Origin of the sequence: Aestuariirhabdus litorea (genome assembly GCF_003864255.1) — a bacterium.
Lineage (GTDB): Bacteria > Pseudomonadota > Gammaproteobacteria > Pseudomonadales > Aestuariirhabdaceae > Aestuariirhabdus > Aestuariirhabdus litorea.
Window position 1 is genome coordinate 961,522 of record NZ_QWEZ01000002.1, and the last position, 56,579, is coordinate 1,018,100.

56 protein-coding genes are annotated in these 56,579 nt (G+C 60.9%); 41 read left to right on the forward strand and 15 right to left on the reverse strand.

All coding sequences use genetic code 11. The annotated features are described in order from the left end of the window. Positions 1-68: 68 nt before the first annotated feature. The 5 genes from frdA to D0544_RS14635 are packed head-to-tail and all read left to right on the forward strand — an operon-like array spanning position 69 to position 4,210. Positions 69-1,862: a fumarate reductase (quinol) flavoprotein subunit gene (gene frdA, locus D0544_RS14615; RefSeq protein ID WP_125017411.1), complete on the forward strand. Its 1,794-nt coding sequence runs from the start codon at positions 69-71 to the stop codon at positions 1,860-1,862. Beyond that, a complete protein-coding gene (locus tag D0544_RS14620; protein ID WP_125017413.1) occupies positions 1,852-2,610 on the forward strand; it encodes a succinate dehydrogenase/fumarate reductase iron-sulfur subunit in 759 nt (252 codons plus the stop codon). Before frdA ends, D0544_RS14620 begins: the two co-directional genes overlap by 11 nt. After that, positions 2,607-3,026 (forward strand): fumarate reductase subunit C, encoded by a 420-nt coding sequence (locus tag D0544_RS14625; protein WP_125017415.1) that lies wholly within the window; start codon positions 2,607-2,609, stop codon positions 3,024-3,026. The genes D0544_RS14620 and D0544_RS14625 overlap by 4 nt, the downstream gene beginning before the upstream one ends. Beyond that, on the forward strand, positions 3,023-3,385 hold the full coding sequence (frdD, locus tag D0544_RS14630; protein ID WP_125017417.1) for a fumarate reductase subunit FrdD: 363 nt from the start codon (positions 3,023-3,025) through the stop codon (positions 3,383-3,385). The genes D0544_RS14625 and frdD overlap by 4 nt, the downstream gene beginning before the upstream one ends. A 42-nt stretch (positions 3,386-3,427) precedes the next feature. Further along, complete coding sequence (locus D0544_RS14635; protein WP_125017419.1) at positions 3,428-4,210, forward strand: methyltransferase domain-containing protein; 783 nt, start codon at positions 3,428-3,430, stop codon at positions 4,208-4,210. Positions 4,211-4,227: 17 nt separating this feature from the next. On the opposite strand, the gene D0544_RS14640 is transcribed toward D0544_RS14635, so the two are convergent. Further along, positions 4,228-4,872 (reverse strand): hypothetical protein, encoded by a 645-nt coding sequence (locus tag D0544_RS14640; RefSeq protein ID WP_125017422.1) that lies wholly within the window; start codon positions 4,870-4,872, stop codon positions 4,228-4,230. A gap of 229 nt (positions 4,873-5,101) precedes the next feature. Further along, entirely contained in the window at positions 5,102-5,620 is a 519-nt protein-coding gene (locus D0544_RS14645) for a glycine cleavage system transcriptional repressor (RefSeq protein WP_207905895.1), read from the reverse strand. Positions 5,621-5,782: 162 nt separating this feature from the next. Here D0544_RS14645 and D0544_RS14650 point away from each other — a divergent pair, with 162 nt between their 5' ends. The 5 genes from D0544_RS14650 to D0544_RS14670 all read left to right on the forward strand — a co-directional run bounded on the left by D0544_RS14650 (position 5,783) and on the right by D0544_RS14670 (position 11,668). Beyond that, positions 5,783-6,976, forward strand: a complete 1,194-nt coding sequence (locus D0544_RS14650; protein ID WP_125017424.1) for a class I SAM-dependent rRNA methyltransferase — start codon at positions 5,783-5,785, stop codon at positions 6,974-6,976. A 274-nt stretch (positions 6,977-7,250) separates the two neighbouring features. After that, entirely contained in the window at positions 7,251-8,345 is a 1,095-nt protein-coding gene (locus D0544_RS14655) for an ABC transporter ATP-binding protein (RefSeq protein ID WP_125017426.1), read from the forward strand. 84 nt (positions 8,346-8,429) lie between these two features. Then, complete coding sequence (locus D0544_RS14660; RefSeq protein ID WP_243647349.1) at positions 8,430-9,500, forward strand: ABC transporter substrate-binding protein; 1,071 nt, start codon at positions 8,430-8,432, stop codon at positions 9,498-9,500. 61 nt (positions 9,501-9,561) lie between these two features. Continuing rightward, positions 9,562-10,815 carry an ABC transporter permease gene (locus D0544_RS14665; RefSeq protein ID WP_125017428.1) on the forward strand — a complete coding sequence of 418 codons (1,254 nt, stop codon included), beginning with the start codon at positions 9,562-9,564 and terminating at the stop codon, positions 10,813-10,815. 4 nt (positions 10,816-10,819) lie between these two features. Continuing rightward, positions 10,820-11,668 (forward strand): ABC transporter permease, encoded by an 849-nt coding sequence (locus D0544_RS14670; RefSeq protein ID WP_125017430.1) that lies wholly within the window; start codon positions 10,820-10,822, stop codon positions 11,666-11,668. On the opposite strand, the gene D0544_RS14675 is transcribed toward D0544_RS14670, so the two are convergent. Together D0544_RS14675 and D0544_RS14680 are read right to left on the reverse strand one after the other, a co-directional pair. Continuing rightward, entirely contained in the window at positions 11,624-12,712 is a 1,089-nt protein-coding gene (locus D0544_RS14675) for an imelysin family protein (protein WP_164880943.1), read from the reverse strand. The genes D0544_RS14670 and D0544_RS14675 overlap by 45 nt on opposite strands. Beyond that, positions 12,709-13,371, reverse strand: coding sequence for a histidinol-phosphatase (locus tag D0544_RS14680; protein ID WP_125017434.1), 663 nt, complete (start codon positions 13,369-13,371; stop codon positions 12,709-12,711). Before D0544_RS14680 ends, D0544_RS14675 begins: the two co-directional genes overlap by 4 nt. A 163-nt stretch (positions 13,372-13,534) precedes the next feature. Here D0544_RS14680 and rppH point away from each other — a divergent pair, with 163 nt between their 5' ends. Then, positions 13,535-14,026: an RNA pyrophosphohydrolase gene (gene rppH, locus D0544_RS14685; protein ID WP_125017436.1), complete on the forward strand. Its 492-nt coding sequence runs from the start codon at positions 13,535-13,537 to the stop codon at positions 14,024-14,026. Between the two features lie 33 nt (positions 14,027-14,059). Continuing rightward, positions 14,060-16,336, forward strand: coding sequence for a phosphoenolpyruvate--protein phosphotransferase (gene ptsP, locus D0544_RS14690; RefSeq protein WP_125017438.1), 2,277 nt, complete (start codon positions 14,060-14,062; stop codon positions 16,334-16,336). A 31-nt stretch (positions 16,337-16,367) separates the two neighbouring features. On the opposite strand, the gene D0544_RS14695 is transcribed toward ptsP, so the two are convergent. Beyond that, on the reverse strand, positions 16,368-16,961 hold the full coding sequence (locus D0544_RS14695; RefSeq protein ID WP_125017440.1) for a YcbK family protein: 594 nt from the start codon (positions 16,959-16,961) through the stop codon (positions 16,368-16,370). 31 nt (positions 16,962-16,992) lie between these two features. Beyond that, on the reverse strand, positions 16,993-17,760 hold the full coding sequence (locus tag D0544_RS14700) for an NRDE family protein (protein ID WP_125017442.1): 768 nt from the start codon (positions 17,758-17,760) through the stop codon (positions 16,993-16,995). A 144-nt stretch (positions 17,761-17,904) separates the two neighbouring features. Here D0544_RS14700 and lgt point away from each other — a divergent pair, with 144 nt between their 5' ends. The 11 genes from lgt to D0544_RS17440 all read left to right on the forward strand — a co-directional run bounded on the left by lgt (position 17,905) and on the right by D0544_RS17440 (position 28,152). Further along, positions 17,905-18,795, forward strand: coding sequence for a prolipoprotein diacylglyceryl transferase (lgt, locus tag D0544_RS14705; RefSeq protein WP_125017444.1), 891 nt, complete (start codon positions 17,905-17,907; stop codon positions 18,793-18,795). Continuing rightward, entirely contained in the window at positions 18,792-19,625 is an 834-nt protein-coding gene (locus tag D0544_RS14710) for a thymidylate synthase (RefSeq protein ID WP_125017446.1), read from the forward strand. The genes lgt and D0544_RS14710 overlap by 4 nt, the downstream gene beginning before the upstream one ends. A 100-nt stretch (positions 19,626-19,725) precedes the next feature. After that, entirely contained in the window at positions 19,726-21,285 is a 1,560-nt protein-coding gene (locus D0544_RS14715) for an ABC transporter ATP-binding protein (protein ID WP_125017448.1), read from the forward strand. Beyond that, positions 21,275-22,363 (forward strand): ABC transporter permease, encoded by a 1,089-nt coding sequence (locus D0544_RS14720; RefSeq protein WP_125017450.1) that lies wholly within the window; start codon positions 21,275-21,277, stop codon positions 22,361-22,363. The genes D0544_RS14715 and D0544_RS14720 overlap by 11 nt, the downstream gene beginning before the upstream one ends. A gap of 3 nt (positions 22,364-22,366) precedes the next feature. After that, positions 22,367-23,293 carry an ABC transporter permease gene (locus tag D0544_RS14725; protein WP_125017452.1) on the forward strand — a complete coding sequence of 309 codons (927 nt, stop codon included), beginning with the start codon at positions 22,367-22,369 and terminating at the stop codon, positions 23,291-23,293. A gap of 66 nt (positions 23,294-23,359) precedes the next feature. After that, positions 23,360-24,448: a BMP family ABC transporter substrate-binding protein gene (locus D0544_RS14730; protein WP_125017454.1), complete on the forward strand. Its 1,089-nt coding sequence runs from the start codon at positions 23,360-23,362 to the stop codon at positions 24,446-24,448. A gap of 143 nt (positions 24,449-24,591) precedes the next feature. Continuing rightward, on the forward strand, positions 24,592-24,945 hold the full coding sequence (locus D0544_RS14735; protein ID WP_125017456.1) for a group I truncated hemoglobin: 354 nt from the start codon (positions 24,592-24,594) through the stop codon (positions 24,943-24,945). Positions 24,946-24,978: 33 nt separating this feature from the next. Further along, a complete protein-coding gene (locus D0544_RS14740) occupies positions 24,979-25,539 on the forward strand; it encodes an LOG family protein (protein ID WP_125017458.1) in 561 nt (186 codons plus the stop codon). Positions 25,540-25,667: 128 nt separating this feature from the next. Next, positions 25,668-26,657, forward strand: a complete 990-nt coding sequence (locus tag D0544_RS14745) for a zinc-dependent alcohol dehydrogenase family protein (protein WP_125017460.1) — start codon at positions 25,668-25,670, stop codon at positions 26,655-26,657. Positions 26,658-26,774: 117 nt separating this feature from the next. Further along, the gene (locus tag D0544_RS14750) at positions 26,775-27,686 is read left to right on the forward strand and encodes a diguanylate cyclase (RefSeq protein WP_164880944.1); all 912 of its coding nucleotides are present in this window, start codon (positions 26,775-26,777) and stop codon (positions 27,684-27,686) included. Next, the gene (locus D0544_RS17440) at positions 27,679-28,152 is read left to right on the forward strand and encodes a methyltransferase family protein (RefSeq protein ID WP_207905897.1); all 474 of its coding nucleotides are present in this window, start codon (positions 27,679-27,681) and stop codon (positions 28,150-28,152) included. Before D0544_RS14750 ends, D0544_RS17440 begins: the two co-directional genes overlap by 8 nt. Positions 28,153-28,156: 4 nt before the next feature. Here D0544_RS17440 and D0544_RS14760 read toward each other — a convergent pair whose 3' ends face one another. From D0544_RS14760 to gpmI, 4 genes are read right to left on the reverse strand one after another with little or no spacing between them, the layout of a single operon-like run. Next, positions 28,157-29,080 carry a divergent polysaccharide deacetylase family protein gene (locus D0544_RS14760; RefSeq protein WP_125017464.1) on the reverse strand — a complete coding sequence of 308 codons (924 nt, stop codon included), beginning with the start codon at positions 29,078-29,080 and terminating at the stop codon, positions 28,157-28,159. After that, positions 29,077-30,414 (reverse strand): S41 family peptidase, encoded by a 1,338-nt coding sequence (locus D0544_RS14765; protein WP_125017466.1) that lies wholly within the window; start codon positions 30,412-30,414, stop codon positions 29,077-29,079. Before D0544_RS14765 ends, D0544_RS14760 begins: the two co-directional genes overlap by 4 nt. 44 nt (positions 30,415-30,458) lie before the next feature. After that, on the reverse strand, positions 30,459-31,592 hold the full coding sequence (locus D0544_RS14770) for a murein hydrolase activator EnvC family protein (RefSeq protein ID WP_125017468.1): 1,134 nt from the start codon (positions 31,590-31,592) through the stop codon (positions 30,459-30,461). 19 nt (positions 31,593-31,611) lie between these two features. Next, positions 31,612-33,168, reverse strand: a complete 1,557-nt coding sequence (gene gpmI / locus D0544_RS14775) for a 2,3-bisphosphoglycerate-independent phosphoglycerate mutase (RefSeq protein ID WP_125017470.1) — start codon at positions 33,166-33,168, stop codon at positions 31,612-31,614. Between the two features lie 177 nt (positions 33,169-33,345). On the opposite strand from gpmI, the gene D0544_RS14780 reads away from it, so the two are divergent. The 3 genes from D0544_RS14780 to secB all read left to right on the forward strand — a co-directional run bounded on the left by D0544_RS14780 (position 33,346) and on the right by secB (position 34,609). Then, on the forward strand, positions 33,346-33,765 hold the full coding sequence (locus D0544_RS14780) for a rhodanese-like domain-containing protein (protein WP_125017472.1): 420 nt from the start codon (positions 33,346-33,348) through the stop codon (positions 33,763-33,765). A gap of 7 nt (positions 33,766-33,772) precedes the next feature. After that, complete coding sequence (gene grxC / locus D0544_RS14785; RefSeq protein ID WP_125017473.1) at positions 33,773-34,039, forward strand: glutaredoxin 3; 267 nt, start codon at positions 33,773-33,775, stop codon at positions 34,037-34,039. Between the two features lie 84 nt (positions 34,040-34,123). Continuing rightward, on the forward strand, positions 34,124-34,609 hold the full coding sequence (secB, locus tag D0544_RS14790; RefSeq protein WP_125017475.1) for a protein-export chaperone SecB: 486 nt from the start codon (positions 34,124-34,126) through the stop codon (positions 34,607-34,609). A gap of 419 nt (positions 34,610-35,028) precedes the next feature. Here secB and trmL read toward each other — a convergent pair whose 3' ends face one another. Continuing rightward, a complete protein-coding gene (gene trmL / locus D0544_RS14795) occupies positions 35,029-35,505 on the reverse strand; it encodes a tRNA (uridine(34)/cytosine(34)/5-carboxymethylaminomethyluridine(34)-2'-O)-methyltransferase TrmL (RefSeq protein ID WP_125017477.1) in 477 nt (158 codons plus the stop codon). A gap of 192 nt (positions 35,506-35,697) precedes the next feature. On the opposite strand from trmL, the gene pilM reads away from it, so the two are divergent. The 15 genes from pilM to D0544_RS14870 all read left to right on the forward strand — a co-directional run bounded on the left by pilM (position 35,698) and on the right by D0544_RS14870 (position 51,561). Then, positions 35,698-36,621 (forward strand): type IV pilus biogenesis protein PilM, encoded by a 924-nt coding sequence (pilM, locus tag D0544_RS14800; RefSeq protein WP_125017479.1) that lies wholly within the window; start codon positions 35,698-35,700, stop codon positions 36,619-36,621. After that, entirely contained in the window at positions 36,602-37,210 is a 609-nt protein-coding gene (locus D0544_RS14805) for a PilN domain-containing protein (protein ID WP_125017481.1), read from the forward strand. Before pilM ends, D0544_RS14805 begins: the two co-directional genes overlap by 20 nt. Then, a complete protein-coding gene (gspM, locus tag D0544_RS14810; RefSeq protein WP_125017483.1) occupies positions 37,207-37,908 on the forward strand; it encodes a type II secretion system protein GspM in 702 nt (233 codons plus the stop codon). The genes D0544_RS14805 and gspM overlap by 4 nt, the downstream gene beginning before the upstream one ends. A 307-nt stretch (positions 37,909-38,215) precedes the next feature. Continuing rightward, on the forward strand, positions 38,216-39,862 hold the full coding sequence (gene mshL / locus D0544_RS14815) for a pilus (MSHA type) biogenesis protein MshL (protein ID WP_125017485.1): 1,647 nt from the start codon (positions 38,216-38,218) through the stop codon (positions 39,860-39,862). 2 nt (positions 39,863-39,864) lie between these two features. Beyond that, the gene (locus D0544_RS14820) at positions 39,865-40,767 is read left to right on the forward strand and encodes an ExeA family protein (protein WP_125017487.1); all 903 of its coding nucleotides are present in this window, start codon (positions 39,865-39,867) and stop codon (positions 40,765-40,767) included. Beyond that, on the forward strand, positions 40,764-41,978 hold the full coding sequence (locus tag D0544_RS14825) for a tetratricopeptide repeat protein (protein ID WP_125017489.1): 1,215 nt from the start codon (positions 40,764-40,766) through the stop codon (positions 41,976-41,978). The genes D0544_RS14820 and D0544_RS14825 overlap by 4 nt, the downstream gene beginning before the upstream one ends. Beyond that, the gene (locus tag D0544_RS14830) at positions 41,972-43,732 is read left to right on the forward strand and encodes a GspE/PulE family protein (RefSeq protein ID WP_125017491.1); all 1,761 of its coding nucleotides are present in this window, start codon (positions 41,972-41,974) and stop codon (positions 43,730-43,732) included. The genes D0544_RS14825 and D0544_RS14830 overlap by 7 nt, the downstream gene beginning before the upstream one ends. Before the next feature lie 3 nt (positions 43,733-43,735). Beyond that, positions 43,736-44,959: a type II secretion system F family protein gene (locus tag D0544_RS14835; RefSeq protein ID WP_125017493.1), complete on the forward strand. Its 1,224-nt coding sequence runs from the start codon at positions 43,736-43,738 to the stop codon at positions 44,957-44,959. Between the two features lie 132 nt (positions 44,960-45,091). Then, on the forward strand, positions 45,092-45,610 hold the full coding sequence (locus tag D0544_RS17465; RefSeq protein ID WP_125017495.1) for a prepilin-type N-terminal cleavage/methylation domain-containing protein: 519 nt from the start codon (positions 45,092-45,094) through the stop codon (positions 45,608-45,610). A 40-nt stretch (positions 45,611-45,650) separates the two neighbouring features. Further along, positions 45,651-46,109 (forward strand): prepilin-type N-terminal cleavage/methylation domain-containing protein, encoded by a 459-nt coding sequence (locus D0544_RS17445; RefSeq protein WP_125017497.1) that lies wholly within the window; start codon positions 45,651-45,653, stop codon positions 46,107-46,109. A gap of 26 nt (positions 46,110-46,135) precedes the next feature. Next, positions 46,136-46,639, forward strand: coding sequence for a prepilin-type N-terminal cleavage/methylation domain-containing protein (locus tag D0544_RS14850; protein WP_125017499.1), 504 nt, complete (start codon positions 46,136-46,138; stop codon positions 46,637-46,639). Next, positions 46,636-47,115, forward strand: a complete 480-nt coding sequence (locus D0544_RS14855) for a type IV pilus modification PilV family protein (RefSeq protein ID WP_207905898.1) — start codon at positions 46,636-46,638, stop codon at positions 47,113-47,115. The genes D0544_RS14850 and D0544_RS14855 overlap by 4 nt, the downstream gene beginning before the upstream one ends. Next, positions 47,115-47,984 carry a type II secretion system protein gene (locus tag D0544_RS14860; RefSeq protein ID WP_207905899.1) on the forward strand — a complete coding sequence of 290 codons (870 nt, stop codon included), beginning with the start codon at positions 47,115-47,117 and terminating at the stop codon, positions 47,982-47,984. The genes D0544_RS14855 and D0544_RS14860 overlap by 1 nt, the downstream gene beginning before the upstream one ends. After that, positions 47,981-48,391, forward strand: coding sequence for a pilus assembly protein MshP (locus tag D0544_RS14865; RefSeq protein ID WP_125017501.1), 411 nt, complete (start codon positions 47,981-47,983; stop codon positions 48,389-48,391). The genes D0544_RS14860 and D0544_RS14865 overlap by 4 nt, the downstream gene beginning before the upstream one ends. A 122-nt stretch (positions 48,392-48,513) precedes the next feature. Then, positions 48,514-51,561, forward strand: coding sequence for a DUF6701 domain-containing protein (locus tag D0544_RS14870; RefSeq protein WP_125017503.1), 3,048 nt, complete (start codon positions 48,514-48,516; stop codon positions 51,559-51,561). Here D0544_RS14870 and ntrC read toward each other — a convergent pair. From ntrC to glnA, 4 genes are all read right to left on the reverse strand, one after another. Then, positions 51,558-52,991: a nitrogen regulation protein NR(I) gene (gene ntrC, locus D0544_RS14875; RefSeq protein ID WP_125017505.1), complete on the reverse strand. Its 1,434-nt coding sequence runs from the start codon at positions 52,989-52,991 to the stop codon at positions 51,558-51,560. The genes D0544_RS14870 and ntrC overlap by 4 nt on opposite strands. A 16-nt stretch (positions 52,992-53,007) precedes the next feature. Next, positions 53,008-54,069 carry a nitrogen regulation protein NR(II) gene (gene glnL, locus D0544_RS14880; protein ID WP_125017507.1) on the reverse strand — a complete coding sequence of 354 codons (1,062 nt, stop codon included), beginning with the start codon at positions 54,067-54,069 and terminating at the stop codon, positions 53,008-53,010. Between the two features lie 213 nt (positions 54,070-54,282). Further along, on the reverse strand, positions 54,283-54,840 hold the full coding sequence (locus D0544_RS14885; protein WP_125017509.1) for a DUF4124 domain-containing protein: 558 nt from the start codon (positions 54,838-54,840) through the stop codon (positions 54,283-54,285). 108 nt (positions 54,841-54,948) lie between these two features. After that, the gene (gene glnA, locus D0544_RS14890; protein ID WP_125017511.1) at positions 54,949-56,355 is read right to left on the reverse strand and encodes a glutamate--ammonia ligase; all 1,407 of its coding nucleotides are present in this window, start codon (positions 56,353-56,355) and stop codon (positions 54,949-54,951) included. Between the last annotated feature and the right edge of the window lie 224 nt (positions 56,356-56,579).

Genomic DNA, 56,579 nt, shown 5'->3' on the forward strand with positions numbered 1-56,579 from the left:
CATCATCCATTTGAGGCTGGCGTAGGTGCATGATGGGGCTTTCTCGGGCATGGAGGGCTGGAGCGAGTATGAATCACATAGAAGCGGATGTGTTGGTTATTGGTGCGGGTGGCGGTGGGCTAAGGGCGGCCATTGCGATCGCCGAGAGCGCCCCCGACCTGAGTGTTGCCTTGATCTCGAAAGTCTACCCGATGCGCAGCCATACGGTAGCGGCCGAAGGGGGCGCGGCCGGGGTGGTGCAAGACCATGACAGTTTCGAATACCACTTTAACGATACGGTGTCCGGTGCCGACTGGCTGGCGGACCAGGATGTGGTGGAGTTTTTTGTCGAGCAGTGTCCCAAGGAGATGCTGCGGCTAGAGCACTGGGGGTGCCCCTGGAGCCGGCGCGAGGATGGCCGGATCAACGTACGAGCCTTTGGCGGGATGAAGATAGAGCGCACCTGGTTTGCCGCTGACAAGACCGGCTTCCACATTTTGCATACGCTCTTCCAGACCTCCATCAAGTATCCGTCAATCAAGCGTTTTGATGAGTATTTTTGCACCGACCTGCTGGTGGATGAGGGCCGGGTTCAGGGGGTGTTGGCGGTTGATATTGCCAACGGTACCTTTACCCGTTTTCTCGGGCGTTCGGTGGTCATGGCCACCGGCGGGGCTGGCCGGGTGTACCGCTTCAATACCAATGGCGGTATTGTCACCGGTGATGGTATGGCGCTCGCCTACCGGGCCGGAGCGCCGCTGCGGGATATGGAGTTTGTGCAGTACCACCCAACTGGCTTGCCCGGTACCGGAATACTGATGACCGAGGGGTGCCGTGGTGAGGGGGGAATTCTCACCAATCGCGACGGTTACCGCTATCTGCAGGACTATGAGTTGGGACCTGAAACGCCGATCGGCCAGCCCCGTAACAAGACCATGGAGCTGGGGCCGCGGGATCGCCTGAGCCAGGCCTTCTGGCACGAAGAGCAGAAGGGGCGGGTGATCGAAACCTCTCGCGGTACCGCGGTTAACCTGGACCTGCGTCACCTGGGTGCCCAGAAGATCAATGAACGACTGCCCTTTATCCGCGAGCTGGCCAGCGCCTATCTGGGCATCGACCCCGTCAAGGAGCCGATCCCGGTGCGGCCAACGGTGCACTACACCATGGGGGGGATTGGCACCGATATCCGTGCGCAAACCCAGCTTCCCGGCCTCTATGCTGTGGGCGAATGCGCCAGCTCGGGGCTGCATGGAGCGAACCGGTTAGGGTCGAACTCCCTGGCCGAGCTTTGCGTGATGGGACGGGTGGCCGGTGAGCAGGCCGCCCGGCATGCAAGGGATTCCGGGGCCGTTGATAAGGCACGCATAACCGCCCTGTCCGAGGCGAAAGCCGAGCGGTGGATGGCCCTTCGAACCCAAAAAGGCAGCGAAAACCCCGCTCATATCCGGCGTGACCTTGCGGATACGATGGAGGCCGGGGTGGGTATTTACCGGAGCCAGGAGGGAGTACAGAAAACCTGTGATGCCATTGCTGAGCTTAAACAGCGCTATGAAAAAATAGGCCTTAATGATGGCAGCTCGGTCTTTAATACGGAGTGGCTGTATGCCATTGAGCTCGGCTTTTTGCTGGATATTGGCGAGGTTATGTCACATTCCGCGCTAATGCGCAAAGAGTCGAGGGGGTCGCATCAGCGGCTGGACGAGTTCAATACACGGGATGATGTGAACTATCTTAAGCACTCCCTGGCTTACCGGCAGCAGGACACAGGCCCGCTTATCAAATACCAGGATGTAGTGATCACCAAATCGGCGCCGGCAGCGCGTCTGTACGGGGAGGCTGCTGAGCGCAAGGAGTCAGCGCAGGAGGGCAAAGATGGCCAATAACAAATCAATGAGCCTAAGCGTTCAACGCTATCGGCCTGAGCTGGATGCTGAGCCCTGGTGGCAGGAGTTTAGCGTGCCCTATAACGAGGACACGTCGGTTCTTGAAGCGCTTCAGTTTATCAAGGACGAGCTGGATTCAAGCCTGAGCTTTCGCTGGTCTTGCCGAATGGCGATCTGTGGAAGCTGCGGCTTTATGGTGAACGATGTCCCCAGACTCGGGTGCAAGACCTTTTTGCGGGATTACTCGTCGCTGAGGATTGCTGCACTGGATAACTTTCCCATTGAGCGGGACCTGGTGGCCGATATCGCCAGCTTTGTCGGCAAGCTCGAAGAGGTCAAACCCTATCTTTTCCGCCATGACCCTAAAGAGATGGATACCTCGGTGCCGGTGGAGGAGGAGTATCTGCAAACACCGCAGCAGGTGTCGCTGTATAAGCAGTTTTCCCAGTGCATCAATTGCGGGCTGTGCTATGCGGCTTGTCCGCAGTTTGGGCGCAACCCGGAGTTCCTGGGTCCTGCGGCCCTGACCCTGGCGTATCGCTATCTGCGAGACTCGCGGGATCAGGGTGAGGAGGAGCGGATGCCGATGCTTAACTCGGAGCAGGGAGTATGGAGCTGCACCTTCGTTGGCTATTGCTCGGAAGTCTGTCCCAAACATGTTGACCCGGCAGCGGCGATCAATCAGGGCAAGGCGATGAGTGCGCTGGACTACGTTAAGCAGGTGTTACCGAAGGGAGGTGACCAATGATCTCTGAGCACAATACCAACGCGGTGAACCGGCGGCCCTATGTGCGCAAACAATCGGCAGGATGGTGGCTCGATAAACAGTACTATTTCCTGTACATGCTGCGCGAGGGAACGTCCCTGGTACTGGCTGTCTACGCCATTATGCTGGCGACAGGGGTGATGCGCCTGATTCAGGGGCCGTTGGCCTGGCAGGGCTGGGTCGAGACCGTGACCAGCTCGCTGGCGATCCCTTTGCACCTGCTGATGCTGGTGGCCCTGTTTTACCATACCCTGACCTGGTTTCGCCTGGCTCCGCGTATTGTGGTGATTCGGGTGGGCGGTAAGGCGCTCGACCCTGTACTGGTTGAGCGTGGCCACTGGGTGGCCTGTGTCGTAACCACCCTGTTGCTGATGTTGTTGTGGGGAGGTGCACAATGAAATCGAATTACGTGCGTTCAAACGAGCCTATCGTCTGGAGCCTGTTCGGCGCCGGCGGCATGGTTGCGGCCTTTTTGCTGCCTGCTGTGGTGCTGATGTTAGGGGTGGCGACACCGCTGGGCTGGGTCAGTGCTGATGTGATCAGTTATCACAATGTGATGCTGTTTGCGTCATCCTGGCTGGGTAAGCTGCTGCTGATGGTGGTGATCTGCCTACCGCTCTATCACGCGGCCCACCGCATTCACCACGGCCTGGTGGATCTGCACCTGCATTTGCCCCATACGCTGTCGCTATTGATCTTCTATGGGGGTAGCACCCTGGTCACCCTGGCGGTGGGCTATTGGCTGCTGCTTATCTAGGCTGCTTTCAAAGCTTGCAGCTGCTGCACCGGAGCGGTTGATGTGAAGCTGGATATCAACGAGCTGGTCCGCAAAAGCGGGGAGGGGGAGTCCCTGTTGGCAACGGTGGTTGATGGCAATGGCCGGGTTGAGGTGCACCAGTCGGACAGGGTGCGATGGCTGTATGTGGGTGATAACTCGCTGCTATCGTTGATGAGCCTGGCATTTCCTGAGCGCATTGAGCTGGCCTATCAGGTGGCGATGCTGGGTGCGCTGGCGGTGCGGCCCTTACCGGGGCGCGTACTGGACCTGGGGCTGGGGGGCGGTGCCTTCGCCCGCTTTTTCCAGCGTTGGTTTCCCGATGCCCGGATGCTTTCCGTCGAGCGCAGCCCGGTTATGGTCGACCTCGCGCGTCGCTATTTTGGGTTGCCTGAGAGCTCTGAGGTGGAGGTGTGCTCTGCCGAAAGTTTTATTGAAAAGGATAAGCGGAACTGGGATCTGGTGCTCTGTGACCTGTTTGAGGGGGAGTGCCAGAGCCCGCTACTCGAGCAGAGAAGCTTTTATCGTGGCCTCGCGTGCCGGCTGGCGCCGGGTGGGGTGTTGGCGATCAACCTGATGCCAAAAACCAATGCCCAACTGTTCTCGGTGCTGCTTACCCTGCGCAGCTTCCTGCCCCATATAGCCCTCATTGAGGTGCCAGGCTGCGGCAATATCGTATTGCTCGCGTCTCGAGAGGGGTTTTCTCCTGCGGAGGATAGCCCGCTTAAAGGGTTGCCGGCAGAGGTGGAGGCAGAGCTCTGTGCTCAGCTTGACCGCCTACAGTTCATACCGCTGCCTGGTGTATGAGTATTTCTTGAAAATGACTAATGCTCGTAATACTCGTAAGCCTCGAAACGTTTGGCAACCCGGCTTTCCTGTGCCAGGGTAATGTTGTCCTGGTGAACCAGCACCTTGTTGTGTGCATTGACCGCAGGGCTGACCAGATCATTATCAAAGCTCCCCAGGTAGCGGGGTATGCCGCTGTTGGGTTCGTAGATAATTCCGGTCACCCCGGGTACATCGGGAATGGCCACCAGGCAGTAACAGCCATGATCCGCCTCAAACAGCCCGGTAAAGGACTCGTGGTCGAACGCGGACATGTAAGCCGTCTGGTAGAGCGAGAGGTAGCGCCCATTCTCCATGCACATCAATGGCAGGGTGGCGACTACGCTTTTTTCGGGTGCGCGTTTGAAGCGTCGAATGTGGCGCTCGGCCTGTTTGATGTCGCGGAAATGGCCCAGGTGGTAATAGGTGTGCTCGCGAGCCGCGGTCTGGTCCTGGGCGATGGCCGCAATGTAGCGCCAGCGGGGGTTGAAACCCACCTCGGCCACCACGGTGTGAAACTGATCGTCCTGATCGTCCCTTAGGAAACGGTGCTCGACGTAGAGAGGGCGGCTGTTGCCATCCTCGTCGATCTGCTCAACGTTGATCTGGTCAATACCCCAGACTTCGACAGGTGACAGCGGCATAACGTGACTCCCCTGTTGCGGTTGGCCTCAGTTTTAGAATACATAAAATATTGAGGAGGGGAAGGAAAAACGAACCTGGGCGGGAAAAAAGTGGCTGCTAATTAATTGTTTTGTAAAGAGATTGCAGTTTTTTTCTCAGGGGTGATTTATCAGTATATGCCGCTGGCCGGGCAGGTCAAGGGTGGCCGGGAAGAGGTCCGGGACTGTTCCGAGGACCTCTACGCCGGTTTCAGGCGCCGGGGTGAGAGACCTCGACGATCAGGTCGTCCGCGAGGGATTCCAGGGTCTCGGTCAGGGTGTCGATATCAACGTCGGTGGGTACCTGAAGTCGAGCCTGGGCCCGGAACAGCATGTCACTGCTGTGGGGGGCGGGGGTGCACTCGGTGGAGAGCTCCTCGACGTTGATGTGCTGCCTGGCCAGCAGCTGCGACACCTCACGCACGATACCGGGCCGGTCGTTTCCGACCAGGTTAAGTAGCAGCGCCCGTGTCGCGGGAGCTGACTCATCAACGGCCTGTTCGACGATGACTTTCATGCCACGGGTCTGCAGCGCTTCCAGCGCCTCTTGCAGGGAGCTGGAGTGGGGCTCACTGACACTGATCCGCAGGATTCCGGCGAACTTGCCCGCCATCTGTGCCATGCGGCTTTCCAGCCAGTTACCCTGGTTGTCGACCACGGTTTGGGCGAGGGAGTCAACCAGGCCGGGCTGGTCGTCGGCGATAATGGAAACTACCAGATCTGTGGACAATGTGATTTCCTCCTTGTAGGAGAGTTAATTATAGGTCGCCCCGGGGCGACAAAGTAAAGCTGCGATTGATGGGGATGGCTCCACAGAGCGTATAATAGCCCACCTTTTTTCTTGATCTCCTGCCCGCAAAAATCAGTTAAGGGCTCTGGAGGGGAGTGATGTATGAATTTTAATCTGCTGCGCCTTAAACCCAAAGCTGAGCGTCGCCTGAGCGCGGGGCATCTGTGGATCTACAGTAACGAGGTCGACACCAAGGCCACCCCGCTTACCCGCTTTGAAGCGGGCGAGCAGGTGGTGGTGGAAACGGCATCGGGCAAGCCGCTGGGGGTTGCCTATGTCAACCCCAACACCCTCATCTGTGGCCGCATGGTCAGCCGGGACCTCAAGCACGGGCTGAATAAATCCCTGCTGGTGCACCGCATCCAGCGGGCCCTGTCACTGAGGGAGCGGGCCTTCGAAGACCCCTGCTATCGCCTGGTTTACGGTGACAGTGACGGGCTGCCTGGGTTGGTGGTGGACCGCTTTAACGACCTGCTGGTGGTGCAGATCGCCACGGCCGGTATGGAGCGGGTGCGGGACGAGGTGGTCACGGCGCTGCAACAGGTGCTCAACCCGGCCGCCATCGTGTTGAAGAACAGCGGCCAGTTGCGCCGTCCGGAGGCCCTTGATGAGTACACTGAGGTGGTGGTCGGTGAGGTGACGGGCCCGGTTCCCCTGCGGGAAAACGGGGTTAACTTCCTGGCCCCGGTGCTGGATGGGCAAAAGACCGGTTGGTTTTACGACCACCGCATGAGTCGTGCCCGACTCCAGCACTACGCCCGTGGCCAGCGGGTATTGGACCTGTTCAGCTATATCGGCGGCTGGGGGGTGCAAGCGGCGGCGGCTGGAGCTGAGGAGGTGGTCTGTGTGGATGCTTCGGCGTCGGCGCTGGAGTATGTGCACGAAAATGCCCGTCTCAATGGCCTGGAGGAGCGTGTCTCCACATTGCAGGGGGATGCCTTTGCGGCCCTTAAGCAGTTGCGCGAAGAGCAGCAGCGGTTTGACCTGATTGTGGTGGACCCGCCCGCCTTTATCAAAAGGCGCAAGGATATCAAGGCCGGTGAGCAGGCCTACCGTCGCATCAATGAGCAGGCGATGCGACTATTATCCCGCGACGGAGTGATGGTGTCGGCCTCCTGCTCAATGCATCTGCAGCGCGACAACCTGGTGGATATCCTGCGACTTTCGAGTCGCCATCTGGACCGCCAGTTGCAAATCATTGAGCAGGGGCACCAGGGTGCAGACCACCCGATTCATCCGTCCATCCCGGAAACCGAATACCTGAAGGCGATTTTCTGTCGGGTTTGTCTCGCCTGATAGATCGGCGGCCCAGGCACTGTTTTGGGCCGTGCGCCAATTAAGGGGGCGTCGATTCTGTAAGAAATCTTCGTCGTTCACAGGCGCTGCCAAAGTGAACGTGCTCCACTTTAGTGCTTTGTTGAGAGCTGATCACCATCTGCTCCCCTCATGGGCTGGGGTGGTTGCATTATGGGGCACGATGCTGTTTGATATTTTTAATAGCCCTGCGGGCCTTTTTTGTTTTGAAGGCTCCATAACTCTAAAGGCGGGACCACCCGCAGCGAAGGATTGAATGTCGGACGCGAATGATCGTTACGTCAGCTTTCAGGACGTACAGAAGACCTATGACGGCGAAAACCTGGTGGTCAAGGGTTTCAACCTTGATATCAAAAAGGGTGAGTTTGTCACCATGCTGGGCCCATCGGGTTCCGGGAAAACCACCTGCCTGATGATGCTTGCGGGCTTCGAAACCCCTACCCACGGCGAAATCTTTATCAACGGGTCTGCTGTTAACCGCATCGCCCCCCATAAGCGCAACATCGGCATGATGTTCCAGAACTATGCGCTGTTTCCCCATATGACGATCGCTGAAAACCTGGCGTATCCCCTGCAGGTGCGCAAACTGTCGCGGGCGGATATCGAGGAGAAGGTCAAGCGAGCGCTGGATATGGTGGAATTGAGCGGGTTTGAGCAGCGCCGGCCGAAGCAGCTTTCCGGCGGCCAGCAGCAGCGGGTGGCGCTGGCGCGGGCCCTGGTTTTTGAACCCACCCTGGTGCTGATGGATGAGCCGTTGGGGGCGCTGGATAAGCAGCTGCGGGAGCAGATGCAGTATGAGATCAAGCATATTCATGAGCGCCTGGGTGTGACGGTGGTCTATGTGACCCATGATCAGGGAGAGGCTCTGACCATGTCGGACCGCATCGCGGTCTTCAATAACGGAGTGGTGCAGCAGCTGGATACGCCCCAGGGCCTTTACGAGCGGCCTATGAACAGTTTTGTGGCGGACTTTATCGGTGAAAACAACGTGCTTTTCGGCGAGGTGGAACGCTACGAAAACGGGCGCTGTATCCTGCGGGTTAACGGTGAACCGGTAGTCGCCACGGCGGTTACCGAGCAAGCGCCCGGCTCAAAAGTGATCGTATCGATCCGGCCGGAGCGGGTAGTGCTTGATACCCAGGGCAATGGGCATGAAAACCACTTCGTGGGCCAGGTCGTGGAACGCATCTACCACGGCGATCATATTCGGGTACGGGTCGGCTTGCTCGGCCAGGGGCAGTTTATTCTCAAACTGCCCAACAATGCGGCCAACAGTGGCCTCAAAGAGGGAGATTCTGTGCAGGTGGCCTGGTCATCCAATGACGCCCGTGCACTGGATATTGTGCAGTAGTAATCGTGCTGTAACAGCGCTGCGCCGGCTGGATGGCCGAGCGCTAATCGTTCATAAAAACAAATCCTATCAATGGAGTGGGTTATGACAATGAAAAAACTGGTTACCCGATTGCCCATGGCGGTTGCCGTGGCAGCGGCTTCAATGACGGCTTCTGCCGAAGATCTCACGGTTGTCTCCTGGGGGGGCGCCTATACCGCCAGTCAGGTAGAGGCCTACCATAAGCCGTTTACCGCCCAAACAGGCACCAACATTATCTCCGAGAACTACAGCGGTGGTATCGCCGAGATCAAAGCGCAGGTAGAGGCTGGCAATGTCACCTGGGATGTCGTTGACCTCGAGAAGGCCGATGTGATCCGTGCCTGCGATGAGGGGCTGCTGGTTGAGATCAACCCCGATGACCTGCCCAAGGGCGATAACGGTGTCGCCGCGGTTGATGATTTTGTCGCCGGTGGGCTTGAGGATTGCGGTGTGGCCAACATCGTGTGGGGCAAGATCGTGGCGTTCGACGAAAGCCAGTTCTCCGGTAAGAAACCAAGCAAGCTGGTTGATTTCTTCAACCTCAAGGAGTTTCCCGGCAAGCGCGGCCTGAAGAAGACCCCCAAGGTTAACCTGGAGCGGGCGCTGATGGCCGACGGGGTAGCCGGCGGTGAGGTTTACAATGTGCTGAGCACACCAGAGGGGGTGGAGCGTGCCTTTGCCAAGCTGGATGAGATCAAAGAGCAGGTGGTGTGGTGGGAAGCCGGCTCGCAGCCCGTTCAGCTGCTGGCCGACGGTGAGGTCAGCATGACCACCGCCTACAATGGTCGTATCTACAATGCATCAGAGGTGGAGGGCAAGCCCTTCAAGATCATCTGGGACGCGCAGTTTGCCGAGCTGGACTTTTTTGCCATCGTCAAGGGCACCAAGAACCTCGACAAGGCGATGGAGTTCCTGAAGTTCTCTACCGACACCAAGCGGTTGGCGGACCAGACCAACTACATCTCCTACGCACCGGCACGTAAGTCTTCCATCGCGCTGGTCAGCGACAAGATGATGCCGCACATGGCGACCTCGCCGGAGAATTTCGCGACCGCGGTTCCCGTCGATCACGTGTGGTGGGCGGATCACCAGGACGAGCTCAATGAGCGTTTCAACGCCTGGCTGAATAAGTAAGCCCCTGTCGGCGGGGGCAATTGGCCCCCGCCGTTTTTTCCTGTGAAGAAGATCCGTTTTTATGAGCATGAGTGCCGATACGCCAGCCGATGAACAGGGGATCGACCCCCAGCTCAAGGCGCGCCTACGCAAAGCCGAGCGTTTCCTGAAGATACGCGCGTTGCTGCTGGTGGTGCCCTTGATGCTGTTTGTGCTGTTCACCTTCGTGATGCCTCTGGCCGAGATGTTATACCGCAGCGTCCACAACCCGGTGCTGGTGGAGGCGATGCCCGAGGTCGCCCGGTTGATGCAGGAGTGGGACTCCCAAGAGCTGCCCGGAGAGGAGATCTATGCCGCGGTGGGTAAGGCACTGGTTGAAGCCCGCAAGGAGAAAACCATCGGGCGCATCGCCAACCGGCTCAACTCTGAATACAGCGGTATGCGCAGCCTGCTGACCGGCAGCGCGCGCAAGCTGCAACGATACAAAGGCGATGACTACAAGAATTTTATGCTCCAGTTGGACCCTGACTGGGGCGAAGCGGAGACATGGGGTGCCTTCAAGGTTCTCAGTAGTGAGTACACGCTGACCCATTACCTCGCTGCCTTCGATATGCAATACGACAGCAAGGGCAAGATCGTGCCGCAGCCGGAAGAGCGCCAGATCTACGTGGATATGTTGCTCAAAACCCTGAAGCTGTCGCTGCTGGTGACGGTGTTCTGTGTGCTGCTGGGTTACCCCCTGGCCTACTACCTGTCGATACTGCCGCCCAGCAAGAGCAACCTGTTGATGATCCTGGTGCTGCTCCCCTTTTGGACCTCATTGCTGGTCCGTACCAGCTCCTGGATCGTGATGCTGCAGGGGCAGGGGGTGGTCAATAGCGTGCTGCTGGGGCTGGGGGTCATCGGTGAACCGCTGGATATGATGTACAACCAGATCGGCACGGTGGTGGCGATGACCCATATTCTGCTGCCCTTTATGATCCTGCCCACCTACAGCGTCATGAAGAGCATCTCGCCGGTCTATATGCGGGCCGCGCGCTCGCTGGGGGCGACCCCGGCCCATGCCTTCATGCGTGTCTATTTCCCGCAGACGGTGCCGGGGCTGAGTGCAGGCGCCATTCTGGTGTTTATCCTCTCCATTGGTTACTACATTACACCGGCGCTGGTGGGTGGGCGTACCGGGCAGATGATCAGTAACCTGATCGCCTACCATATGCAGACGTCCCTTAACTGGGGGCTGGGTGCCGCCCTCGCGGGCAGCCTGCTGGTTGTGGTGCTGGTGCTGTACTGGATCTATAACCGGCTGGTGGGAGCCAGCCAGATGAAGCTGGGGTGATAGAGTGAGTTTACCGATCCATGCTACCGCGCTTGAGCGAGTCAGTTATTACGGCCTGCGGCTGTTTTCGGCGCTGGTGCTGTTTTTCCTCATCATCCCGATCCTGGTGATTATCCCCCTCTCCTTCAATGCCGAGCCCTTTTTCACCTTCACCGAGGGGATGCTCAGGCTGGAGCCGGAGGCCTACTCGCTCCGTTGGTATCGCAATATCTGGGAAAGCCAGGAGTGGATGCTGTCGATCAAGAACAGCATGATCATCGGCGTCTGTGCCACCCTCCTGGCCATGACCCTGGGAACCCTGGCCGCACTGGGACTGAGTCAGCGCCACATGCCCTTCAAGGGGGCCATCATGGGGCTTTTGATCTCACCGATGATTGTGCCGGTGATCATCTCGGCCGCGAGTATGTACTTCTTTTTCACCAAGGTGAACCTGGCCCAGACCTACCTAGGGGTGATCATGGCCCATGCGGTTCTGGGGATTCCCTTCGTGATCATTACCGTGACCGCCACCCTGGTGGGTTTTGATGACAACCTGACCAAGGCGTCCGCCAGCCTGGGCGCGAACCCGCGGACCACTTTTTTCAAGGTCACCTTCCCGCTGATCCGCCCCGGTGTGATCTCCGGTGCCCTGTTCGCCTTCGCCACCTCCTTCGATGAGGTGGTGGTCGTGCTCTTTGTTGCGGGTACCGATCAACGAACCATTCCGCGGGAGATGTGGGCCGGGATGCGGGAGCAGCTGAGCCCCACTATCCTGGCGGTGGCTACCCTGTTGATTGTGCTGTCGGTGATGCTGCTGCTGACGGTTGAACTACTGCGGCGGCGCAGCGATCGCATCCGTGGCGTCACCGAGTAACGCTCCCAGATCGCTGGCCAGCTCATTGAACTGAGCCTGCAGCGCCGGGTCGATTTCAGGATTATCGGCAGCGGTGCCGAGGCGGGTCAGCAGCGGCTCAATGCGTTGCTGGAGTGCCGGAAGCTCCTCCTCCCCGGCCAGCAGCTGCAGCGCCTCCAGCGGTACCAGAAGGCGCTGCCGGTGACGTGTACCACTCTCCTCCTCCTGCAGCAGCAGGACCTCCTGGCCTAATTCGAGCACTCTTTCCCGCAGCCCCTCGACCAGCAGCAGGCGTTGCTGGTGGGGGTTAAAGCGCGCCAAGCTTTGGGGGAAGCTTGCCAGCTCCGGATCCCAGCGGGCCACCAAGGCCTTGAGATCGCTACTGTAGAGGGCCCCCAGCAGAGCCAGGTACTCGCGACGCCGCTGCTGGCTGCTGAAATCGCCAGCCGGTTCGGCCGCTGCGCTTAGCTCTTCCGGAGTCCGGCTGTCATCGGTGCCAAACAGCAGGGTCTCCAGTGGGTAGAGACCGACACTGCTCTCGTTGGCGGCGGTGAGCTGGTGTTGCTCCAGCAAGCTGGCACGGCTCAAGGCCAGATCCGGGCTGTTGACCAGTCCGCTGAAGGGGTGCTCCGGCAGGCTGTCGACGTAGCCGGGGCTGATGGGCCAACTGGCAATACGAGCCGACAGCGGGAAGGGATCCTCGCCAGCGGGGGTGTCCAGCGGGCCGGCATTATGGCTGAACAGCGAACAGCGCAGCCAGCTTAGATGGGCTTTCTCCCACTGCGACTGGGCCGCGGCGAGGGCCTCCGGCCCGGTCTGGTCCAGCACTGTCTCGAGGGAGGCCTGCAGTTGCTGGGCCTCAAACAGGGCAGATGCACATTGGCGGCGCGCCTGCTGCAGGTAGCGCTGGCTAAAGGAGGTCAGCCCTTCTGCAGGCGCCTCGGGAGCGGGCACCGCCGTCTGCGGCGTGGACAGTGCGGCACTGCCGGTGCCGGCGGGTGCGTCGGTGGAACTGTCACAAGCGACCAGCAGGAGCAGCCCTGCACCGGCCAGCAGCCGCTTCATGGGGCCTCCCGCAGGCTGATCAACGGCCATCCCCGCTCGATGGCAATGGCGCTAAGGCGAGCATCTGCATCCACTGCGACGGGGTTGTCGACCCGCTCCAGTAGAGGCAGGTCGTTGCAGGAGTCGCTGTAGAAATAGCTGCCCTCCAGGCTGTACGCCTTGTCGGCCAGCCACTGTTCCAGCCGCTCCACCTTACCCTCCTGGAAGCAGGGAGTACCCGAGATGTCGCCGGTGTAGCGACCATCGAGCAACTCGGGATCGGTGGCCAGCAGGTCATCGACCCCCAGCCGGCGGGCAATGGGCTCGGTGACAAAACGGTTGGTGGCGGTAATGATCAGCAGGAAGTCACCAGCCTCCCGGTGCTGCTGCAACAGTGCCTGCGCCTTGGGCAGCATCATGGGTTCGATGCAGCGCTGCATGAACTCCTGGTGCAGCGCGGCCAGCTCCTCCAGGCTGTGTTGGGTGAGGGGGCGCAGCGCGAAGCTCAGGAACTCGTGGATGTCGAGGGTGCCATTGAGGTAGTGCTGGTAAAAGCGGTCATTGGCCTGCTTGTATTCGGTCGCATCAACCACCCCTTTGTTCACCAGGAATTCACCCCAGGAGTGGTCGCTGTCGCCCCCCAGCAGCGTGTTATCGAGATCAAATATTGCCAGTGCCACCGCCTACCTCTCAGTCTATGGGCCCTTGTTGGCGAGCTATGATAGTGACTTTTTCGGGAATATACAGGCGCCGTGCGGCGACGATTGCCGATAATGTGGCAGTTGTGGAACAATGGAGCGAGTTAACCGTTTGTTTCTCACCGATTTTTAAGGAGCTAGCGCTTTGATCGATGCAGATGGCTTCAGGCCTAACGTCGGCATTATCCTCGCCAACCCCCAGGGTCAGGTACTCTGGGCAAAGCGCATTGGCCAGGATGCGTGGCAGTTCCCCCAAGGGGGGATCAACGACAGCGAAAGCTCAGAACAGGCGCTTTTCCGGGAGCTGAACGAAGAGGTCGGGCTGGGGGAAAAGGATGTTAATATTATCGCCTGTACCCGCGGCTGGTTGCGTTACCGGTTACCCAAGCGCCTGGTGCGGCGCAATTCGCACCCGATCTGCGTCGGCCAGAAGCAGAAATGGTTTTTGCTGCAGCTGACCGGGGAGGAGAGCGCGGTGGATGTGGCTAGCGGCCACAGCCCCGAGTTCGACCACTGGCGTTGGGTCAGTTACTGGTATCCACTGGGGCAGGTGGTCTCCTTCAAGCGCGATGTGTACCGGCGGGCGTTGAAGGAGCTGGCTCCCAAACTGGCACGTATCCAGGCCCCGCCGGGTTAACCCCTCAATCGATCAAGGAGACCCCCCCCTTAAATGCTTAACGTACTGCGCGTGATTGTCCAGAAGGTAAACGCTGCCAAAGACCTCCAGGCGGCGCTGGAGATCATCGTGCACGAGGTCAGGGTGGCGATGAAGACCGAGGTGTGCTCGGTGTTCCTCTATGACAACGATGAAAACTGCTACACCCTGATGGCCTCCGAGGGGCTTAACCAGTCCGCTATCGGCATGAAGCTGCTGCGTTCGGAGGGGTTGGTGGGGCAGGTGGGGCTGCGAGAGGAGCCGATTAACCTCCAGGATGCCGCCTCGCATCCAAAATACCGCTACCTCAAGGAATCGGGAGAGGAGCGTTTTCACGCTTTTCTCGGGGTTCCCATTATTCATCACCGCGCCATTTTGGGGGTGCTGGTGGTTCAGCAGCAGGAGGTTCGCTTCTTTGATGAGACGGAGGAGTCCTTCCTGGTCACCATGTCGGCGCAGCTGGCGGCCGTTATTGCCCATGCCGAGGCCTCCGGCTCCCTGACCCGGCAGGAGACCGGGCGCGCCACCAAGGATACCCGCTTTGCCGGTGTGGCCGGCGCTCCCGGAGTGGCGATTGGCGAGGCGGTGGTGCTCTCGCCACCTGCCTACCTGAGTGCGGTTCCGGACCGCCCCGCCGAAGATATCAAGCTGGAGGTCAAACGGCTGCGGCGAGCCCTCAAGGCGGTTCGCAAAGACCTCAAGCACACGGCCAAAAAACTGGCCGCCAGCCTGCCACCGGAGGAGATTGCCCTGTTTGATGTCTATCGGGGGATGCTCGATGACAACGCCATCGGCGCCGAGGTGCGAACGATAATCGAGCAGGGGCAGTGGGCCCAGGGCGCGTTGCGGCAGGTGATCGAGGAGCACGTCAAAACCTTCGAAATGATGGAGGACCCCTACCTGAGCGAGCGCGCCACCGATGTGCGTGACCTCGGGCGCCGGGTGCTCTCCCACCTGCAGCAGGATGATAACGTTGAGGAGGTGGTCTACCCCGACCAGTGTGTGCTGATCGCCGAGGAGCTGACACCGGCAATGCTGGGCGAGGTGCCGAGGGACAAGCTGGTGGGCATGGTGTCGGTCAAAGGCTCCGGCAACTCCCATGTGGCCATTCTGGCCCGTGCCATGGGGGTGCCCACCGTGATGGGGGCGGTTGACCTGCCCTTTACCCGCATCAGCGGCATTGAACTGATCATCGATGGCAACCTGGGGCGGGTCTACCCCTCCCCCTCGGTGGAGCTGCGGGGCTACTACCAGGAGGTGGTCGACCAGGAGCGCGAGTTCGTGGCCGGGCTGGAGGTGTTGCGGGACAAACCCTGCATCACCACCGACGAGACCCGTGTGTCTCTGTGGGTCAACACCGGCCTGATGACCGATGTGGCCCGTTCCCTCGACCGGGGCGCCGAGGGGGTGGGGCTCTATCGCACCGAAGTACCCTTCATGATTCGTGAGCGCTTCCCCAGCGAAAAGGAGCAGCAGGAGATCTACCGCGAGCAGCTGCAGGCCTTCGCCCCCTTTCCGGTGACAATGCGTACCCTCGATATCGGTGGTGACAAGGCCCTCAGCTATTTTCCCATCAAGGAGGACAACCCCTTTCTCGGCTGGCGGGGGATCCGCGTTACCCTGGATCACCCGGAGATCTTCCTGGTGCAGGTGCGCGCCATGATCAAGGCAAGCCTGGGGCTCAACAACCTGCGCATCATGCTGCCCATGGTCTGCAACGTGGCCGAGGTGGAGGAGGCGCTACACCTTATCCACCGTGCCCATGGTGAGGTGGTGAGCGAGGGGATGGATGTCAAATTGCCGCCGGTGGGGGTGATGATCGAGGTACCGGCGGCGGTCTACCTGGTGCGGGATTTTGCGCGCCGGGTCGATTTCCTGTCGATCGGTACCAATGACCTGACCCAGTACCTGCTGGCGGTGGACCGTAACAACCCGCGGGTGGCAGAGCTCTACCACTCCTTCCATCCAGCGGTATTGGCGGCGCTGGGCTCCATTGTTCGCGATGCCCATGCCGAGGGAGCCGCAGTCAGTATTTGTGGCGAGATGGCGGGTGATCCGGCCGCCGCGGTGCTGCTGGTGGCCATGGGTTACGATGTGCTGTCGATGAACGCCACCAATCTGCCGCGCATCAAGTGGGTACTGCGTAATATCAGCGCCCAGTGGGCCCGGGAGCTGTTGGAAAAGGTCGTTACCATGGATAACGCCTTTGTGATCCAGAGTACGATGGAGCTGGAGATGCGCAAGGCAGGACTGGGCAAGGTGATGGTGAGCGCCCGCGCCAGCCAGGACTAGAGGGTCGCCCGGCACCCGGTCCGGCAACGGCTTACCAGCGCCGTACCCGCCCGGTATCCAGGTGAATGAAGCCCTGTTCGGGGTAGTAGCCGACACCGCCGCGCCCCAGTTCAATGGCCGCCCTGCGAACCGCCTTCAATGAGCTGCCCGGCAGCACGATGTCCACCGCTTGCGCTTTGCTGTGCAGGCTGTGGTCCGACACATTGAACCCCTGCTCCCGTAACCGGCGGTTGGTGGCCGGTGTGCGGTAGGCCGAGATCACCTGGATTTCACTGAAGTTGTCGAGGCGTTGCTGCAAGCGGAAGAGCAGGTCCAGCAGTCGTGGGTCGACGGCCATGCTGACGCCGTTGTGGAAGTCCCGCAGCAGATAGCTGAAGTCATTAAGGCTATCGCTCAGGTACTGCCCCTGCTCCCAGAAAGGCTGGCTGAGCCGTTCGCCGGTGTAGGGGTTATGCAGTTTCAGGTGGCGCGGCAGCTCGCTGCTGGTAACGGCCAGGGAGGGGGTGGCCCAGGCAGGCGCGGCCAGGCAGGCAGCTCCGGCGGTGAGGGCGTGGAGAAGGGTGCGACGATTCACTTCGAGTCTCTTGTACTGCAGATTACTGAAGGTGGCGGAAAAGCCGCGCATTATGCCCGCCCTGGCCTAAGGGGTACAGGAATTATGCGTCGTGCTGCCAGGGTCGCTCGAAGCGCAGGCTGTGGTGGTTGCTATCGAGGGCGATGCCGCGGGAGCCGAAGTGCTGCTCCTGCAGACTGGTCTGACCATTGGCCTCGATAATCAGGCTGGTGGCGGTACGGGTGCCGTAGTGCTCGCTTTCAATAAAGCAGCTGCTGAGCAGTCGCTCCCAGCCCAGCCCGATACCGGTATCGGGTAGCGCGGCATCTTCCGGTTTTGCTGGGTCGCGCAGGAGCTGCTGCAGCCGGCTGTGGTTGTGGGCACCATCGAGCCGCTGTTTGGCGGCGACCAGCTTCGGCCAGGGGGTGTCCAGCAGGTGGTTGCTGAGGCCGTAACGACCGGCCGCAAGGCGGCGAATCCGGTTTTCCCGGTTGGAAAAGTAGAACAGCCCCTGCGGGTCACCGAGCAGCAGGTTGAAGCCGGGGTACTGGTCGGCCTCCGGCTCGAGCTGTCGAAGGTAGTCGAGGGCCCCCAGCTCCCCCTTGAGGAACTCAGCTGTCAGCCGTCCCCGCGAGCGGGGCGCCTCGCGGGCGGGCACCTCGCGGAAATTGGTAACGGCGGCGAAGTGACCCTGTTCACTGACCCCCAGCCAGGTACCCCCTTTCTCAATGTCTCGCCCGGCCAGCAGGTGTGGTGCCTCCTCCCAGCGGTGGGCCATCTGGCTGGGGCGTCGGTAGAACTCATCCCGGTTGGCAGCCAGGCGCAAGAGCTGGCGGCTATCGGGATGGTAGTCAAATACGATCAGGCACACAGCGTTCGGGTCTCTTGGCTGAAATGAAGCGCGTTGCGCCACTGGGCAGCAGGCGATGATTACGGGATAATGGCGGCTTTATGCGTAGCGGACAAGTCCGTTGTGGCCGGTCGGCCGATGCCGACGACGAGTAAGGAGCCTCCTGTGATCCCATACCCCCATATTGATCCGGTCGCGGTGGCGATAGGGCCCTTCAAGGTCCACTGGTACGGATTGATGTACCTGGTTGGCTTTGTCGGTGGCTGGTGGCTGGGGCAGTGGCGGGCCCGGCGCTCCGGTGGCCTCTGGCAGGCGGAGCAGGTGGGGGACCTGGTGTTCTATATCGCCATGGGGGTGATCCTGGGAGGGCGCTGCGGTTACGTACTCTTCTACAATTTCGACTACTTCCTGCAAGACCCCCTCTGGCTGTTCGCGATCTGGGAGGGGGGGATGTCGTTCCACGGCGGTCTGCTGGGGGTACTGATCGCGATGCTCCTTTACGGTCGGCGGGTCGGGAAAAGCTTTTTCCAGCTCACCGATTTTATCGCCCCGCTGGTGCCGATTGGGCTCGGAGCGGGGCGGATCGGCAACTTTATCGGTGGCGAACTCTGGGGGCGTGCCGCAGAGGTACCCTGGGCGATGGTGTTTCCCCGCGACCCCCTGCAGCTGGCGCGGCATCCCTCGCAGCTGTACCAGTTTGCCCTCGAGGGGGTGGTATTGTTTCTGGTGCTCTGGTGGTTCTCCTCCCGTCCGAGACCGCGGATGGCGGTGTCGGGGCTGTTCCTGGTCTGTTATGGCAGCTTCCGCATCCTGGTGGAGTTCTTCCGTGAGCCCGATACCCAGCTCGGGTTTATCGCCTTCGACTGGATGACCATGGGGCAGCTGCTGTCGTTGCCGATGGTGCTGGTGGGGGCCGCTTTGATGCTCTGGGGGTACCGTCGCTACCCGCTGGAGGCGGGGATCAATCGCGACGATGCTTTATGGCTGGAGCAGCAGGTCGCCAGGGAACCGGGCCGCTCCACTTCCACCCAACGAAAGAGAAAGGGCAAACGATGAAACAGTATCTTGACCTGATGCGCACCGTGAAAGAGCAGGGCGTGTTCAAGGGTGATCGCACCGGTACCGGTACCTACAGCATTTTCGGCCACCAGATGCGTTTTGACCTTGCCCAGGGTTTCCCTCTGGTGACCACCAAGAAGTGCCACCTCAAGTCGATCGTCCATGAACTGCTGTGGTTCCTCGCCGGTGATACCAACATTGATTACCTCAAGCGCAACGGCGTCAGCATCTGGGATGAGTGGGCCACCGAGAGCGGCGAGCTGGGCCCCGTGTATGGCAAACAGTGGCGCTCCTGGGAGGGGCCAAACGGCGAGGTGATTGACCAGATCAGCGAGCTGGTCAACGAGATTCGCAACAACCCCACCTCCCGTCGCCTGGTGGTCAGCGCCTGGAATCCGGTGGTGCTTCCGGACGTCAGCCTCTCCCCCCGGGAGAACGCCGCCCAGGGCAAGCAGGCGCTTCCCCCCTGCCACTGCCTGTTCCAGTTCTACGTCAGCGAGGGCAAGCTCTCCTGCCAGCTCTACCAGCGCAGCGCTGATATCTTTCTTGGGGTGCCCTTCAATATCGCCTCCTACTCACTGCTGACCCTGATGCTGGCGCAGGTGTGCGATCTGCAGCCCGGTGAGTTTATCCATACCTTCGGCGATGCCCACCTCTACTCCAACCACATGGAGCAGGTAGAGCTGCAGCTCTCCAGGGAGCCGCTGCAGCTGCCGACCCTGCGCATCAACCCCGAGGTGAAGGACCTGTTTGCTTTTTGCTTTGAGGATTTCGAACTGGTGGGTTACCAGAGCCATCCCCATATCAAGGCGCCAGTGGCGGTCTAGTGAAGATCACCGATCACTTTTAGTGGTCGGTGGATTAGGATAGCATTTGGGGTTTGGTCGCGAACGCGACGGGTTCGGTCGTGGAAAGGCAGAGAAATAGATGACAATTCCCACCAACACTACCCCTCGGGTATCGCTGAGGGCGATCAGCAAGCGCTTTCCCGGCGTGCTGGCCAATGATCAGGTGAACCTTGACATCTACCCCGGTGAGATCCATGCCCTGCTGGGTGAGAACGGGGCCGGCAAAAGCACCCTGATGAAGATGATCTACGGGGTGATGCAGCCGGACGAAGGTCGCATCTTCTGGGATGGCCTGCCGGTAGAGATCAGCGCCCCCTCTGAGGCCCGCCAGCTGGGCATCGGCATGGTGTTCCAGCACTTTTCCCTGTTTGAAACCCTGACCGTGGCGGAAAACATCGCCCTCTGCCTGGAGCCTGCCCAGGCCAAGGATATGACGGCACTCGGCGAGCGCATCCGCGAGGTTTCCCGGCGCTACGGTATGGCCCTGGAGCCGGACCGCCTGGTGCATACGCTGTCGATCGGCGAGCGCCAGCGGGTCGAGATCGTGCGCTGCCTGATTCAGAAGATCCGCCTGCTGATCCTCGACGAGCCCACCTCGGTACTGACCCCCCAGGAGGTGGAGGGGCTCTTTACCACCCTGCGCCAGTTGGCGGAGGAGGGTTGCAGCATCCTCTTTATCAGCCACAAGCTCAACGAGGTGCAGGCGCTGTGCCATAACGCCACCATCCTGCGGGGTGGCCAGGTGACCGGCGAGTGCGTGCCGGCCGAAGAGACCGCCGAGAGTATCGCTCGCCTGATGGTGGGGGATGATACCCCGGTCAGTGCCATCCATGACCGCGCCACCGGCGGCGAGGAGTACCTCTCCATTCGTAGCCTCGACCTGGTCTCCAAAGACCCCTTCGGGGTCTCCCTCAAGGGGATCAACCTGAGTGTCAGGGCCGGGGAGATTGTGGGGATTGCCGGGGTGGCCGGTAATGGCCAGGAGGAGCTGCTGGCGGCCTTAAGCGGCGAGTCGCTGGAGACCCACCGTGAATCGATCCGCCTGCCCCAGGGCTATATCGCCCATATGTATCCTGGCCAGCGGCGCGAGGAGGGGCTGGCGTTTGTGCCCGAAGAGCGCCTTGGGCGCGGTGCGGTACCGGACATGAGCCTGGTCGAAAACGGGTTGCTGACGGCAGCCCGCTCGGGGCTGGTTAAACACGGCTTGATCAATTGGCGCAAGACCCGTGCCTTTGCCCAGCAGATCGTGAGCCAGTTCAACGTCAAGAGCAGTGGCATTGATGCCCCGGCCAAGAGTCTGTCGGGCGGTAACCTGCAAAAATTTATCATGGGGCGGGAGATTCTCCAGCACCCCACCCTGCTGATCGCCTCCCACCCCACCTGGGGGGTAGATATTGGCGCAGCGGTGGCCATCCATAAAGAGTTGATCAGCCTGCGCAACAAGGGCGCTGCGATCCTTATCGTATCGGAAGATCTGGATGAGCTGTTCGAGATCAGCGATCGTATCTGCGCCATCTGCCACGGCCGCTTGTCGCCCATGGCTGACACGGCCAGAGCCTCCATCGCGCAGGTGGGGAGCTGGATGGCGGGCCACTTTGAGCTGGCGTCCGAGGGCGGGGAGGTGACCGATGTCGCTTAGTCTTCAACGCCGTGCCCAGGAGTCGCGGCTCATGGCCTACTGCTCGCCGCTGCTGGCCCTGCTGTTGACCCTGGTCACCGGGGCGCTGCTGTTCTGGGTGCAGGGGCGGGAACCCCTGCAGGGGCTCTACACCTTTTTCGTGCTGCCGGTGTCGGATCTCTATGGCCTTTCGGAGCTGGGGGTCAAGGCGGCCCCCATTCTGCTTTGCGCCACCGGCCTGGCACTCTGCTACCGAGCCAATGTGTGGAACATCGGCGCCGAGGGCCAGCTGTTGATGGGGGCCCTGATCGGTAGCGCCCTGGCGCTGCAGTGGTTGGGTTCCGAGTCGGGCTGGGCCCTGCCCCTGGTGCTGGTGACCGGCTCGCTGGCGGGGATGGCCTGGGCGGCGATCCCGGCGGTGCTGAAGAACCACTTCAACACCAATGAGATCCTCACCACCATCATGCTCAACTACATCGCCCTGAACCTGTTGCTGTTCGCGGTGCACGGTCCTCTCAAGGACCCGGGGGGCTTCAACTTTCCCGAATCCGCTCTCTTTTCCGACAGCACCCTGTTACCGGTCCTGATGGAGGGCTACCGGTTGCACCTGGGGGCGCTGCTGGCGCTGTTGGCGGTGGTGGTGGCGTGGGTGATTCTGAGTCGGACCTTTGTGGGGTTCCAGATCCGGGTGCTGGGCCTCGACAGCAGTGCTGCCCACTACGCCGGCTTTCGCGAGAAGAAACTGGTGATGATGGTGCTGTTGTTCAGCGGTGCCATGGCGGGGCTCGCCGGGGTGTCTGAGGTGACCGGTCCCATCGGCCAGCTGGTGCCTACGGTCTCTCCCGGCTACGGCTACTCGGCGATCATCGTCGCCTTCCTGGGGCGCCTGCATCCAGTGGGTATCTTCCTGGCCAGCCTGTTGATGGCGCTGGTCTATATGGGCAGTGAAATGGGGCAGATCGAAATGGGCTTGCCGCTGGCGTTGGGGGGGCTGTTCCAGGGCGTACTGCTGTTCTTCCTGTTGGCCTGTGACTTTTTAATCCTCTACCGTGTTCGCTGGGTGCGAGCCGGCAGGGATGCGGCGGCGAGCGAGGCCTGATCGATGGATATCGACCTGATTACCAATATTCTGTTTGCCATGGTCCGTACCGGCACCCCCCTGTTGCTGGTTGCCCTCGGCGAGCTGGTGTGTGAAAAGTCCGGTGTCCTCAACCTCGGCCAGGAGGGGATGATGCTGATGGGGGCGATGGCCGGCTTCGGGGTCGCCTTTACCACCGGCAACCTCTGGTTTGGTGTGGCGGCAGGCATCTTCGTCGGCATGCTGATGTCGCTGCTGTTTGGTTTCCTGGCCCTCAACCTGAATGCCAACCAGGTGGCCAGCGGGCTGGCGCTGACCATCTTTGGTGCCGGCCTGAGCGCCTTTATGGGCAGTGGCTTTGTGGGTAAGCCACTGTCGGGTATGGAAGCCTGGGTGATTCCGGTGCTGAGTGACCTGCCACTGATCGGCAAGGCGCTGTTTGCCCAGGACCCGCTGGTCTACCTCTCGTTTATCCTTTTTGGCGCAGTATTCCTGGTGATCTACCACAGTCGTCCGGGGCTGATCCTGAAAGCGGTGGGTGAGTCGCCCGAATCCGCCGTGGCGGTCGGCCTGTCGGTAATGCGGGTGCGCTATCTGGCGGTGTTGTTCGGCGGAGCCATGGCCGGCCTGGCGGGGGCCTATCTGTCTCTGGCCTATACTCCCCTGTGGTCCGATAACATGACCGCCGGGCGCGGCTGGATTGCCCTGGCGCTGGTGGTATTTGCCAGCTGGCGGGTCGGTCGGGTGCTGCTGGGGGCCTACCTGTTCGGTGCCGCCAGCATCATGCACCTGGTTATGCAGGGGCTGGGGGTGTCGGTCTCCTCCAACCTGCTCGCCACTCTGCCCTATTTGGCAACCATTCTGGTTCTGGTACTGTTATCGAGCAATCAGGCACGGATCAAACTCTTTGCCCCCATGTCCCTGGGCAAACCGTTCCACAAGACACAATAAAGCCGCTAGCCAAGGCTAACGGACACAGCGAGAACTAAAGCAACGATCACTCTCAAGGAGATAGCGATGACCAATCGATTTACCCCGGCGGCCCTGCTTCGTGCGACCGCCTCCCTGCTGCTGGCCGCTGCCCTGTCCGGCCCTGCGCTGGCCGCTGAAAAGCTTAAGGTGGGCTTTGTCTATGTGGGCCCGGTGGGCGATGCCGGCTGGACCTTCGAGCACGACGAGGGTCGCAAGGAGATGGAAGCGGCACTGGGTGGCCAGGTTGAAACCAGCTACGTGGAGAGTGTCAGCGAGGGAGCCGACTCCCAGCGGGTGATTCGCCAGCTGGCCCAGAGCCATGACCTGGTGTTTACCACCAGCTTCGGTTACATGAACCCGACCCTTAAGGTAGCCCAGAGCTTCCCCAAGGTGGCCTTTATGCACGCCACCGGTTACAAGCGCGCCAAGAACGTGGGTACCTACTCCGCACGTTTCTATGAGGGGCGTTACCTGACCGGCGTCATCGCCGGCCACATGACGAAGAGTAACGTCATCGGTTACGTTGCGGCCTTCCCCATCCCCGAGGTGGTCCAGGGCATCAACGCCTTCACCCTGGGGCTGCGCAGCGTCAACCCCAAGGCCGAAGTCAAGGTGGTGTGGGTGAACACCTGGTACGATCCGGCCAAGGAGCGTGAAGCTGCCGAAGCTTTGATCGCCCAGGGTGCCGATATCATCAACCAGCACACCGACTCTCCCGCGCCGGTTCAGGCGGCCGAGGAGAAGGGGGTTTACGCCTTCGGTTACGACTCTGACATGACCGCTTTTGGCCCGCGCGCTCACCTGACCGGTAGCGTGGTGCATTGGGGTGGGTTTTACACCCAGACCGCCAAGGCAGTGCTCGATGGCAGCTGGAAGGCGGATGACACCTGGGGCGGTATCGCCGCCGACATGGTGAAGATGGCCCCCTATAACAGTGCCATCCCCAAGGCGGTAGTGGAGCAGGTGGAAGGGATCAAGGCGAGCATTGTTGATGGCAGCTTCCACCCTTTCCAGGGCCCCATCAAGGATCAGCAGGGCAAGGTCGTCGTGCCTGAGGGCACCACCATGAGCGATGGTGAGATCCTATCCTTCAACTGGTATGTTGAAGGGGTCCAGGGCGAACTGCCCAAATAAGGGAGAAGGGAGGAAAGCATAAAAAAACCGCGCCTGGCGCGGTTTTTTTATGACGGCGTGCACAGGGTGGATGCGTTGCTGGAAACCCGCCGCCAGATCGCCTAGCTTTAGGGTCTGCCGATTGAGGCGTTAAGGAGCGGTTTATGTCCCTGTATGAAAGGATGGGTGGTGCGCAGGCGGTTGATCGGGCGGTTGACCTGTTTTATCGCAAGGTGCTGGCGGATGAACGCATCGCCCCCTTTTTCAGCCAGGTCAATATGCAGTCCCAGGCACGCCGCCAGAAAGCGTTTCTGACCATGGTTTTTGGAGGGCCGGTGGAATACAGCGGCAGGCAGATGCGAGAGGCGCACGCTCGCCTCAAGCTGGATGAGAGCCACTTTACGGCCGTCACCACCCACCTGCGCGCCACCCTCAGCGAGCTGGGAGTAGCTGAGGCCGATATTGCCGAGGTGGTTAAGATTGCCCAGAGCCACAAATCGGATGTGTTGAATCGTTAGTCGCCCACCGCTGGGCGGGAGACCTTGCTTTTTATGAGAGTGGCAGTGTTTTGTGGCTCCTCCGCGGGGCGGGATACCGCTTATGCCGAGTCGGCCCGGACCCTCGGGCGCGCTTTGGTGACGGCGGGCCATGAACTGGTGTACGGCGGCGGCAATGTGGGTTTGATGGGGTTGGTGGCCGACGCGGTGATCGAGGCCGGCGGATACTCGGTGGGGGTCATGCCCAGGGCCCTGCGCGAGCGTGAGATCCAGCACCCCGGGTTGAGTGAGCTGCACATAGTGGCGGATATGCACGAACGCAAGGCCACCATGGCCCGGCTGGCCGATGGCTTCGTGGCGCTGCCCGGAGGGATAGGGACCCTTGAGGAGCTGTTTGAGGTCTGGACCTGGGCCCAGCTGGGGTACCACCTAAAGCCCTGTGCGCTGCTGAATGCGGGGGCGTACTACGATGGGTTGCTGGGCTTCCTCTCCCACATGGTGGAGGAGGGCTTTATGGGCCCGGCCTACCGCGAGATGCTGATCGTCGAGCGCGAACCCGCAGCGCTTTTGGAGGCGATCGCCACCTACTCACCACCACCGGGAAAGTGGGGCTAGCCTGCATCACTCCGGCTTATTGACTACCATTCAGGCGGACGCTGGGGACCGGGATTGCTGGCCCAGGGCGACATCGCCTGAGTACTATGGGTCCCTGTTTCTCCCCCCGAACCTAATAAGGAGTTCCCATGTTGAAAGCCCAATACAATGCACGTGGACCGGTTCCAGAAGCCTCCATTGAGGCGGTCAGCTTCGAGAAGCCGGTCCTGGATAGCGGCCAGGTACTGATTGAGGTGCTGGCCGCACCAATCAACCCCTCCGATGTACTGACCCTGACGGGCGAGTACGGCATGTTGCCGCCGCTGCCAGCGGTGGGAGGCAATGAAGGGGTGGGGCGAGTGGTAGAACAAGGCGCCGGGGTGGATGCACCCGCCGTGGGGCAGACGGTGTTGCTGCCGGTCGGCTGCGGTACTTGGGCCTCCCACGTGGTGGCGAGCGCCGGGGAGCTGGTTCCGCTGCCCAATGATGCCGATCCCCAGCAGCTGGCGATGATGACCGTGAATCCCCCCACCGCCTCCCTGCTGTTGAGTGAGTTTGTCGACCTGGCTGCCGGCGACTGGGTGATCCAGAATGCCGCCAACTCCGGAGTGGGTGGCTACCTGATCCAGCTGGCACGTCTGCGCGGCTACAAGACAGTGAATGTGGTAAGGAGGGAGTCAGCGGTCGCGGCGGTTGAGGCCGAGGGGGCCGATGTGGTGCTGGTGGATGGCGATGACCTGCGCCAGCGGGTACTGGAGGCGACCGGTGGCGAGATGCCGCGCCTGGCGATCGATGCCGTAGGGGGCGCGGCCACCGACCGCATCGCTGCCTGCCTGGGCGAGGGGGGCATCCTGGTCAACTATGGCGCCATGAGCCGAGAGCCCTGCCAGATAGCTCCGTTGAACCTGGTGTTTAAGGATATACAGGTTAAGGGATTCTGGCTGGCGCGCTGGTTTCAGCAGGCCTCGGCCGAGCAGAAAATGAAGGTGTTCGGTGAGGTGGCCGGCTTGATTGCGGCCGGAAAGCTGCATGCGCGGGTAGCGGCCAGCTTCAGTCTCGAACAGATCAAAGAGGCGGTGGCTGCGGCGGCTGCCGGTGAGCGAGAGGGTAAAGTGATGGTGGTCCCCAATCGCTCCTGACCGGCGCGACCTTTGCGAGCAGGGGTGGAGGCCGGAGGTCACCGCTCCCATGGGCGAACGCCCCCCGACAGGCTAGAATCAGTCTTCGCGCTTTTTCAGGGAGCAGAGCCGATGCTGGTGAACCGTTTAATTGAGACGCTGGGGCATGAGGAGATCAAGGCCCTGGCCCTCAGCCTTCAGGGGTTGGTGGGGCACCACCTGCAGTGGCTGAATCGCATTCACCAGGTTTTTATCTGCCAGCAACCGATCGATTATCCATTGGCCCGAGACTATCGAGGTTGCTCCTTCGGCCAGTGGTATTACGGGGTTTCCCAGCGCGAGCTCAAGCAGGCTCCCGAATTTATTCGCATTGGCCGGCTTCACCAGCAGCTGCACGAGCTGGCGACCGAGATGCTGCTGCAGTATGAGCAGCAGGGGGTGGTTAATGAAGCACTCTACGGGGAGTTCACCACCATCGAGCAGCGCTTTGTGGCAGAGGTGGAGGCACTGGCCTTCGCCATCGATGACACCACGCGCCAGTTCGACAGCTTGACCCACCTGCCTACCCGCAGCCTGATGGGTGTCGTGCTGGAAAAAGAGCTTTCACGGGTCAACCGCAGGCGAGGCTCCTGTTCCCTGGTGATGGGGGACATCGACCACTTCAAGGAGGTCAATGACCGCTATGGCCACCCGATGGGTGATCGGGTGCTGGAGGCGGTGGCGAGCTACTTCGAGGAGGCCCTCAGGCGCTACGATGTGGTGTCACGCTATGGAGGGGAGGAGTTTCTCTTCTCGATGCCGGAGACGGACCTGGGCGCGGCTTGCGAGATTGCCGAGCGCTTGCGCGAGGGGCTGGAGGCCACCCCGATCCCCATGCAGGAGGGGGCAGAGGTGTGGGTGACCGCTTCGTTCGGGGTGGCCGAGATGGAGCCCGGCAAGCCTCTGGTAGAGGCCATTAGTCGTGCCGACGAGGCGCTCTACAGGGCCAAAAAAAGCGGCCGCAACCGGGTTTGCGGTTGGTCACAAGAGAACCGGGCCGGAGGTGTTTGAGATCATGCATTGGCTGGAGATGAAGATTCCCCCACCCCTTTATCTGCTGATGTTTGGTGGCGCCATGTGGTGGCTGGCGGACACGGGTATTGGGTGGCAGTGGCACGATCCGCTGCTTTTGGTTCTGGGCTGGGGGGTGATCGCGGTCGGGGTGTCACTCGACCTTGGCGGGCTATGGCGATTTGTTCGCGCCCGCACTACCGTTAACCCCTACCGACCCGAGCACAGTTCGGTGCTGGTGGTGGAGGGCGTCTACCGCTATACCCGTAACCCCATGTACCTGGGTATGTTGCTGGTGCTGGTGGGCTGGGGCTGTGTGCTGGGGTCGGCGCTGGCGTTGCTGCTTCCGCCGCTGTTTGCCCTGTGCCTGACGCGGGTGCAGATCCTGCCTGAAGAGCGGGTGCTGGAGAAAACCTTTGGGGCGTCGTATCAGGCGTACCGGCAGCGGGTGCGGCGCTGGTTGTAGCCGCTCAGGGGGTCTTGTGGGCAACCTGCTGCTGGCCGATCAACTGGCCCGCGCTGACCAGGCTGATGCCCTCGGCTTCCAGCTCTGGAAGTCGTTGCTCCAGCAGGTCAAGGGTCTCTGGGTAGGGGTGGCCGATCAGTACCGCAGTGCCTGTCTGGCGCGCGATGCGCAAGCCTCGCTCGAAGGCGTCGGCGATCGCTAGCGGATCGCGTTCGTGGTCGAGAAATACCTGTCGGCTCAGATGCGGTACGCCGACCGCCTCGGCGGTACGGGCACCCACCGTATTCGAGCTGGTGCGACTATCGACAAAAAACAGCCCCCGCTCCTGAAGAACCCCCATGGTCCAGTGCATCTGCTGGGCCTGCTCGGTCATCAGGCTGCCCATATGGTTGTTGACCCCGCGCACAAAGGGGACGCTATCGAGTGACTCGGCCAGTTGCTCCGTAAATCCGCTCCGGTCCATGCCCAGGGTGAGGGCACCAGGCCCCAACGCAAGTTGCTGGTGGTTCTCCATGGGGGCGTGCAGCATGATCTCCTTGCCCTGCGCATGCCCCAGGGTGGCCAGGTGGGTGGCGTGGGGGGTATAGGGTAGGATCGCGAGATTGAGGGGGCCCGGGAGGCCGGCGCTGCGCTCCCCCTGCTGAAGGTTGTTGCCGATGTCGTCGATGATGATCACCAGCCGCGGGGCCAGGGGGCGCGTCATGGGTGAGGAGGAGGCCTCAGCCGGTGTCGGCGGCGTTGCCACGGGGGCTTCAATGGCAGGGGGCGGGTTGAGCGCCAGCCATCGCAGAAGCTGCTCGTGGCGGTCACGGGCGGGCATGGGCAGAGGGGCGCGCAGGTCACTGCCCGCAAAGGCGGGTGAGCTGCTGGTGCCCCCCAGCATCAAGGGGAGAGCCAGCAGGCACAGGGCGGCCAGCACTCCCCTCATTGGCTGTCGGGCGCCTCAGTCGTGGAGGTGGCAGGCGCCTGCTGCGGGTAACGGCTGATGTGCAGCCCCTTCAGAAGGCTGAGGGCCTGGTACAGCTGGTAGTCCTCCTGGGCGAGGTGGCTGCGCGCCTCCTTGAGTTCGCTGCTGGGCTTGTCGGCCCCGCCGTTGCCATTACCCAGGTGGCCCTGCAGGTCCGCCTCCTTGACCCCTGTGGATCGCTCGGCGGGGGTGAGTGTGGCCCGCTCTACTTCGATATCGGGCACGATACCCTGGGCCTGTATGGAGCGCCCGTTGGGGGTGTAGTAGAGGGCGGTGGTGAGCTTGAGGGCGCGCTGGTTGGCCAGCGGCAGCACCGTCTGAACCGAGCCCTTGCCGAAGCTGTCGGTGCCCATAATGATGGCGCGGTGGTGATCCTGTAACGCCCCGGCAACGATCTCCGATGCGGAGGCGGAGCCTCCGTTGATCAACACCACCAGTGGGGTATCGGGGGCGATGCTACGGTCGCTGGCGTTGAAGCGCAGCTCCGAGTTGGGGATGCGGCCTTCGGTGTAGACGATCAGCCCCTTCTCGAGGAACAGGTCCGACACATCCACTGCCGCCTGCAGTACCCCTCCGGGATTGTTGCGCAGGTCGATGACCAGTCCATTGAGGGGATGCTGCTGACGCAGCTTTTCAATGGAGCGGGTCACCTCCTCGCCACTGTTGACCTGAAACTGGGTAATGCGCAGATAACCGTAGCCGGGCTCCAGCTCACGGCTTTTGACGCTGGTCACGCGGATCACCGCACGCTTCAGGGTGAGATCGAAGGGAGCGTCGCTACCGCTGCGCATGATGGTCAGCTCGATCGCCGTGCCCGGTTTGCCTCGCATCAGCTCGACCGCCTCCTGCAGGCTCATCCCCTTGACCGGTTTCTTGTCCAGCTTAATGATCAGGTCGCCGGCTTCAATACCCGCTTCGGCGGCGGGGGTGTCATCAATGGGGGCCACCACCTTGATAAAGCCATTCTCCATACCGACCTCGATACCTAGGCCGCCAAACTCTCCGGAGGTGTTGACCTGCAGGTCGTTGAAGGCTTCCGGGTCGAGGTAGGCAGAGTGGGGGTCGAGCCCGGCCAGCATCCCTTTTATCGCGCTCTCCAGCAGCTCCTGATCCGTCACCTCTTCCACATAGGCGCTGCGAATGCGTTCAAAGATCTCGGTAAAGGTACGCAGGTCGTCCAGCGGCAGATGAGCCGGGGTACCCTCTTCGGCATGCAGTGGTGCACTCAGGCTCAGGGTAATCGCCAGCGCCGCGCCGGTGGTCAGGGTGCCGATATGGCGAAAGAGGGGGCCCATGCATTGCTCCTTGGGTGATGGGTGGGGTACAGATTCTTTATAACCTATTGGCGCGCAAGGCAGCAACGCAAAGGGTTCTGGGGCTTGCCCCGGTAGCGGATCTCGAAATAGAGCCCGTTGGCCGGTTGTCCGCCGCTGTTGCCGGCGGTGGCGATGGTCTCTCCGGCGTCCACCCATTCGCCCAGCTCCTTGAGCAGGCTGCGATTGTGGGCGTAGAGGCTCAGGTAGTCGTTGCCGTGATCGACAATCAACAACAGCCCAAAGCCGCGTAGCCAGTCAGAGAATACCACGCGACCGTGGTGAATAGCGTTAACCGGCGCACCCTCGCTGGCACTGATATAGATGCCGTTCCAGCGCTGTTTGTTCCCCTTGCTGCTACCAAAGCGGTGGCGCAGTTTGCCTTTGACCGGCCAGGCCATCTTGTGCAGCTGTTGTTTGAAGGGCTTGCCCGGTACGCTGAGATTGGCGATGGCGCTCTGCAGCGACTCCAGGATCTGTTGCAGCTCTGCCTGCTGCTGCTGTTTGTCGGCCAGGTCCCGGTCCTTCTGCTGGAGGGTTTGTTGCAGCCGTTGCATCAAACGCTGGCGCTCAGACTGCTGGGTTAACAGGCGGGCGCGCTGCTGCTGGCGCTGGTCGCGTTGCTGGTTGAGCTGCAGCTGGGTTTGGGAGATCTGCTGATCGAGCTGCTGCAGCCGGGCCAGCTGCTGGCGGTAGCGGCGGATCTGCTTCCCGTGGGCGCGGTGAAGATAGTCAAAGTAGTGCAGCATGCGACCGCTGTGTTGCGGGTCCTGCTGGCTCAGCACCAGTTTCAGGTAAGGCTGCTGGCCGCTACGGTAGAGGGCGCGCAGGGTGTTGGCGATCTGCTGCTGCTGGCCCTGGATTTCACTGACCAGCTGGCGCTGGTCAGTTTGCAGCTTTTTTAGGCGCTGCTGGCCCTCCTGCAACCGTTGCTCAAGCTGTTTGATCTGCTGGTGGAGGTCACCGATCTCCTGCTCCGAGCGCCCCAGCTGCTGCTCGACGCTGCTGCGTTGGCTGCGGATCTTGTTCAGCAGCGCCTGCATCTGCTGGATATCCTTCTGCAGCTGCTCGAGCTGCTGGCGGGCCTGGGCCTCATCGGTTTCTGCACCAGCGGCCAGGGGCAGCGTGAGCAGCAGTAAAGTCAGGAATAATCTGCGCATCGGGGTTCCTAATGATTCGCTATCGGGCCGGTTCCTGGCCCAGCAGGCTATGGCCGCTCATCTCGGCGGGTTGCTCCAGCCCCATCAGTTCAAGCAGGGTGGGAGCGATGTCGGAGAGGATACCACCCTCATTGAGGCTTAGCTTGCGCTCACCCACATAGAGGCAGGGAACCGCCTCGCAGGTATGCGCTGTGTGGGCCTGACCGGTGCTCTCGTCACGCATCTGTTCAACATTGCCGTGGTCGGCAGTGATCAGGCACTGTCCGCCATTACGTAGCAGGGCGTCGGTGATCTGGCCAACACACTGGTCGAGGCACTCGACCGCCTTGACCGCGGCATCGAAGTTACCGGTATGGCCCACCATATCGCCGTTGGCGTAGTTGCAGACCACCAGGTCGAAGGCGCGGCTGTCGATCGCCGCCACCAGCTTTTCGGTCACCTCGGGTGCGCTCATCTCGGGTTGCTGATCGTAGGTGGCCACCTGGGGAGAGGCCACCAGGATACGGGTCTCCCCTTCGAAGGGTGCTTCCCGTCCGCCGCTGAAGAAAAAGGTGACGTGGGCGTACTTCTCGGTCTCGGCGATGCGCAGCTGGGTCTTGCCTTGCGTCTGAATCACCTCCCCCAGGGTGTTGGTCAAGCGCTCGGAGGGGTAGGCGCAAAGGGTGTCGATGTCATCTGCGTACTGGGTCAGCATGACCATGCCCGCCAGCCGGGGCTGTTGGTTGCGCACAAAGCCGTCGAAACTGGGGTCGACAAAGGCGCGGGTCAGTTGGCGGGCGCGGTCGGCGCGGAAGTTCATAAAGATGAGGGCATCGCCCTCCTCAAGGGCCGCGTCCGACTCGCCGGCGCCCTGGATGCGGGTGGCGGCCACGAACTCGTCGCTTTCTTCCCGGGCATAGGCCTGCTGCAGCCCCTCGGTGGCGCTGTCGGCACGATGCTCAGCCTGGGCTTCGGTGATCAGGGCGTAGGCCTGGCTGACCCGCTCCCAACGCTGGTCACGGTCCATGGCGTAGTAGCGGCCGATAAGACTGGCGATGCGTCCCAGCTTCTGCTCCCGCAGCTGCTGGTCGAGGCGAGCCAGAGAGGGCTCGGCGCTGCGGGGGGGCGTGTCGCGACCATCGAGGAACGCGTGAAGATAGACCCTCTGCGCCCCTTCGCGCCGGGCCAGCTCGATCATGGCACTGATGTGATCTTCGTGGCTATGAACGCCACCGGGAGAGACCAGCCCCATGATGTGAACTGCCTTACCGCCGCGAACAGCACCCCGCACCGCCTCCAACAGGGCCGGGTTCTGGTAGAAACTGCCCTCTTCAATCGCCTTGCTGATGCGGGTCAGCTCCTGATAGACGATGCGCCCTGCCCCCAGGTTCATGTGGCCCACTTCGGAGTTACCCATCTGCCCTCCGGGCAGGCCCACATCCTCCCCGGAGCCGGAGACCAGGGTGTGGGGATACTGCTGGCAGAGCCGGTCCCAGACAGGTGTGTGGGCGGCGGCAATGGCATTGGAGTCGGAGGTCTCGCTGTGGCCAAAGCCGTCGAGAATGATCAGTGCAGTGGTGGTTTTAGGGGTGTTCATGAGGTTATTCAAATCGCCCGGGGAGAGGAGGCGGAATTTTACCCCGTTGTGCCGACGATGGCTATTGGGCCTCGTGTCACTGCAGAGGTGGGGTTTTGTGCGCCTTCCATATTCAGCCTATGCCCCGAACCCTGTATACTCCCCCGCTTTGTGACCAAACGAGTGTGCGAAAGCGAGATGGAGAAGCTGTTAGATTTTATTGCCAATAACCCGATCCTGGTATCGACCTTCCTCGGCCTGTTGACCCTGTTGCTGTGGACCGAAAGCCGCAAGGGCGGCAAGACGGTAACCACCCAGCAGGCGACCCGTTTGATCAACAACGACAATGCCCTGGTGCTGGATGTGCGCGAGAAAAAAGAGTTCTCGAACGGACATATTGTGGAGTCCATGAACATTCCCTACGCCAAACTGGGTGAGCGAATCTCTGAGCTTGGCAGTGACAAGAGCCGCCCAGTGATCGTCGTCGACGCCGCCGGCCAGCACGCAGGTATTGCCGGTAAGACCCTGGTGGCCGGCGGCTTTACCCGCGTGGTGCGCCTGGGTGGCGGGCTCAATGCCTGGAAAGGCGAGAACCTGCCGCTGGTCAAGAAGGGCTAGTTCCATCATGGGTCGTGTACTGATCTACAGCTCAAGTTACTGTCCCTACTGCATTCGGGCGCTGCAGTTGCTGCAGAGCAAACGGGCGGAGTGCGGTATAGAGGTGGAGGTGATATCGGTCGATGGCCGGCCTGAATTGCGCCAGGAGATGGCCCACAAGGCAGGGCGCACCTCGGTGCCGCAGATCTGGATCGGGGATCAGCACATCGGCGGTTGCGACGAGCTCTATGCGCTCGAGCGTCAGGGAGCACTGGACTCCCTGCTGGCCGCCTGACCCGCAATCCGTATACACCGCAGGTTTCCCCTGGGGACCCGCTTTCAATGACAGACAATAAATCGATAACAAAGGAGCCGATCAATGGCCGAAGAACAGCAGAACACAGCCGCGGACAACAGCAAGCAGCCCCAGTTTTCCCTGCAGCGGATCTACGTTAAGGATATCTCCTTCGAGTCCCCCAAATCCCCGGAGATGTTTCGTAAAGAGTGGCGCCCCAAGGTCAACCTTGACCTCAACACCCGTAACAGCAAGCTCGATGAGGGTGTGTTCGAGGTGGTTCTGGCGTTGACCGTCACCGTCGAGAATGGCGAGGAAACCGCCTTTGTGGCCGAGGTTCAGCAGGCGGGTATTTTCGCGGCCCTGAACCTGGAGGAGAGTGCGCTGCACCACACCCTGGGTAGCTTCTGCCCCAACATCCTCTTTCCCTACGCCCGCGAGGCGGTCGATAACCTGGTGACCCGGGGCAGCTTCCCTCCCATCATGCTGGCGCCAGTGAACTTTGACGCCCTCTATGCCCAGGCGGTTGCCCAGAAGCAGGCCGAGCAGCAACAGGCCGCGGCTGAGTAAAAAAATATTGCTCAGTGCAGGTACCCAAGGAGGCGAAAGCCTCCTTTTTTATGCCCAGGGATGGGCGGTAGATCGTGGGAGCCAGGGATGGCGGGAGCGATCAAGCGGGCCGGTAGCTGCGCTCCTGCGCAACCGGCACTCCCGACGTCCCTGTCGGTCGTATGCTGCGGCCGTTTTTTGCTCCTGCAAAAACGGCACTTCCCACGTCCCTGTGGGGCGGGGCCATGGATGGCCAGGAGCGGCGTGGTCGAGCGCGCTCAATGTTTGCCTTATGTGCGGGAGCGATCACAGGATGTACGGTAGATCGCGGGAGCCAGGGATGGCGGGAGCGATCAAGCGGGCCGGTAGCTGCGCTCCTGCGCAACCGGCACTCCCGACGCCTCTGTCGGTCGTATGCCGCGGGAGCGTTTCCCCCGCACTTAGCCCCGGGTGTCGACGGCGCCTGCGAATCCCAGCTGGCGCCAACTTTCATAGACGGTAACGGCGACGCTGTTGGAGAGGTTGAGGCTGCGACTGTCGGCCAGCATCGGCAGGCGGATGCGGTCGCTGATGGCGGGGTGCGTGAGAATCGTATCGGGTAACCCGCGGGTCTCGGGGCCAAACAGCAGGCAGTCGTCGGGCTGGTAGTTCACCGAGCAGTAGTTGCGAGAGCCTTTGGTGGTCATGGCAAAGAGGCGGCTCGGGGCCAGGGCCTGGGCAAAGGCATCGAAGTTGTCCCAGTGTTGCAGAGCGGCAAACTCGTGGTAGTCGAGGCCGGCCCGGCGCAGGCGCTTGTCGTCAAATTCGAAAGCCGCCGGACCCACAATGTGCAGGCGATAGCCGGTATTGGCGCAGAGGCGGATGATGTTGCCGGTATTGGGTGGGATTTCCGGCTCGAACAGGGCGATATGAAGCATCAATAGGTGGTCGTTGGGCGGAGGAGGGGGGATTATAACGCCTGGGGCCGCAAAGGGGAGGCGGGCGGCGGGCTCGGCTGGCGTAAAAGAGGTGTGACACCTCCGGTGGGCGTTGTTATATTGGCCTCCTAATGGTTTGTTTTTTATGGCGATTGCAACGGGCTGGTCGTCGCTTGGGGGAGGGATCCGCACGTGTTGTGGCGCAAGAAAAAAAGTGCCGCCGGTGGTCTGTTGGGGGTTGTGCTGGGAAGTCGTTCGTTCGGGCTGGTGGCAATGAGCCAGTCCGGGGAAGTGAGTTTCTGCACTGGCGTGGATCTGGGTGGGGGTGAACTGGCGCGTCTGCTCAAGGAGCAGGTCGAGCGCAACCAGCTCCATGGTGATGTCAATCTTGTGCTGCTGCCCAGCCAATACCAGATGCTGCTCGCCGAAGCTCCCGATGTGCCGGACGAGGAGCTGGCCGACGCCATGCGCTGGCGGATCAAGGATCTGATCAGTACGCCCCTTGACCAGGTCGAGGTGGATGCTTTCCTGCTGCCCGATGATGCCTATCGTGGGCGTGTTCGTATGTGCTATGCCGCGGCAGTGCGTCGAGACTTGATCGAGAGCCTGACCGCAACCATCAAAGGGGCGGGCCTGGGCTTACGTTATATAGACCTCGCTGACCTGGCCATGCGAAACCTGGCGCTGCAGCAGTCGCTGGGGGAGCAGTCGGTAGCGACCGTCAACCTTCGAGACCGGGGCGGGCTGGTCACCGTCACCCAGGGGGGGCAGCTCTACATGAGCCGCTCGCTGCAGGTGGGCTTTGACCATATTAACCAGCAGGGCTATGGCGTGGTGGATGAACTGGTGCTGGATATGCAGCGCTCGCTCGACTACTACGAGAGCCAGCAAAATAAAGGTTCGGTAGCCACCATACTGGTCAGCGGCAAGCATCAGATCGAGGATCAGTTGATCGAAGAGCTTGACCGCCGGCTGGCGGCCCGGGTGGTCAAACTCGACGCATCGGCCGGGCTCCGGCTGGCGGAGGGTGTTGATCCGGCGCAGCTGTCGCGGGTGGCACTTTCTCTGGGTGGAGCGTTAAGGGAAAGGGGGGAGCATGTCGCTGCAGCAGGTTAATTTTTATCGCGCAGAGCAGCAGCGACAGCACCCTCGCTTCGGTGCCCTTCGGTCGCTGCAAATCTGCCTGCTAATGCTGGTGGGGATGGCGGTTCTTGGCGCCATCGAATATTCCGCTCTCAAGAAGGCGCAGGGGGTGGAAGCGCGCCAGGAGAGGGTTGTGGAGCAGCTCCTGCTCAGTCGCAACCAGGTCACGGCCGAACTGTTAAAGACGCGCCAGGACAGCGCGGCCGTTGAGGAGATAAAGCGGCTGGAGACGGAACTGGGGGATAAGCAGCAGCTCACCTATTATCTGGATCTGGCGCTAAAGCTCAGGGGTGGGGGCTTCACCCAGATGATGGCGGGACTTTCGGAGCATCATCTGGAGGGGGTCTGGTTAACCGGCTTTCACTTCACCGCCGGTGGTGAGGGGCTATCTTTGCAGGGTAAAACGCGTCAACCCGAGCTGGTTGCCCACTACCTGCAAAAATTGCAGGCCGCGTCCGTTTTTTACGGTAAGGGGTTTGAAGTGTTTGAGATGAAGCGGGATGAGCCATCCAACCGCCAGATCGCCTTCGAACTCAAGGCTCATCGGGAGGCGCAGCCATGAGTGCTTGGAGCCGTTACTGCGATCTCGTTGACCAGCGTAATGAGCGCGAGCGGCTGCTGATCACCGTAGCCATGGTACTGCTGTTGGGCTTTCTGTTCGTGATCCTGGTGTCAGACCCCCTTAGCAATGAGAGGAAAAAGTCGCAGCAGAAGCAGCAGCAGAACCTGCAGCAGATGGCCACCCTGCAGGCCGAGATCGATACCGCCCAGCTGGCCTTAAAGCAGTTGCGGCAAACCACGGGGGAGGAGCGGCTCGCTGAGCTGCATCGGGGCATCGCCCATTACGACCGTGTTCTCCGGGATGCCACTCTCGACCTGATCACCCCACGCCAGATGTCCGACCTGTTGCAGGTGATGCTCCAGCGTCAGCAAGGCGTGCGCCTGCTGGAGATGACCAGCTACAGCGAACCTCTGCAGTTGCAGGGGTTAAAGGAGGCGACGCAAACGGAGGTGGCCCCGCCCCCTGCCGATCCGGCGGCCAGGGTTCTCTTCTATCGTCATGGAATGCAGCTCGAGCTGGAGGGGAACTTCTTTGCTATCCAGGCTTATCTCAAGAGCGTGGAGCAGAGCCCCTGGAACCTGTTTTGGGAAGGGATGGAGTATCAGGTGCAGAAGGCGCCCCTTGCGAGGACACGGCTCAATGTCTTTACCCTGAGCCGGGATCCCCGCTGGCTGGGGATGGGGGAACGCGAAGGATGAGAGGGCTTATGTTGGGCTTGTTGTTGGTTCCCCTGCTCGGCAGTGCAGCGGTTGACCCGACACGGCCGCCGGCTGCGGAGACCCCGACAGTGAATCGCCCCCAGGTAACCCTGCAACTACAGTCGGTGATGATCCGTGGTCAGGATCGCACGGCGGTGATCGGAGGGCGGCTCTACCGAGAAGGTGAGCAGGTTGCGGGGGCGAGGATTATCAGGATCGAACAGTGGCGGGTTGTGCTGGAGACTGGCGCAGGCCCTAGGGTATTGGAAATGGCTGGTCAGACAGTCGTGAAAAAAGGTTCTTCAAAATGAGTGGCAGACTGCGATGGGGCGCGTTTGGAGTGCTAATGGTGTTGTTGGCGGGGTGCGCCAACCTGCAAAATTCGGCGTACACCAAGCAGGAGACCGAGCGCCAGATGAGCGAGGTCCGTGCTGACTCCGACGCCTATGTTGACACCCGCCTGCGACCGCCCGAACCGCCGGCGGAGGTTCGAAATGCCTTGCTGCCGGAGCTGGACATTCCGTTGGGGGAGGCGGGTGACCGTTTTGATATCGCGGTGAAAAATATGCCCGCCAGGGATTTTTTCATGGGGCTGATGGAGGGCAGCCAGCAGAATATTGTGGTCAGCCCTCTGCTGGAGGGCGAGGTCAGCCTGATGCTCAGCGACGTCTCACTGGAGCAGGTGTTATCGGCGGTACGAGACACCTATGGCTACGATTACCGTCGCAATGATTACGGTTACCAGGTGTTGCCGGCCCAGGTGCAGACGCGGATCTATCGGCTCGATTACCTGAATATCAAGCGTGCGGGCTCCTCAACCACCTCGGTCAGCAGTGGACAGGTGTCCAATGCCAGCAACCGCAACAGCGAAAATGCCAGCAACAACAACGCCAGCAACACCATCTCCCGAGATAACCGCGGCGACACCATCAACAGCGCCGAGATCAAAACCACCTCCAATACCGACCTCTGGAGCGAAATGACGGCTATGGTGCAGATGATTATCGGTGACCACCCGGAGCACCGGGTGGTGACCAACCCCCAGGCCGGTGTGCTGGTGGTGCGGGCGGGGAGCCAGGAGTTGAGGGGGGTGGAGGCCTTTCTTAACGTGGCAGAAGACAGCCTTCAGCGCCAGGTGCTGCTGGAAGCCAAAATTATCGAAGTGGAGTTGAACGACGGCTTCCGTTCCGGCATCGAATGGAACGCAGTCTTCACGCCGGGCAGCAAGGATATCTCCTTCGGCCAGGGGGCGGTCCCTTTCAGTAATACCGATATCTCCAGAGGCGGGAACGGCCTGGGAGGGGTGTTTTCCGGTGTGTTGGATCTGGGCGACTTTACGGCGGCCATTGACCTGCTGGAAACCCAGGGCAATGTCGACGTGCTCTCCAGCCCGCGCATCTCCACCGTCAACAACCAGAAGGCCGTCATCAAGGTGGGCAACGATGAGTTCTTCGTCACCGACTTTTCCACCACCACCTCGACCACCAGCGCCGGCAGTACCACGGTGCCGGATGTCACCCTGACCCCCTTCTTCTCTGGTATTGCGCTGGATGTGACACCGCAGATCGCCGAGGACCAGGAGGTGATTTTGCATATCCACCCTTCGGTCTCCGATGTGGTGGACCAGAACAAGACCATCTCGGTGGGTGATGCCTCGGTCACCCTGCCCCTGGCCTTTAGCACCATTCGTGAATCCGACAGTATTGTGCGTGCCGAAAGCGGGCAGGTGGTAGTGATCGGTGGGTTAATGAAAACCTATGAGAAAACCGATGTGGCTAAAACGCCGGTGCTGGGAGACCTCCCCGGTATCGGATACCTGTTCCAGCAGCGCCAGTCATCCTTTGTGAAGAGCGAGCTGGTGATTTTGCTTAAGCCGCAGGTGGTTGAAATCGGTACCTTCAACCGTGACCTGAGGAGAAGCAATGCCCGCGTGAACAAGTTGCTTAAATTCTAGTCATGTACCAGCAATTTTTCGGGCTCCGCGAACAGCCTTTTGCCCTCACCCCCAACACCGATTTTATGGTGAACCTGAGCAGTCATCAGGAGTGCATGAACCTGCTCCAGGTTGCTCTCTCCCAGGGAGAGGGGTTTGTAAAGATTGTGGGTGAGGTGGGCACCGGGAAGACGCTGATCTGTCGCCAGCTGATGAAGGAGCTCGATTCACAGGGTTTTGTCGTGGCCTATTTACCGAGCCCTGAGCTGAACGGTCGTGAGCTGCTCATGGCGTTGGCTAAGGAACTGGGGCTGAATAACCTGAAGCTGGATAATCCCCACGACCTTAGGGAGCGCATCTTTTATCGGTTGATTGAGCTTGCCCGTGGCAATCAGCGGGTAGTGCTGCTGGTGGATGAAGCCCAAAGTATGGGACGCGACACCCTGGAGTCGCTGCGCCTGATCACCAACCTGGAAACGGAGAAGCGCAAGCTGTTACAGGTGGTGCTGTTCGGGCAGCCCGAGCTGGATGAACTGCTGCAGGGCAAGGAGATGCGCCAGTTGCGCCAGCGTATCACCTTCAGCTACCGGCTAATGCCCATTGTTCAGGGCAACATCGGCCACTATGTTAACCACCGTTTGACCGTAGCCGGGTATAACGGAGAGGGGCTGTTTGAGCCGGCGGCCCTGAAGCGGATTTATCGCGCCTCCTCCGGCATTCCCCGCCTGGTTAATATCCTCTGCAACAAGTCGATGATGGCGGCCTATGGCAAGGGGGACCGAAAGATCGCCGTGCGCCATGTGAGCCGCGCCATTAAGGATACCGAGGAGGCCGTCAGGCAGGGCACTGGCATACTGTGGCTGGCGGGGGGAGTGACCCTGGCGCTGGCACTGCTGGCCGGCGTTTTATACCGGGGGATGCTATGAGCCTGATCAACGATATGTTGCGGGACCTGGATGAACGCAACGCCGCGGCCGATAGCCCGGCCCGTGATCGGGTCGGGCAGCTGTTTGAATCCCCCGCCAGCCATCGGCGCTGGTACCAGCGCCCGGGCTACTGGGGGCTGGGTGCGCTTGGGGTCGCCCTGGTTGGTGCTGCGCTGTATGGGCTGTCGCTGACTCAAACGGCAACCTTCGATGCCGGGGCGCGGGTGGCGGCACCGGCCTCGGCGCCGCCCCAACTTCAGCCCCAGGATCGGCCAGCGGCTGAGCCCGAGGCCGTGGCAGACCTGCCGGAAGCCTCGAAGGAAAGAGTGGCGGGGCCCGCGCAGGCGCCGACACAAGAGTCCCCACCTCAGGCCGAAACTATTGAAAACCCTACGGCCAATGCGCCCGTGCCGAGCCCCGCACCGCCTCCCCAGGCACCGCAGGTGGCAGAGGCCCCCAGCGAACCGGTAGCCAAGGCTGCCGCGCCCGCGTTAGCCACCCTGACCCCTGAGTCAACAACGCCCGCAGCGGTGGCGGGTAAAGCCACGACGGCGACGCCGAAAGCAACAGCGCCGCGCCCGGCCCCGGCTCAAGAGGAACTCCCTCGCTCGACCATCGTTAACGCCCGCCGCTCTGAGGAGCAGTTACTGGTGGCGGCACGAGCGTTACTGGAGGCCGGCCGCCAGCAGGAAGCAGAACGCGCAATGCAGCGCGAGCTGGAGGCGGATCCGGGGCGGCACCGGTTGCGCTTGATGCTGGCTAAAAGCCTGCTTTCCCATGACCCGGTTGCCGCCCGCATCCTGATGGAGCAGGGGTTGGCGCTGCTACCCAACCACCACCCCTATCGGCTGGCGTTAGCCTATAGCTTTATGCGCGCAGGGGACTATACCGAAGCAGCTCGGGTGTTGGCGGCCCAGCGTCCCACCATGGCCGATGCCCTCGATTACTACACCACCGAGGCGGCGGTACAACAGTTTCTCGGTGACTATGCCGCCAGCGAACAGACCTACCAGCAGCTGCTTCGTTTGCAGGGTGCCAATGGGCGCTGGCTACTGGGGCTGGCGATTGCCCAGGATCACAGGGGTAATTACCAACAGGCGCGAATCAATTACCAGAAAACGCTGGTGATGACCGATGTGGATCCGCAGGGCCGTGACTACGCGCGGCAACAGCTTGAGAGGCTGCAACGGATGGAGGTGGAATCATGGTAGAGCAGGGCGCACCAGCGGCTCGACGGCTGCGTTTGGGTGACCTTCTGGTTCAGCACCAGCTGATCAGTGAGGCCCAGCTGGAGCTGGCGCTGCAACAGCAGAAGCGCACCGGAATCAAACTGGGTCGAACCATAGTAGACATGGGCTTTATCGAAGAGGAGAAGCTGCTCAAGGTGTTTTCCGAGCAGCTGCAGATACCCTTTGTGGACCTGCGTTTCTTCAAGTTTGACAACGCCTTGATTCAGCGGCTGCCGGAGGTGCATGCCCGCCGTTACCGAGCCCTGGTGCTCTCCGATAACCCCGATGGCCTGTTGGTGGGTATGGCCGATCCGCTGGACCTGTTCGCGCAGGATGAGCTGCGCCGGATTCTGGGGGGCAATATCAAACTAGCGGTGGTGCGTGAGTCGGAGGTGTTGCAGGCGCTCGATGCGGCCTATCGTAAAAGTGGTGAGATCGCCTCCCTGGCGGGTGAGATTGAAGATGACCTGCAGGATGGTGATTTTGATCTCAGCCAGATGGGGATTACGGATAACGCCGGTGATGCGCCGGTGGTGCGCTTGCTGCAGACCCTTTTTGAGGACGCCATACAGGTTCACGCCTCGGACATTCATATCGAGCCCGATGAAAATGTGGTGCGGATACGCCAGCGGATTGATGGCGTGCTGGATGAACAGGTGATGAAAGAGAAACGGGTGGCATCGGCGCTGGTGTTGCGATTAAAGGTGATGTCGGGGCTCGATATTTCGGAAAAGCGTTTACCCCAGGATGGGCGCTTCAACATTCGCGTCAAGGGGAGAAATATCGACGTCCGCTTGTCCACCATGCCGGTCCAGCATGGTGAGTCGGTTGTTATGCGGCTGCTGGATCAGAGTGAAGGGGTCTTTTCCATGGAAAAGCTGGGCATGCCTAACGCCATGCTTCGTCGCTTCAGGACCCTGCTGACCCGTCCCTACGGTATGGTGCTGGTGACCGGACCTACCGGTAGCGGAAAAACCACTTCACTCTATGCGGGCATCAGTGAGCTCAATACCCCCGATAAAAAAATCATCACGGTTGAAGACCCGGTTGAGTACAGGCTTCCACGGATCAACCAGGTTCAGGTTAATGAGCAGATAGGCTTGAGCTTTTCTCGTGTTTTGCGCAGTGCCCTGCGGCAGGATCCTGACATCGTGTTGGTGGGTGAGATCCGGGATCAGGATACCGCCGAAATTGCCCTGCGTGCTGCGATGACAGGCCACCTGGTGCTGTCTACCTTGCACACCAACGATGCCCTGACCAGTGCCTTGCGCCTGATTGACATGGGGGTGGAGCCCTTTCTGGTGGCGACGGCACTGAATGCTGTGCTCGCCCAGCGCCTGGTGCGACGGCTGTGCGCTAACTGTAAGGAACCTGCCAGCCTCTCCCCTCGCGAGCAGCGGCAGCTGCAGGCGGTCGCGGGCGAGATTGATATCACCCATGCGACCCTTTACAAGGGGCGCGGCTGCCATCATTGCAACAACAGCGGCTATCGTGGACGGGTCGGTATCTACGAATTGCTGGAGCTGGACTACCGAATGGTTGATGCGCTGCGAGGCAATGACCAGAATGCTTTCATTGCTGCCGCCTCAGCGGCGCCGGAGTATCGGCCGCTGGTGCTGGGAGCGCTGGATTACGCCCTTGAAGGGGTGACCAGTGCCGAGGAGGTGTTCCGGGTGTCCGCCACCCTGGCCGATGATGTGGGGCTGGGAGATCTGGCCTTGGCCGGGGAGGAATAAAGGGTGGCGAACTTTAGCTGGCGAGGCCGGGATGCCCAGGGAGCTGAGGTCAGCGGAGAGCGGGAAGCGCCTTCGGCAGATGTGGTCGCCCGGCAGCTGGGTGCGGAGCAGATCGTTCCCCTCGCCATTGTTGAGGTGGCGTCCTCGTCGGGGGGCGGGATTCGCCTTGAGCAGCTGTTTGCCAAGCGCCGGGTAGAGCTGGATGAGCTGGTGATCTTCAGTCGCCAGATGTACAGCCTGACCAAGGCAGGGGTGCCGATTATCCGTGCAATGAGAGGGCTGCAGAACTCGGCTCGATCCCCCTTGCTGGCCGAGGTGCTTGGAAGGGTGGCGGATGACCTGGAGTCGGGGATGTCTCTGGCCGGGGCGTTGCAGCAGCATCCGCGGGTGTTCAGTCCCATGTTCATCAACATGATCCATGTTGGTGAAAATACCGGTCGGCTCGACCGCGCGTTTCACCAGCTCTCGGAATACCTGGAGATGGAGCGCGAAACCCGCAAGCGCATCAAGCAGGCCACCCGTTATCCCATGCTGGTGGTGGTTGCGATGGCGGTGGCCCTGGCTGTGGTCAATTTTCTGGTGATCCCCTCCTTCTCATCGGTGTTTGCAAAGCTGGGTGCGGACCTGCCCTGGCCAACCCTGGTGCTGATTGCTACCTCCAATTTTTTTGTCCACTACTGGTGGCTGATGTTGCTGGTGATGGCGGCGGCGGGGGTGGCAGGTTGGCGCTACCTGCAGACCGAGGCGGGGGCATTACGCTGGGATCGCTATCGGTTGCGGCTGCCACTGGTGGGGCCCATCTTTGAGCGTATCGCCCTCGGCCGTTTTGCGCGCACCTTCTCGATGATGGTGAGCGCGGGGGTGCCGATGATGCAGGTGCTGGGTATCGTGGCGCGTACGGTGGGCAATAAACATATAGGGGCCGGTATCGAAAGTATGCGCAACGGGGTTGAGCGGGGGGAGTCGCTGCTCCGGACCGCCGCCAATACCCAGCTGTTTAGCCCGCTGGTACTGCAGATGCTGGCGGTGGGAGAGGAGACCGGTGCCATTGATGAGTTGTTTGAGGAGGTGGCGGACTTTTATGACCAGGAGGTGGATTATGATCTGCGCCGCCTGGCCGATGCCATCGAGCCGATCCTGATCGTCGCCCTGGGGGTGATGGTGCTGATTTTGGCGCTGGGCGTCTTCCTGCCGGTATGGGAGTTGGGGGCAGTGGTCAGAAACTAACAGGTGCCCGCCTTTTTTTGCTATACGCTTTATGACATAGTTCAGGTAATACAGAGGGTTGGGTGATTTAGTTAAAAATGAGTCTGAGTCCTGGTGGCGGTTTAGCCCGGGAGTACGGGCTCGGGAGAGCGAATGGATAGGGACTGTTCAGGCGGGCGAGCGCTACCGGGTCAGCGGGGGTTTACCCTGATCGAGCTGATCGTGGTGGTCACCATTTTAGGCATTCTTGCCGCGGTTGCCCTGCCACGCTTTATTGAGGTCGCCGATTCCGCCCACGAAAACGCCGTGCGGGGCACCGGCGGTGCCCTCGCTTCTGCGGTACTGCTGGTGCGTGCCCAGTGGATGACCAACCAGACCCAGGGGGCAGTCTGCAATCTCAAAGGCTTTGGCGCCGGCAACGTCTGCACCAACACCAGTGGCTGGCCGGTCTCCACCGACGGTAACAATGGGGATCCCGATGCCAATCGGTGCATCCAGGTGTGGCAATCGGTATTGCAGGGCTCGGCGCCCACGGTATCAACCGGCGCCGGAACCGATTATCTGGTGACGGCCGCCGGCGGTCAGTGCACCTTTACCTATCAACCGGATAATCGTAACCACACCATTATCTACAACTCACTGAATGGGTCGGTGGTGACCACCATCAACTAGCTCTAACTATTTTATTTCCTAAGAGAAGGCGGAAGAAACCATGAAACAAGTGAATACCCAACAGCAGGGTTTTACCCTGATCGAGCTGATCATCGTGATCGTGATCCTCGGTATCCTGTCGGCCTTTGCCTTGCCGCGCTTTGCGGACCTGGGTGGGGATGCACGAGCGGCCTCTATGAACGGTGCTCTGGGTGCAGTGCGTTCAGCCGCGGCGATTGCCCACTCGGCCTATCTTGCCGATGGCAATAATCCCGCTTCGGTCACGCTGGAAGGTACTGCAATCGCTATTACCAATGGTTATCCGACCGAGGCTTCTATCCTCCTGGCGGCCCAGATTGATGCTTCGGACTATAGTATCAAACCGGCAACCCCTGCAGCGGGCACGGTAACCATTCAGGCAAATGGAGCCACTACGCCGGCCACCTGCCAGTTTACCTATCAGGAAGCGGCTGCAGGCGCTGCGCCTACGGTGGTTGCAACACTGACCAATTGTGATTAACCGCCTGGTTAGTTAGGGGGGCTTGCATGAGGCAGCGACCGGGGCACAACCAGGGGTCCCGGCCTGTCGGGGGCTATACCCTGATTGAACTCACGATGGTGGTCGTGATTCTGGGCGTGGTGGCAGCGATTGCCCTGCCGCGCTTTTTTACCACCAGCGTTTACCAGCAACGCTTTTTTGCCGACGACCTGCTGTCCGGCCTGCGTTATGGCCAGAAGCTGGCGTTGGCATCCGGTTGCCGGGTACAGGTGAGTGTCGGTGCGGGCGGCTTTGCCCTGCGCAAGGACAGCAACTGCCTCTCGGGGGGGGCTACCAGCTACCCCGCGACCAGCAACGTGCTGCACCCCTCCACCTATGATGCCTTTACTAACAGCAACCCCGATGGTGTGACGGTCACGGCCGCCACTCTTGAGTTCACCAGTGTCGGGGGGCTGAGCGGTTGCAGCAGTGGTGACCAGGTGATTACGGTGGGCAGTGGGGCGGACCTGCGCACCTTAAGGGTCGACTGCACGACCGGCTTTGCGCGATGAGGAGCTTTCGACAGCAACAGGGGCTGACCCTGATCGAGTTGGTGATCAGCATCGTCATCGGGGGTATTGCCGCGGCGGCGCTGCTGGGGGCCATGGCCACCATCGGTGGGCGCAACGCCGACCCCATGCTGCGCCAGCAGGCACAGGCCATTGCAACCGCTTATATGGATGAAATCTATCTCCAGCCCTTTGTCGATCCCGGCCTGGCTCCTTCGGCCAGTCCCTGTGCCGGTCCTCCGGCCGCGAGCAGAACGCTGTTTGATAATGTCTGCGATTACGATGGCCTGCTCGATACGGGCGCGGTCGATGCCAATGGCAATGCCATTGCATTACTGGGGCTCTACCGGATTTCAGTAAGGGTTACCCCCACCCCCTGGCAGGGTCTGGCGGCCAGCGATGTGCTACGGGTTGAGGTGGAGGTGACACCACCGGATGGTACGGCGGTGTTACTCACTGGCTACAGGACACGCTACTGATGCAGGGCCCTGGACTGACGCTTCCAAGGGGCTTCACCCTGATTGAGATGGTGATGGTGATCGCCCTCAGTGGTGCCGTGTTAGCCCTGGTCTCTACGGTGTTGACCCGCCCCATGGAGCACTATGTCGATAGCGCACGGCGGGCGGAACTGGTGGATGTGGCGGAGTCGGCACTGCAGATCATGGCTCGCGATGTGCGCAGCGCGCTACCCAATAGCCTGCGGGTGAGTAGCGGTCGGGCGCTGGAGATGGTGAATGTGGTGGCTGGCGCGCGCTACCGTGCGGAGCCGGACGGCTCCGGTGGTGGCGACCCCCTCGATTTTGCTGCCCCCGATGGCGGCTTCGATGTGTTGGGAACCCTGTCAGTCCCCCCCGGAGGGCGGCTGGTGATCTACAATCTGGGGGCCCGGGACGCGGGCGGGAACCCCTTGCCCGGGGCCAACGTGTATGCGGGTCCGAGTCCGGGGCCTTTACCGGTCGCGGGCAGCCATGTGATCTCCCCCTCCGGGGCGACCCTCAGTGGAGGGGCCCTGGTGACCATCAATCCCCCCTTTCAATTTGCCCTCCCCTCCCCGCAGCGGCGTGTCTACGTCGTGGACCAGCCGATCAGCTATCTCTGCGAGGGGGGGCAGATTCGACGCTACACGGGGTATGGCTTACAGCCATCGCAGCCGGTGAGCGGATCACTCCCCCCTTTGTCGGCGGCCAGTGAGGCGCTATTGACCCAGCATGTGACAGGGTGCAGTTTTACCTATGATGCGGGCTTGAGTAATCAGGGGCGGGGCCTGCTGACCCTTTCATTAACACTCTCGCTGGGTGGGGAAAGTATCTCGTTGCTGCACCAGGTACACGTGGATAATTCGCCATGATAGCCCATCACAAGGAGCGAGGATTTTCACTGGTGGCTATGATGTTTCTGGTCATTGTGGTGGCCTTGGCGATCACCTTTATGGCGCGGCTGATGGGGGTGCAGGCCGCAACGACCGATATGGGACTGTTGAGTGCCCGGGCCTTTCAGGCCGCGCGAGCCGGTATCGAGTTTCAGGCTCACCGGGTGCTGGGTGCCAACAGTTGCAGCAACGCCAACCTGGCGCTGACCGCCGCGGGCTTGAATGGCTTCAGCGTTCAAAGCCGGTGTATATTGCAGGGGACTTTTCAGGAAGGGACTCGTCAGGTGAGGGTGTATCGCATCGTTTCCGAAGCCAGCTATGGCAGCTATACCAGCTCTCCCGACTATGTCTACCGGCAGATTGAAGCGATCATTACTCGGGATTGACGATGAAGCTATGCGCGCAACCCCATAAATTTTGTGCTGGCAAGCGATGGTTGCTGCTGTGCCTGTGGCTGCTTTCCTCAATGGTTTCGGGGGCGGATAACCGTTATCAATGGACTGCTGGGATGGTCGGCGCTGCCAGTGGAAACCTCGGATCCAGCCTGCTATCGATGATGGCCTCGACAGCACCTTTGCTTGTCTCCCAGTGTGCTGCGAGCTTCCCCAATGCCATGCAGGCCCACACGCTGGGCAATGGTAGCGTAGGGCGCATTATGTTTGGGCGTGATGCGCGCCTGACCAACCCCAGCGACCCCTTTCTCTTCGCCCGTAGGATTCAGGTTCAAAACCAGTCGACCGAGCTGAGTTGCACGACCCAGCACTGCCAGCCGAATAACCAGGCGGTTGCGCAGCTGGATCCCGGACCGTTTGACGATCACCGAAGTTCGGGCGCAGGCGGTAATCTCAGTGTTGCCGCCGGGAGCAATGGGATCCTCGGCAGCGGCAGTGATTTTCAGTTCGACCGGGTAGTGGTGGGGGCGGGGGCCACTCTCAACCTGAGCCCGAATCACACCGAGTACCGGATCAACCTGCTGGATCTCCAGGCGGGTGCCCGCTTGAATCTGGTGGCAGGCGACTACTGGATCAGCGACTGGCTGGTGGCCGAGGATGTTGAACTCAATGTGATCGGCTCAGGTACCGCTCGCCTGTTTGTTGAAAACGACCTGGCCATCGGCGATAGAACGCGGTTCAACTCGCCGGCGATGGGTAGCGGCGGCGATGCCAGCCAGCTACTGCTTTATGGCTATGGTGATATCAGCTCGGGGCGGGAGACGACCCTGAGCGGAATTCTCTATGCGCAGGGGACCGCCAGTCTTGGTGGCGGCAGCGTTAATGTTGGCGCCATAGCGGGTGCCGGTTTAACTCTCCAGCGTGAGGGTCTCTATACCTACGACGCCGCGGCGCTGGGTCGTATTGACTGGGGAGCGCTTTGTCCCGGGGTGGGCTCCGCCGTCGATCACTTTAAGCTGCAGCATGTTACCAGTGCCATCTTCTGTGACAGTGGCGGGGTGAACGTAACCGTCAGTGCCCGAGACCTGCTGGACGATCTGGTGGATGATTATACCGGCAGCATCACCCTCGATACCCAGAGTGGACGGGGTGAGTGGAGCCTGCTGGCGGGGGGAGGCAGTTTTGCCAACGGAGCCGCCGATAATGGGGTCGCCACCTACCAGTTCGTGGCCGCTGACCTCGGCGTCGCCGAGTTCAGATTGACCTACAATGACGGCACCCCCCTGTTGCCGTTAGCGGCCAGTGTAACGCTGCTGGTTTACCAGAGCGATGATACGGGTATCCGTGATGATGCCAGCTCCGGGGCGATCGACTTCTCGCCGAACGGTTTTACCCTCACCGCGACCGCCCTGCCCAACCCGCCGTCGGCACCCATCGATAAACGGATTCCGACCCAGGTAGCGGCGGTTGATTTCGAGCTCCACATCGCCGCTTTCGGGCAAACTGAAGAGGACCCCCGGTGTGGTGTGATCGAGTCCTATGAGGGGATAAAAAACCTGAACCTGTGGATCGAGCGGGTAGTCCCCGTGGCCGGACCACGGCGGGTGACCCTGGATGGAACTCCCTTAGGTGATGGCGAGCCATCCGCCACCGTGCATGGCATCGAATTTACCCGGGGTCAGGCCAGGCTGGTTAACCTCAATTACAAGGATGTGGGCGAACTGCGTATCGGAGCCCGTGAGGGCACCTTACCGATTCGGGGGGAGACAGAGGGCGTTGTGGTTCGTCCCTATGAGCTGCGGCTGACCCGGGTGGCAGAAGCGGCCAATGGGGCTAATCTCAATCCCGCCCCCCAGCCCCCGACCCTGGTATCCCCCGCTGATCCCCTGTTTCTTGCTGCGGGTGAGCCCATGGCGCTGGAGGTGCAGTCGCTGGATGCCGAGGGTGACATGACCCCGAGTTTTGGTGGTGAAGGAGAGGGGGTTGGCTTTGATACTGCGCTATTACAGCCTTTAGGTGGTGTCGATCCCGGGCTGGTCAGTCTCTCCGGGGCGGTCAGTGGAGGACTCTACAGCGGACAGCAACGCTGGGATGAGGTGGGCTCCATTTCGCTGCAGGCGCGTATTGAGGATGGTGACTACCTGGGTATCGGCACGTTGGAAACCGCAGCCATTGTACGCAGCCCCGTGGCGGTTGGCCGGTTTGTGCCCGCCTATTACGGGCTCGGCAGCAATGTACCGGTGCTCCGCAACGGAGACGGGGGCTGGGCCTGCGCTTTTACTTACCAGGGACAGCCGTTTGGCTTTCAGACGGACCCAGAGATCACCCTGACCGCATTCAGCCGGGTGAACTCGATTACCCGCAATTACGGCAATGAACTGTGGAAGTTGGCCGGTACGCTGGCGGCGAGAACTTATAGTGATGAAGCGGGGCAGGGAGGGGACCTGCAGGTCGACAGCAGTGGAGCGATGGTGACCCTGGCCGGTGATAACGACCTCGACGGTATCGGTAGCCTCAGCATCAGTGGGGAGCGGCTCAGTTACGATAAGCGTTCCCTTCGCCCCGGCGCCAGCGATATCCCCTTCTCGGCACGCCTGGCGCTGGAGCTGGCGGCCAGCGACCTGACGGATGCGGATGGCACCTGCTACCGGGGTGTCGCCGGTGCGGGGGCGAGCTGTGAGGGGTTCAGTCTCAGCGCTATCACGGGCACCCAGATCCGCTTTGGTCGCCTGGTCATAGAGCCGGCCTATGGCCCGGAAATTTTGCCAGTCAATCTGCCGGTGAGGGTGGAGCAATGGGATCAGGTGGCTGGCCAGTATGGCTTTGTCACCAATGCGGCGGATGGCTGCACCGAGCTGTCCGTCGCCCCGGCGGCAGGGGTGTATAGCATTAGCCTGTCGGACTACAGCGGTAATCTGGTCAGTGGTGAAACCGCACCGGCCTGGCCCGGGCTTGTTGCGGGCGTGGGTGCGCTGAACCTGAGTGCGCCGGGTATAGGTAACGAGGGCTCGGTGCGGGTGACCCTGCAGGCCCCGCCAGCGAGCGACTGGTTGTTGTACGACTGGTTTACCCTGGGGGTAGCGGCTAATCCCAGCGCAACGGCGACCTTTGGCATCTTTAGGGGAGAGGAGCCAGTGATCTACCGCCGGGAGGTCTACCGCTAAAGTTCGGCCTCGCTATCGCTGTCCACCTCGGCCCCGTTCATGCCCAGCTCCTTGATCTTGCGGGTCAGGGTGTTTCGCCCCCAGCCCAGCAGCAGGGCAGCGTCCCGGCGTCGGCCCGCCGTGTGGCGCAGGGCGGCGTCGATCATAATGCGTTCAAAACTGGGAACGGCGCTGTCGAGCAGGCCGCTGTTGCCCTTGCTGAGCTCCTGGTCGGCCCAGTTGCGCAGGGCCTGTTCCCAGTTGTTGGTGGTGGTGGACTGCTCCCCCTGCTCAGTCAGCTCCGGCGGCAGGTCGGAAATCAGCACCTCGCGACCGGAGGCCATCACGGTGATCCAGCGGCAGGTGTTTTCGAGCTGGCGCACGTTACCGGGCCAGGCCAGGTTACGAAGGTACTCCTCGGTTTCCGGTTTCAGTAGCTTGGGTTCAACCGCCAGCTCCTTGGCTGCTCGGTTAAGAAAGTGACGCATCAGCAAGGGGATATCCTCACGCCGGTCACTGAGTTTTGGAATATGAACTCTGATCACATTGAGGCGATGGAACAGATCCTCCCTGAAGCTTCCCTCCTTAACCAGCGACTCAAGGTTCTGGTGAGTGGCGGCAATGATGCGAACATCCACCTTGACCGGCGTATGGCCACCCACCCGATAGAACTCGCCGTCTGCCAGAACGCGCAGCAGGCGGGTCTGGGTCTCGGCCGGCATATCACCAATCTCATCGAGGAAAAGCGTACCGCCATCGGCCTGTTCGAAACGCCCCTGGCGCTGTCCGGCCGCTCCTGTAAATGACCCTTTTTCATGTCCAAAGAGCTCTGATTCCATCAGGTCCTTGGGGATGGCTGCCATGTTGAGAGCAATAAAGGGCTTTTCCCTGCGTGGGCTGTGACGGTGAAGGGCGTGGGCAACCAGCTCCTTACCGGTGCCCGATTCACCGTTGATCAAGACGGTGATGTTGGACTGGGAAAGCCGTCCGATGGCTCGAAACACCTCCTGCATCGCCGGTGCTTCACCAATGATTTCCGGGGTCGCCATTGCCTGTGGCTCAGCCTGTTGAGCCTGGTTTTCCCGGGCATGGGTGAGCGCTCGCTTGACCAGACTGGTGGCTTCATCGACGTCGAAGGGTTTGGGCAGGTACTCGAAGGCGCCCCCCTGGTAGGAGGCGACCGCGCTATCAAGATCGGAATGGGCCGTCATGATGATCACCGGAAGCTCAGGAAACTGCTCCTTGATCTGGGTGAGTAGCGCGAGCCCGTCGATGCCTGGCATGCGGATGTCACTGATGATCACTTCGGGCTGGGTCTGGCTGATCTTCTGCATCACCTGGTCGCCACTCTCAAAGCTGGAGGTGGTGATCGCTTCCTGCTGCAGTGCTTTTTCCAGCACCCAGCGTATGGATCGGTCATCGTCGATAATCCATACCTTGCTTTGGTTCATATTCCGCTCCGAAAATCTAACAGGAAATGGGGAGGTAAATGGTGAAACAGGTGTGGCCCGGTTCCGACTGGCACTCCAGCACCCCCTGGTGGCGTGTAATAATGGAGTGGGCGATGCTGAGTCCGAGGCCGGTGCCGTTAGCACGCCCGCTGATCATGGGGTAGAAGATCTGGTCTTTGATCGTCTCGGGTATGCCGGGGCCGTTATCAATCAGGTCGATGCGTGCGACCAGCCGGTGGCGCTGGTTACCAATGGTAAGCTGGCGCTGGGTGCGGGTACGCAGGGTCAGGCAGGCGCTGGCCAGGCCGTCCTCCCGGGTCTCCATGGCCTGCATGGCATTGCGGGCAATGTTGAGGAGCACCTGCATAAGCTGCTCGCGGTCGGCACCGAGATCGGGAATGCTGGGGTCGTAGTCGCGCTCTATGCGCAGGTTGCCCTGCACCTCGGCGCTGATCAGTTGGCACACTCGCTCCAGCAGCTCGTGGATATTGAGCTCCTGGATGTTGGGGGGCTTGACGGGGCCCAGCATCTTGTCGACCAGGTTGCTGAGGCGGTCGGCCTCCTCAATGATGATGTTGGTGTAGTCCTGCTGTTCGGGGTTCTCAAGCTCCCGTGCAAGCAGTTGCGCTGCGCCGCGAATACCACCCAGCGGGTTCTTGATCTCGTGGGCCAGTCCGCGCACCAGGGTTCGGGTAGTCTCCTGCTTGGAGAGCATCTCCTCTTCGCGGCTGATGCGTTTGAGGCGGTCACGGGGTTGTAGCTCTATCACCAGCGTGGTGTTGGCGCCGTTGAGGGGGGTGACTACGTAATCCACCTCCAGCTGCGCGCCCGTGTGCAGGTAGAGCACCGCTTCCCACTTGGTAAAGGGGTTAGCGTCGCGGATCGCCTGCAGCAGGGCATCGGTGGAGGAGGGGTTTTCGACGAACAGATCGGATAGGGGTTGGCCGTGGAGGCGGGTATCGCTGGCCTCCATCATCGCTTCGGCTGCCGGGTTCATGTAGATCACGCAGAGGCGGTCATCAACCACCACCACGGCGGTGGAAAGGTTTTCCAGGAGTTGTTGATGCAGGCCGGACATGAATCCTCAGAGAAGCAGCGGTGACTGCCTCTGTAAATGCAAAAGGTGAGCCAAAATATGGCGCGTGCCCTCTTTTGAACCCATCGGGTGGGAGGCCCCGCCAAGCGGGGCTCCAGTATGAGGCAGAGGCGCACGGGCTGGTCTCAGTATAGAGGCAGATTAACGCCAATGCACCATTATGGTGCGGAGCTTGGGGGGCTGCCTTCTACTGGGTCAGTTGCGGGGGGTGGGGCGTGGTGGCGTGCCCAGGGCGGCGCGATGCACGAACACTTCTACACGGCTGCTGATCAGGGTGTTGCCCCGGGCGTCCACTACCTGTACCTCCAGGGTGTGGGCACCGCGATCGACGTTCTTGAGGGCGAAGCTGAGGCTCTTCTGGCGGCTATCGAATGGTTTTCCATCGATCAGCAGGCGGGCGCTGTCGCTTTCGCGCATCTCGGGCTCGGTGGCCGCAATCACCTGCAAGTCCCCCGCGCCGCGGATGGTTTCACCGGGTTCGGGAGAGAGAATACGCAGGGCGTCGTACTTGAAGGGCTGGTCCTTTGGCTTGTCGTTATCGTTGCTGGTTGAGGCGGGCAGCGGTTTGACGGCGGGCGGTGAGACGGTGGTCATCGGCTTCAGCTTGACCGCTTCCGCGGCCTGCCCTTCGGGGGGGTTATCCGTGAAGGTGACGTTACCCGCCGGATCGACGGTGCGATAGATCTGCGCGCCCAGGGTCGGTGTGGACACTAATGTGCCGGCCATTATCAAAACCACCAGTCGCTTCATCATGAGCAGGTCTCCGCTACCGTCTGGCTAGAGTATAAGTCATTACACCAGGAAACAAAAAAGCCCCGACAGGCGGGGCTTTCAGGGAAACCAAAGGCTTCGAGCGTGGTGTTATACGCTGTAGTACAGGTCGAACTCAACCGGGTGAGTGGTCTGGCTGACGCGGATGCACTCCTCCTTCTTGAGGGCGATGTAACCGTCGATCATGTCGTCGGTGAACACGCCGCCGGCTGTCAGGAACTCACGGTCGGCATCCAGTTCGGCCAGGGCTTCTTCCAGGCTGGCAGACACGGTGGGGATCTCAGCGGCTTCCTCGGCCGGCAGGTCGTACAGATCCTTGTCGGCGGCGTCGCCGGGGTGGATCTTGTTCTTGATGCCGTCCAGACCGGCCATCAGCAGAGCGGCGAAGGTCAGGTAGGGGTTACCGGATGGGTCGGGGAAACGCACTTCGATACGACGCGCCTTGGGGCTGCTGACGTAAGGGATACGGATGGAAGCGGAACGGTTACGGGCGGAGTAAGCCAGCATCACCGGAGCTTCGAAGCCGGGCACCAGGCGCTTGTAGGAGTTGGTGGAAGCGTTGGCGAAGGCGTTGATCGCCTTGGCGTGCTTGATCACACCGCCGATGTAGTACAGCGCAGTGTCGGACAGGCCGGCATAGCCGTCGCCAGAGAAGGTGTTGTCGCCACCCTTGGAGATAGACATGTGCACGTGCATACCGCTGCCGTTGTCACCAACCAGGGGCTTGGGCATAAAGGTGGCGGTCTTGCCGTAGGCGTGTGCCACGTTGTGTACGCAGTACTTCAGGATCTGAACTTCGTCGGCCTTCTTCACCAGGGTGTTGAACTTGACGCCGATCTCGTTCTGGCCAGCAGTACCCACCTCGTGGTGGTGTACTTCGACCTCAAGGCCCATAGCGGTCATGGCGTTGCACATGGCGCCGCGCAGGTCGTGCATGGAGTCGACCGGAGGAACGGGGAAGTAGCCGCCCTTGATACCGGGACGGTGGCCGGTGTTGCCGCCTTCAAATTGCGCGTTGGAGGCCCAGGCCGCCTCTTCGGAGTTGATCTCATAAGAGCAGCCGGAGATATCAAATTTCCACTTCACGTCGTCGAATACGAAAAACTCGGGCTCGGGACCGAAGAAGGCGGTGTCACCGACACCGGTGGACTTCAGGAACTCCTCGGCGCGCTTGGCAACGGAGCGGGGGTCACGCTCGTAGCCCTGCATGGTAGAGGGTTCAACGATGTCGCAGCGCACGATCAGGGTGCTCTCGTCGGTGAAGGGGTCCATTACGGAGGCGATGTCGTCGGGCATGAGGATCATGTCGGACTCGTTGATGCCCTTCCAGCCTTCAATGGAGGAACCGTCGAACATCTTGCCCTCTTCGAAGAAGTCATCGTTGACCTCGCCGACCGGGATGGTGACGTGCTGCTCTTTACCGCTGCTATCGGTAAAGCGCAGGTCGACCCACTTAACATCATTATCTTTAATCAGTTTCAGAGTGTGCTCTGACATCTCGTTTCCTCCAAAAAGGCATTATGTGTGGTGGTTGTCCCACCTATTACGCTGATCTGTCCGTTGCCAGGTTGATGACAATGCAGAACCAAAATCGTGACCCAAGATAAAGCAAAGTGTATGCCATGCCGCTGTTTTGCCTCTGGAGGGCGCAGCCAGCGGGCTCTACCGGAGTGTAGTCGCAATATTCTGACCGTCAACGCACCATGATGGTGCTCGCATCC

Coding starts and splice junctions, on each gene's coding strand:
- frdA (WP_125017411.1), top strand. CDS start 69: ATGAATCACATAGAAGCGGATGTGTTGGTTATTGGTGCGGGTGGCGGT.
- D0544_RS14620 (WP_125017413.1), top strand. CDS start 1,852: ATGGCCAATAACAAATCAATGAGCCTAAGCGTTCAACGCTATCGGCCT.
- D0544_RS14625 (WP_125017415.1), top strand. CDS start 2,607: ATGATCTCTGAGCACAATACCAACGCGGTGAACCGGCGGCCCTATGTG.
- frdD (WP_125017417.1), top strand. CDS start 3,023: ATGAAATCGAATTACGTGCGTTCAAACGAGCCTATCGTCTGGAGCCTG.
- D0544_RS14640 (WP_125017422.1), bottom strand. CDS start 4,872: ATGCCGCTGTCACCTGTCGAAGTCTGGGGTATTGACCAGATCAACGTT.
- D0544_RS14650 (WP_125017424.1), top strand. CDS start 5,783: ATGAATTTTAATCTGCTGCGCCTTAAACCCAAAGCTGAGCGTCGCCTG.
- D0544_RS14655 (WP_125017426.1), top strand. CDS start 7,251: ATGTCGGACGCGAATGATCGTTACGTCAGCTTTCAGGACGTACAGAAG.
- D0544_RS14660 (WP_243647349.1), top strand. CDS start 8,430: ATGACAATGAAAAAACTGGTTACCCGATTGCCCATGGCGGTTGCCGTG.
- D0544_RS14665 (WP_125017428.1), top strand. CDS start 9,562: ATGAGCATGAGTGCCGATACGCCAGCCGATGAACAGGGGATCGACCCC.
- D0544_RS14675 (WP_164880943.1), bottom strand. CDS start 12,712: ATGAAGCGGCTGCTGGCCGGTGCAGGGCTGCTCCTGCTGGTCGCTTGT.
- ptsP (WP_125017438.1), top strand. CDS start 14,060: ATGCTTAACGTACTGCGCGTGATTGTCCAGAAGGTAAACGCTGCCAAA.
- D0544_RS14695 (WP_125017440.1), bottom strand. CDS start 16,961: ATGCGCGGCTTTTCCGCCACCTTCAGTAATCTGCAGTACAAGAGACTC.
- D0544_RS14710 (WP_125017446.1), top strand. CDS start 18,792: ATGAAACAGTATCTTGACCTGATGCGCACCGTGAAAGAGCAGGGCGTG.
- D0544_RS14715 (WP_125017448.1), top strand. CDS start 19,726: ATGACAATTCCCACCAACACTACCCCTCGGGTATCGCTGAGGGCGATC.
- D0544_RS14720 (WP_125017450.1), top strand. CDS start 21,275: ATGTCGCTTAGTCTTCAACGCCGTGCCCAGGAGTCGCGGCTCATGGCC.
- D0544_RS14725 (WP_125017452.1), top strand. CDS start 22,367: ATGGATATCGACCTGATTACCAATATTCTGTTTGCCATGGTCCGTACC.
- D0544_RS14730 (WP_125017454.1), top strand. CDS start 23,360: ATGACCAATCGATTTACCCCGGCGGCCCTGCTTCGTGCGACCGCCTCC.
- D0544_RS14735 (WP_125017456.1), top strand. CDS start 24,592: ATGTCCCTGTATGAAAGGATGGGTGGTGCGCAGGCGGTTGATCGGGCG.
- D0544_RS14740 (WP_125017458.1), top strand. CDS start 24,979: ATGAGAGTGGCAGTGTTTTGTGGCTCCTCCGCGGGGCGGGATACCGCT.
- D0544_RS14745 (WP_125017460.1), top strand. CDS start 25,668: ATGTTGAAAGCCCAATACAATGCACGTGGACCGGTTCCAGAAGCCTCC.
- D0544_RS14760 (WP_125017464.1), bottom strand. CDS start 29,080: ATGAGGGGAGTGCTGGCCGCCCTGTGCCTGCTGGCTCTCCCCTTGATG.
- D0544_RS14765 (WP_125017466.1), bottom strand. CDS start 30,414: ATGGGCCCCCTCTTTCGCCATATCGGCACCCTGACCACCGGCGCGGCG.
- D0544_RS14770 (WP_125017468.1), bottom strand. CDS start 31,592: ATGCGCAGATTATTCCTGACTTTACTGCTGCTCACGCTGCCCCTGGCC.
- gpmI (WP_125017470.1), bottom strand. CDS start 33,168: ATGAACACCCCTAAAACCACCACTGCACTGATCATTCTCGACGGCTTT.
- D0544_RS14780 (WP_125017472.1), top strand. CDS start 33,346: ATGGAGAAGCTGTTAGATTTTATTGCCAATAACCCGATCCTGGTATCG.
- grxC (WP_125017473.1), top strand. CDS start 33,773: ATGGGTCGTGTACTGATCTACAGCTCAAGTTACTGTCCCTACTGCATT.
- secB (WP_125017475.1), top strand. CDS start 34,124: ATGGCCGAAGAACAGCAGAACACAGCCGCGGACAACAGCAAGCAGCCC.
- trmL (WP_125017477.1), bottom strand. CDS start 35,505: ATGCTTCATATCGCCCTGTTCGAGCCGGAAATCCCACCCAATACCGGC.
- D0544_RS14805 (WP_125017481.1), top strand. CDS start 36,602: ATGTCGCTGCAGCAGGTTAATTTTTATCGCGCAGAGCAGCAGCGACAG.
- gspM (WP_125017483.1), top strand. CDS start 37,207: ATGAGTGCTTGGAGCCGTTACTGCGATCTCGTTGACCAGCGTAATGAG.
- mshL (WP_125017485.1), top strand. CDS start 38,216: ATGAGTGGCAGACTGCGATGGGGCGCGTTTGGAGTGCTAATGGTGTTG.
- D0544_RS14820 (WP_125017487.1), top strand. CDS start 39,865: ATGTACCAGCAATTTTTCGGGCTCCGCGAACAGCCTTTTGCCCTCACC.
- D0544_RS14825 (WP_125017489.1), top strand. CDS start 40,764: ATGAGCCTGATCAACGATATGTTGCGGGACCTGGATGAACGCAACGCC.
- D0544_RS14830 (WP_125017491.1), top strand. CDS start 41,972: ATGGTAGAGCAGGGCGCACCAGCGGCTCGACGGCTGCGTTTGGGTGAC.
- D0544_RS17465 (WP_125017495.1), top strand. CDS start 45,092: ATGGATAGGGACTGTTCAGGCGGGCGAGCGCTACCGGGTCAGCGGGGG.
- D0544_RS17445 (WP_125017497.1), top strand. CDS start 45,651: ATGAAACAAGTGAATACCCAACAGCAGGGTTTTACCCTGATCGAGCTG.
- D0544_RS14850 (WP_125017499.1), top strand. CDS start 46,136: ATGAGGCAGCGACCGGGGCACAACCAGGGGTCCCGGCCTGTCGGGGGC.
- D0544_RS14855 (WP_207905898.1), top strand. CDS start 46,636: ATGAGGAGCTTTCGACAGCAACAGGGGCTGACCCTGATCGAGTTGGTG.
- D0544_RS14860 (WP_207905899.1), top strand. CDS start 47,115: ATGCAGGGCCCTGGACTGACGCTTCCAAGGGGCTTCACCCTGATTGAG.
- D0544_RS14865 (WP_125017501.1), top strand. CDS start 47,981: ATGATAGCCCATCACAAGGAGCGAGGATTTTCACTGGTGGCTATGATG.
- D0544_RS14870 (WP_125017503.1), top strand. CDS start 48,514: ATGGTCGGCGCTGCCAGTGGAAACCTCGGATCCAGCCTGCTATCGATG.
- ntrC (WP_125017505.1), bottom strand. CDS start 52,991: ATGAACCAAAGCAAGGTATGGATTATCGACGATGACCGATCCATACGC.
- glnL (WP_125017507.1), bottom strand. CDS start 54,069: ATGTCCGGCCTGCATCAACAACTCCTGGAAAACCTTTCCACCGCCGTG.
- D0544_RS14885 (WP_125017509.1), bottom strand. CDS start 54,840: ATGATGAAGCGACTGGTGGTTTTGATAATGGCCGGCACATTAGTGTCC.
- glnA (WP_125017511.1), bottom strand. CDS start 56,355: ATGTCAGAGCACACTCTGAAACTGATTAAAGATAATGATGTTAAGTGG.